Annotated in this window: 38 protein-coding genes and 2 pseudogenes; 16 read left to right on the forward strand and 24 right to left on the reverse strand. The window is 46.9% G+C overall.

What is annotated here, in order from left to right; all coding sequences use genetic code 11:
* Positions 1-149 precede the first annotated feature (149 nt).
* The 5 genes from BZJ17_RS14485 to BZJ17_RS14505 all read right to left on the reverse strand — a co-directional run bounded on the left by BZJ17_RS14485 (position 150) and on the right by BZJ17_RS14505 (position 4,031).
* The gene (locus tag BZJ17_RS14485) at positions 150-611 is read right to left on the reverse strand and encodes a hypothetical protein (protein ID WP_077641177.1); all 462 of its coding nucleotides are present in this window, start codon (positions 609-611) and stop codon (positions 150-152) included.
* An 88-nt stretch (positions 612-699) separates the two neighbouring features.
* Positions 700-1,215: a GNAT family N-acetyltransferase gene (locus tag BZJ17_RS14490; protein ID WP_077641178.1), complete on the reverse strand. Its 516-nt coding sequence runs from the start codon at positions 1,213-1,215 to the stop codon at positions 700-702.
* A gap of 99 nt (positions 1,216-1,314) precedes the next feature.
* Positions 1,315-1,551: a hypothetical protein gene (locus tag BZJ17_RS14495; protein WP_077457223.1), complete on the reverse strand. Its 237-nt coding sequence runs from the start codon at positions 1,549-1,551 to the stop codon at positions 1,315-1,317.
* A 315-nt stretch (positions 1,552-1,866) separates the two neighbouring features.
* Positions 1,867-3,030, reverse strand: a complete 1,164-nt coding sequence (locus BZJ17_RS14500; RefSeq protein WP_077641179.1) for a cytotoxin — start codon at positions 3,028-3,030, stop codon at positions 1,867-1,869.
* A gap of 722 nt (positions 3,031-3,752) precedes the next feature.
* Positions 3,753-4,031: a hypothetical protein gene (locus BZJ17_RS14505; protein WP_077641180.1), complete on the reverse strand. Its 279-nt coding sequence runs from the start codon at positions 4,029-4,031 to the stop codon at positions 3,753-3,755.
* A gap of 523 nt (positions 4,032-4,554) precedes the next feature.
* Here BZJ17_RS14505 and BZJ17_RS14510 point away from each other — a divergent pair.
* Complete coding sequence (locus BZJ17_RS14510; RefSeq protein ID WP_062907370.1) at positions 4,555-4,839, forward strand: type II toxin-antitoxin system RelB/DinJ family antitoxin; 285 nt, start codon at positions 4,555-4,557, stop codon at positions 4,837-4,839.
* Positions 4,836-5,114 carry a type II toxin-antitoxin system RelE/ParE family toxin gene (locus tag BZJ17_RS14515; protein WP_077641181.1) on the forward strand — a complete coding sequence of 93 codons (279 nt, stop codon included), beginning with the start codon at positions 4,836-4,838 and terminating at the stop codon, positions 5,112-5,114. Before BZJ17_RS14510 ends, BZJ17_RS14515 begins: the two co-directional genes overlap by 4 nt.
* A 168-nt stretch (positions 5,115-5,282) precedes the next feature.
* Here the strand turns inward: BZJ17_RS14515 and BZJ17_RS14520 are convergent, their stop codons facing one another.
* Both BZJ17_RS14520 and BZJ17_RS14525 read right to left on the reverse strand, forming a co-directional pair.
* Positions 5,283-5,792, reverse strand: a complete 510-nt coding sequence (locus BZJ17_RS14520; protein ID WP_241836814.1) for a GNAT family N-acetyltransferase — start codon at positions 5,790-5,792, stop codon at positions 5,283-5,285.
* 107 nt (positions 5,793-5,899) lie between these two features.
* Positions 5,900-6,436: a hypothetical protein gene (locus BZJ17_RS14525; protein WP_077641182.1), complete on the reverse strand. Its 537-nt coding sequence runs from the start codon at positions 6,434-6,436 to the stop codon at positions 5,900-5,902.
* Between the two features lie 106 nt (positions 6,437-6,542).
* On the opposite strand from BZJ17_RS14525, the gene BZJ17_RS14530 reads away from it, so the two are divergent.
* A complete protein-coding gene (locus BZJ17_RS14530; protein WP_077641183.1) occupies positions 6,543-6,797 on the forward strand; it encodes a hypothetical protein in 255 nt (84 codons plus the stop codon).
* Here BZJ17_RS14530 and BZJ17_RS14535 read toward each other — a convergent pair.
* From BZJ17_RS14535 to BZJ17_RS14550, 4 genes are all read right to left on the reverse strand, one after another.
* Positions 6,788-7,609, reverse strand: coding sequence for an NAD(P)-dependent oxidoreductase (locus BZJ17_RS14535; protein WP_077641184.1), 822 nt, complete (start codon positions 7,607-7,609; stop codon positions 6,788-6,790). The two genes, BZJ17_RS14530 and BZJ17_RS14535, sit on opposite strands and share 10 nt — an antisense overlap.
* 438 nt (positions 7,610-8,047) lie before the next feature.
* Positions 8,048-8,572 (reverse strand): GNAT family protein, encoded by a 525-nt coding sequence (locus tag BZJ17_RS14540; RefSeq protein ID WP_077641185.1) that lies wholly within the window; start codon positions 8,570-8,572, stop codon positions 8,048-8,050.
* Positions 8,573-8,611: 39 nt separating this feature from the next.
* A complete protein-coding gene (locus BZJ17_RS14545) occupies positions 8,612-9,382 on the reverse strand; it encodes a hypothetical protein (RefSeq protein WP_077641186.1) in 771 nt (256 codons plus the stop codon).
* Positions 9,383-9,516: 134 nt separating this feature from the next.
* Entirely contained in the window at positions 9,517-10,569 is a 1,053-nt protein-coding gene (locus BZJ17_RS14550; RefSeq protein WP_241836815.1) for a hypothetical protein, read from the reverse strand.
* Between the two features lie 605 nt (positions 10,570-11,174).
* On the opposite strand from BZJ17_RS14550, the gene BZJ17_RS14555 reads away from it, so the two are divergent.
* Positions 11,175-12,938, forward strand: coding sequence for a hypothetical protein (locus tag BZJ17_RS14555; protein WP_077641187.1), 1,764 nt, complete (start codon positions 11,175-11,177; stop codon positions 12,936-12,938).
* Between the two features lie 99 nt (positions 12,939-13,037).
* Here BZJ17_RS14555 and aqpZ read toward each other — a convergent pair whose 3' ends face one another.
* On the reverse strand, positions 13,038-13,730 hold the full coding sequence (gene aqpZ / locus BZJ17_RS14560) for an aquaporin Z (protein WP_077641188.1): 693 nt from the start codon (positions 13,728-13,730) through the stop codon (positions 13,038-13,040).
* Positions 13,731-14,007: 277 nt separating this feature from the next.
* Between aqpZ and BZJ17_RS14565 the strand changes: the two genes are divergently transcribed.
* The 7 genes from BZJ17_RS14565 to BZJ17_RS14595 all read left to right on the forward strand — a co-directional run bounded on the left by BZJ17_RS14565 (position 14,008) and on the right by BZJ17_RS14595 (position 24,198).
* On the forward strand, positions 14,008-16,011 hold the full coding sequence (locus BZJ17_RS14565; protein WP_157893195.1) for a recombinase: 2,004 nt from the start codon (positions 14,008-14,010) through the stop codon (positions 16,009-16,011).
* Positions 16,012-16,181: 170 nt separating this feature from the next.
* Complete coding sequence (locus BZJ17_RS14570; protein WP_077641190.1) at positions 16,182-17,294, forward strand: M23 family metallopeptidase; 1,113 nt, start codon at positions 16,182-16,184, stop codon at positions 17,292-17,294.
* Between the two features lie 415 nt (positions 17,295-17,709).
* Positions 17,710-19,353, forward strand: coding sequence for a M4 family metallopeptidase (locus BZJ17_RS14575; protein WP_277868807.1), 1,644 nt, complete (start codon positions 17,710-17,712; stop codon positions 19,351-19,353).
* 285 nt (positions 19,354-19,638) lie between these two features.
* On the forward strand, positions 19,639-20,376 hold the full coding sequence (locus BZJ17_RS14580) for a transporter substrate-binding domain-containing protein (RefSeq protein ID WP_077641192.1): 738 nt from the start codon (positions 19,639-19,641) through the stop codon (positions 20,374-20,376).
* A gap of 75 nt (positions 20,377-20,451) precedes the next feature.
* Complete coding sequence (locus BZJ17_RS14585; RefSeq protein ID WP_077641193.1) at positions 20,452-22,005, forward strand: methyl-accepting chemotaxis protein; 1,554 nt, start codon at positions 20,452-20,454, stop codon at positions 22,003-22,005.
* A gap of 27 nt (positions 22,006-22,032) precedes the next feature.
* Positions 22,033-22,764: a transporter substrate-binding domain-containing protein gene (locus BZJ17_RS14590; protein WP_077641194.1), complete on the forward strand. Its 732-nt coding sequence runs from the start codon at positions 22,033-22,035 to the stop codon at positions 22,762-22,764.
* A 75-nt stretch (positions 22,765-22,839) separates the two neighbouring features.
* On the forward strand, positions 22,840-24,198 hold the full coding sequence (locus tag BZJ17_RS14595) for a diguanylate cyclase (protein WP_198534183.1): 1,359 nt from the start codon (positions 22,840-22,842) through the stop codon (positions 24,196-24,198).
* An 89-nt stretch (positions 24,199-24,287) separates the two neighbouring features.
* On the opposite strand, the gene BZJ17_RS14600 is transcribed toward BZJ17_RS14595, so the two are convergent.
* From BZJ17_RS14600 to BZJ17_RS14615, 4 genes are all read right to left on the reverse strand, one after another.
* Positions 24,288-25,055, reverse strand: coding sequence for a transporter substrate-binding domain-containing protein (locus tag BZJ17_RS14600; protein WP_069586660.1), 768 nt, complete (start codon positions 25,053-25,055; stop codon positions 24,288-24,290).
* Positions 25,056-25,131: 76 nt separating this feature from the next.
* Positions 25,132-26,175, reverse strand: coding sequence for an efflux RND transporter periplasmic adaptor subunit (locus BZJ17_RS14605; protein ID WP_077641196.1), 1,044 nt, complete (start codon positions 26,173-26,175; stop codon positions 25,132-25,134).
* On the reverse strand, positions 26,172-29,480 hold the full coding sequence (locus tag BZJ17_RS14610) for an efflux RND transporter permease subunit (RefSeq protein WP_077641197.1): 3,309 nt from the start codon (positions 29,478-29,480) through the stop codon (positions 26,172-26,174). The genes BZJ17_RS14605 and BZJ17_RS14610 overlap by 4 nt, the downstream gene beginning before the upstream one ends.
* A gap of 121 nt (positions 29,481-29,601) precedes the next feature.
* A complete protein-coding gene (locus BZJ17_RS14615; RefSeq protein ID WP_241836816.1) occupies positions 29,602-29,940 on the reverse strand; it encodes a metalloregulator ArsR/SmtB family transcription factor in 339 nt (112 codons plus the stop codon).
* 197 nt (positions 29,941-30,137) lie between these two features.
* On the opposite strand from BZJ17_RS14615, the gene BZJ17_RS14620 reads away from it, so the two are divergent.
* The 4 genes and pseudogenes from BZJ17_RS14620 (at position 30,138) to BZJ17_RS14635 (ending at position 33,195) form a co-directional block, all read left to right on the forward strand.
* Entirely contained in the window at positions 30,138-30,329 is a 192-nt protein-coding gene (locus BZJ17_RS14620) for a DUF2892 domain-containing protein (protein WP_069586663.1), read from the forward strand.
* A 10-nt stretch (positions 30,330-30,339) separates the two neighbouring features.
* A pseudogene (locus BZJ17_RS17620) lies at positions 30,340-31,233 on the forward strand (FAD-dependent oxidoreductase); the annotation flags it as partial.
* Positions 31,234-31,241: 8 nt separating this feature from the next.
* Positions 31,242-32,171, forward strand: a pseudogene (locus BZJ17_RS17625) (rhodanese-like domain-containing protein); the annotation flags it as partial.
* A gap of 262 nt (positions 32,172-32,433) precedes the next feature.
* Positions 32,434-33,195, forward strand: coding sequence for a transporter substrate-binding domain-containing protein (locus BZJ17_RS14635; RefSeq protein ID WP_077641199.1), 762 nt, complete (start codon positions 32,434-32,436; stop codon positions 33,193-33,195).
* A 42-nt stretch (positions 33,196-33,237) separates the two neighbouring features.
* Here the strand turns inward: BZJ17_RS14635 and BZJ17_RS14640 are convergent, their stop codons facing one another.
* The 8 genes from BZJ17_RS14640 to BZJ17_RS14670 all read right to left on the reverse strand — a co-directional run bounded on the left by BZJ17_RS14640 (position 33,238) and on the right by BZJ17_RS14670 (position 39,390).
* Entirely contained in the window at positions 33,238-33,660 is a 423-nt protein-coding gene (locus BZJ17_RS14640; protein WP_241836817.1) for a PaaI family thioesterase, read from the reverse strand.
* A 121-nt stretch (positions 33,661-33,781) separates the two neighbouring features.
* Positions 33,782-34,072 (reverse strand): hypothetical protein, encoded by a 291-nt coding sequence (locus BZJ17_RS14645; protein WP_077641200.1) that lies wholly within the window; start codon positions 34,070-34,072, stop codon positions 33,782-33,784.
* A 76-nt stretch (positions 34,073-34,148) separates the two neighbouring features.
* Positions 34,149-34,577, reverse strand: a complete 429-nt coding sequence (locus tag BZJ17_RS14650) for a lysozyme inhibitor LprI family protein (RefSeq protein WP_077641209.1) — start codon at positions 34,575-34,577, stop codon at positions 34,149-34,151.
* Positions 34,578-34,614: 37 nt separating this feature from the next.
* Positions 34,615-35,802, reverse strand: a complete 1,188-nt coding sequence (locus BZJ17_RS14655) for an NnrS family protein (RefSeq protein ID WP_077641201.1) — start codon at positions 35,800-35,802, stop codon at positions 34,615-34,617.
* A 143-nt stretch (positions 35,803-35,945) separates the two neighbouring features.
* Positions 35,946-36,116 carry a hypothetical protein gene (locus tag BZJ17_RS17305; RefSeq protein ID WP_198534184.1) on the reverse strand — a complete coding sequence of 57 codons (171 nt, stop codon included), beginning with the start codon at positions 36,114-36,116 and terminating at the stop codon, positions 35,946-35,948.
* Positions 36,117-36,222: 106 nt separating this feature from the next.
* Positions 36,223-36,885 carry a Qnr family pentapeptide repeat protein gene (locus tag BZJ17_RS14660; protein WP_077641202.1) on the reverse strand — a complete coding sequence of 221 codons (663 nt, stop codon included), beginning with the start codon at positions 36,883-36,885 and terminating at the stop codon, positions 36,223-36,225.
* Between the two features lie 185 nt (positions 36,886-37,070).
* A complete protein-coding gene (locus BZJ17_RS14665; protein WP_077641210.1) occupies positions 37,071-37,553 on the reverse strand; it encodes a GrpB family protein in 483 nt (160 codons plus the stop codon).
* Positions 37,554-37,704: 151 nt separating this feature from the next.
* Entirely contained in the window at positions 37,705-39,390 is a 1,686-nt protein-coding gene (locus tag BZJ17_RS14670) for an amidohydrolase (protein ID WP_077641203.1), read from the reverse strand.
* Between the two features lie 225 nt (positions 39,391-39,615).
* Here BZJ17_RS14670 and BZJ17_RS14675 point away from each other — a divergent pair, with 225 nt between their 5' ends.
* Positions 39,616-40,779, forward strand: coding sequence for a DEAD/DEAH box helicase (locus BZJ17_RS14675; protein WP_077641204.1), 1,164 nt, complete (start codon positions 39,616-39,618; stop codon positions 40,777-40,779).
* The last annotated feature ends 34 nt before the right edge of the window (positions 40,780-40,813 follow it).

Consider the following 40,813-nt stretch of genomic DNA (forward strand, 5'->3'; position numbering starts at 1 on the left):
CTGATAGCCAACTCTTCCCAGCCCCTGAGTTACCTATTATGACAACTCTTTTCATACACGGTTACCCATTTAATTCTTGGCCACCAAAAAAGAAAAACGACAAATACCTCTCGATGTAATCCATCTTAAAATATTTGTCGTCATTGCTATTACGCCCTTGGGTCCGGGACGGTTTTAAAGGTAGCGTCGAAAACCTTGTTGTCACCCTCAGAGAGTTTTAACTGATAACCAAGTGATTTTTCATAAAACTCTATAGCTTGGGCCCGTTCTCCTGTGATCAGTAGTGAATGACTTAAGATCGCATTCGTGAATGCTTGAATCCAATTCGCGCCTTGTCCGTCAAAGTAGGAAAATGCCGTTTTCGCAAATTGAATACACAGAGGAGAATCATTGATACAAAGTGCTCTTGCTATCGCTAAATTGGCAAGTTCAATATTCTCTTGGGTTCCTACTTCTGACCAATGATACAGAGAGGAAAATGCAACCGTTAAAAGCCTTTTCTTCTCTTCTTGGCTCAGGTCTGATTCCGATAACGACCAAAATTCATTGTTGCTTTCAATTGCGAAGTATCGGTTAAAGCGAGAGATTTCTTCACTATTTGGCTTGGCCATAAACATCCTTATTAATATAAATGATATAATTATAACCCACCCAATGCTTAGCAATAGGTGGTAACAATATACACTTCATAGTTATTAGTTACAATTCAGAAGTGTATACACAAACTTCCCTTTCCTGTCCTTGTATACGATACGACTCCGTACCTATGTATGTGATACCCAATTTTTTAATCACAGATTTTGAGCGCGAATTTCCAACTAGATGTGTCACTTTTAAGCGCTTCAATCCATAGTGTTTTTTAGCAGATTCTATTAAACAACGTGATGCTTCTGTGGCATAACCTTTTCCCCAGTAAGGTATACCCAACCAATAACCAAGCAGGCCAGTACCCTCCTCCAATTTTGGAAAGCTCACCGCCCCAATCAGTTCCAGCGTGGTTTTTAACGTGATGGCATAAACCACACCTTGACCACTTAAAAACAACGACTCGTGGATTCGTATCCAACTTTCGGCATCAGAAATATTATATGGATGGGGGATATTTGCGGTCATTTCCGATACTTTCTTTTCCCCAACCAGTTCGGCGACACGTTCCGCATCATTGAGAGAAAACGGCCTCAATATTAACCTGTCACTTTCGAAGATTTTTTGCACTATACCTCCTTAAAAAATTAAACGAGAATTATAAAAGGTCAAAGCGCATGATTTCTTAATGAAATTTAATTGTCCAAATAGATTTAAACCTAAATGTTACTATTGAAATTCGTCACCCTGATTTTTTAAGGTTTTATGCCCGCACCTTGTACAAACTTCATATCGATCGATTAAGTCCAACGATGCACCAACAGGACTGGCAACACCACCAAAGAAACCGTCGAGAAAAGCCTTAAACTGTTCTTTTTTACTTTTCCCATATTTAGAAGGCTTTTGCTTTATGATTTCTTTATGCTCAGTTTCTTGTCCACATTTCTCACAAAACATACTATTCATTCTGATTCCTCAACACTTCTGCACCTTTATTCACTTTTCGATGCGTCTCATCGCTTCATCCAGCCACGTTCATTTTTAAGCTTAGTGAATATATTCCGTAGTCTTTTTAACTTGATTTATAGGCTGGCTTACTCAGATCGTCGATGCCTGCTCAATAAAACTGGTTCAAATCCATAGCCGACCCAATTCTTTGATGGCTTTAGTCCCGCCAAGTACTGCTTGGCGAGACTCCTATTAAAAACTATGAGGCTCAAGGCCTTTCCGTGCTCTGTTTAGTTAATCGCGTCTATCTAAACGTTGCTCTGTTGCGCTGATTTAGCGTTTGATAACAATAGTGCCCGTTTCAACGACACGAGACTCCTTCGACGCCATGACCTTCGCCGTGTGCTTTTCGGATGAGAAAAGTGATTTCGCTGATGTCATCGGTTGACTGATAGACGGAGCATGCTCTTGTTTTTGAYAATGAATTTCCCAATTTCGAGTGTCAGTGTTGTAGCGCATGAAGGCAAAGCCGGTAATATTTTTAATCATGGTGTTGTCTTGCTGGTAAAAGCCGTAGTCACGAAAACTCATGTACTTGATTAAGTTATTACCGTGTTCTTGCACATCATTGTATTGCTTATCTTCTTTACCACCTTCCACATGGTAGACTCTAATGCGGTCATCATCCCAGTCATCAACCACAAAAGAACACCCGCTAAAATTTGGCGTGAAAACATACAAATGGTCTCGATGAGGGTCGGGATGCTTGGGTATATCGAGGTACTTACCTTGCGCTACCCAGTAGGCCATCTGTGATGTATTTTTATCGGGCTGTTCACCTGCGAATGTATCGATGACTTGAATCGTACCGACTGTTCCATGTGCGTATTGATACTGCATACCACTAAAAACAAGTTCACCACTCTCTCTTACTTCCTTTTGAGTCACCGCGCTAAGTGATGAGACCTGTAGAGCGACAACTTCAGCGCTAACAGGCTGATTCGCGAAGCTGGCCCCAAGTAGATCCGAGGGTAAAACACGTTTTCCTACCGCATCGTTCATTCCCATTCTGGATGCTGGCATCGGTGACAAAATTGCACCAGGAAACTCCCGCTCTTCACCGACATAAATACGGTTATTTTGTTCTTTCGCTTTACGGTCAGCGGCTATCTTATTTCTGTGCGCAGCGTATCGAGGTTCATTGGCTTGAGTTTTTTGCCAGTTTTCTTCCTGCTCCTGAAATCGTTCTCTACGCTGTCTTTCAATTTTTTCTCTCGAAGTTTCTTTTGGCGCAGCAGGTTCGCTAATCGCTTTATTGACCGGCATTGATGCGCCTGTTGGCGCAAAATTTCTTGTAGTGGCGCGATCTAATGCAGCCTTTGACGCAGCGGATTGCCTTGCCATTTCACAACTTGCACACGGACACGTTAATGGGTCAGGATGCATTACGGGACATCGGTGAGGTTTAGAGGAGTCAAAAACATCGGATAAGTTCATATCACAATCCACTCGCGTTCTCTGAATATGCGCATCGTTCCATAATAAGGAAAACGGGTGCGTAACATGCAGTAGTTATGTTAATGAGTCACCCTCCTATTTTTAAACAACGTTAAACGTAGAGGGTTTGGCAGTACGCTCCAATATCATTGGAGAGTCATGCCGCCTAGTACCATTAGGTCATCATTGTTCTATATTTACCGCCACCAGTTTCATATCTATCCGTGACGCATCCATACCACCCTAACGAGTATAAGGTTAGCAGCAGGACGCTGGCCCCAGCATCGAAAAAACCTGGCTCTTGGTAACACGTTTTTCATAACACAGTCTTCTGCATGTGACGAGAAAAATCGCTATGTGATCTCCACTATTTTTAGTGTGAATATATCGTCCTATCGATTCACCGCCGCAAGACCGAAATAAACCGCCATAATGATGTACGCAAGAGAATGGTTATTTGAGATTTGAAAAGCCGAGACAGCGTGATTTAACTCGTTCCCTCGCTCCTGAGTGGGAACGAGAAGTAATGTCTAATGGCCCTGTCTCATGATTGGCAGGCGTTGAGACCGCAGTAAGAGACCTTCTGAATGTGTTTGCCGTAAGCAATGACTTAATGGCGGAAATGACAGAACGAAGTAGACGACTTTGCTGTTCGAGAGCATTGGCTGCTGCGCAGCCAAAAAAATGCCATTGCCTATTGACCGGAGAAGAGCTCATAGGTGTTAGGCGACATTTCTACGTTTAACTTCTTTCTTATACGAAGATTCATTGTATAGCCAAATAACCCAAAATGCGAAAAACATCCCGGTCGTGTAAATTGAGTAATTAAGAGCATTATCCGATAAGAAAATCGTAATGCTTGCCGCATCAGAAGATGGATAAAGGAAAATAACATTAAAAATCATGTACAAAATGGCTGTGACGAAAGTCGTTCTGAAAAGCCAATTTAAACACCCTTTCTTTCGCGATTTTTGCCAATTATCAAATGCTTTACCATTCATTAATCCACTCCTTTCTATTAATTGAAGCTAGATTCACGCCAAGATACTATCAATACTCTATCGTTTATCTCATGTCGCCTAACGAATGACATGGATTCCCCCTCTTGACGATCTGCCACACTTAGGTGCGGCCTTGAATACCGGAGGTAACCATGTCTACTCAATTCTTTTGTGGCGTTGATCTCGCCAAGCACCACTTTTCTCTTCACGCGGTGGATGACCACGTAAAAATCATTTTCCATAACTCGTTCTCACGCTCCTGAGTGGGAACGGGAAGTAATGTCTAATGGCCCTGTCACGGCAAGCAGCGGTGAGTCGCAGTAACAGACCTTCTATATGTGTTTGCCATAATCAATGACTTAATGGCGGAAATAACAGAACCTTTGTTGTTTGAGAACATTGGCTGCTCGCGCAGCCAAAAAAATGCAATTGCCTATTGACCGGAGAAGGGCTCATATGTGTTAGTTGCCCATCTCAAGTCCGAGTGCTAACATTCGTACACACAACAGCAAAGGAATACATCATGGACACTAGAATTCAATTTCGTGTTGATGAAGAAACAAAACGCTTAGCACAACAAATGGCTGAGAGCCAAGGGCGCACACTGAGTGATGCTTGCCGTGAACTTACTGAGCAACTCGCTGAACAACAAAGAAAAACATTATCTCACGATGCGTGGTTAACTGAACAAGTAAACCTAGCATTTGAGAAGTTTGACTCAGGAAAATCCGTTTTCGTTGAGCACCAAGCTGCTAAATCTCGAATGGAAGAGCGTAAAGCCAGAATCCGTAATCGAGGCAAGCAATGATTTTATGGGAAGAAGCGTCACTTAACGATCGTGAAAAGATCTTCGAATTTCTCTATGACTTCAACCCTGATGTAGCAGAAAAAACTGACAGCCTCATTGAAGCAAAAGTAGATAACTTGGTTGAACAACCTTTAATGGGCGTACAACGAGATAGCATCCGCGGACGATTGCTCATTATTCCTGAGATTTCGATGATTGTCTCATACTGGGTCGAGGGCGATATCATCCAAGTGATGCGTGTACTCCACCAGAAACAAAAATTCCCTACGGATTGATTGCTTCCTCTGGGGAGCTAACGCTAAGCTAAATTGCAGTTGAATCCGCGATGACTTAATGGCGGAAATGACAGAACGAAGTAGACGACTTTGTTGTTCGAGAACATTGGCTGCTCGCGCAGCCAAAAAAATGCAATTGCCTATTGAACGGAGAAGGGCTCATATGTGTTATTTTTGGACTGACTGATACACGTTATTTTCTATTGAAGCTCCTGCAAATTCAAAGGTTAGACGCCCTATTCGACTCAACCCCAGATGCTCATAAAATCCATTGGATTCATTTTCAACCCAAGTGTAAAGCCAGTATTTATTACCCAACTGATTTTCGACTTCATTCAAAAGCTTCCGACCTAACCCTTTCCCTTTGAAAGTGTTATCGACATATAGTTTCTCGACTTCAAAGCCATTACTGGACGTTTGATAATGCGATTCAAGATTAACCATTACATAGCCTTGGATCACTTCCTGCCCTTCACTTACAAACACACGATATTTAGTCGTATCCAATATTTCTAAGAAGTAGGTTGCAGTGAAAGTAGACAAGACATATTCAGCGTATTCAGTTTTGATACCTTTTCTAGCATATGTGTCTAGCCAGACTTTAATGGACAATGCTGCTAATTTTACGCAATCGTCTTTTGTCGCTTCTCTAACTATTTCCCCTCCAAAACATAACATTCGAATAACGGGCGTTTACTAGCCCAAACTGACTAAAATGCCTAAATCACAGCGTTTCTTTGAAATTGTGCTACGAATAGACGCGCGGATTCATTCGCTTTTCATGCTTAAATTTGCTCAATCACGCCTCTCTTGACCGCCAGCTTTTTCAATAGTCCTTGTAGGTATGCTAAAGCGGAAAACGGAATGAATACTGAGTACAAAAAGTCTCCCCTAAGGTAGGCAGATAGCAGGATGCTCAATAGGCAGAAGAATGAAAATAGGAAAGATAACTTCTTCACTGAATCACCTTCACTCGGAAAGGTATCCAATGCTGTCTGTTGCGAGTACATAGTCCTAACTAGCGCTACGATAAACATCCAAGCAAAGAGAGAAGACTCCTGCAAGTAGTAATAGACCCAATTTAGATACTCCCAGTAAACCAAATAGGCGAAAGCACCTGATATAAGATGCAAATTTGTCGCAAGTGCAATAGAGCTCATGCGCAACGAAAGGGAGTAAAAACAAAGCAGCAAAACCATGCTCGCCAAACCAACAGCATAGAACTGCTGCTCAATTGGTAGCTTATCTGCCTTGTACAAGAATCCAAAGACAATAATTGGCAGAAATTCAATGTACGAAAAAGCCTTTTTTATACTATCCATCCAGACCTCCATGCCTAGACTTGGTTTAAAGCATAACGAATGACATGGATTCCCCCTCTTGAAGATCTGCCACACTTAGGTGCGGCCTTTAATAACGGAGGTAACCATGTCTACTCAATTCTTTTGTGGCGTTGACCTCGCCAAGCACCACCTTTCTCTTCACGCGGATAATAGCCCTGTCACAGGATTGGCAGGCAGCGGTGAGACCGCAGTAACAGACCTTCTCTATGTGTTTGCCGTAAGCAATGACTTAATGGCGGAAATAACAGAACCTTTGTTGTTTGAGAACATTGGCTGCTCGCGCAGCCAAAAAATGCAATTGCCTATTGACCGGAGAAGGGCTCATATGTGTTATGTGTAATTTTCTATGTACTTCCTTAATGACTCAGTCGATTCAAACAAGGGACTAATTGGAAGAGTAAGATTTAGCTTTTCAATTTCGACTGCCGAAGAGCCATGGCATTTCTCAAAGTCACTCCAACTGCTCTTGTGAACCTGCTTTACGATTTGAAAGTCGAGTAGTAATTGAGAAAACGCTTCGGGGCTATATCCCTTAGTCTCAGCAATAAAGTGTTGTGTAGCCGGGAGTTTACCTTGAACCAGTGCCAAATAAAATCGAGCGATGTCATTAACATGGATATATTGGTTGTAACCTTGAGATGGTATCGCTACTTGGAGCATTTGATCAGATAAGGAATCTACAATTCGCTTTAGTTGACAGTTTTCACCACCATAAACCAAACTAGGACAGTAAACGACATGCCACTTCTTTTTGATAGCGTAGCCTATTGTAACTGTGTCCGGTTTTACCGCCTCTAGAGGCTTAAGCCTAAATTCTTTGAGGTCATTGTGAGAAGCGTTGCCAAATAACCAAACGCCCGATGTGTGGATTTTTGTCGCACCGTCAGCCGCTAGTCTATCCAGCTGCGTTAGCAGCTTGGACTCTATATCAGCTATTTCCTCCGGCGAAAATTCTGACCAATGTGGGCGAGCACAATTTATAACGATATCAAAGTAACCAGAGAAATCTGATGGCACATTGGTAAGCTTCCGAGCAGGAGGTAAGACACCGCTAGTCCTGCTGTAAGTCGAAACTTCAAAGCCACTTTCGACAAACATCTTAGTCACGTGGCTACCAATATACCCATTGGCCCCTGATATAAGTACTTTCATTCTTTCCCTGAACTCTCGATTACACATAACGAATGACATGGATTCCCCCTCTTGAAGATCTGCCACACTTAGGTGCGGCCGTTAATAACGGAGGTAACCATGTCTACTCAATTCTTTTGTGGCGTTGATCTCGCCAAGCACCACTTTTCTCTTCACGCGGTGGATGACCACGTAAAAATCATTTTCCATAACTCGTTCTCACGCTCCTGAGTGGGAACGGGAAGTAATGTCTAATGGCCCTGTCACATGATTGGCAGGCGGCGGTGAGACCGCAGTAAGAGACCTTCTATATGTGTTTGCCGTAAGCAATGACTTAATGGCGGAAATGACAGAGCGAAGTAGACGACTTTGTTGTTCGAGAGCATTGGCTGCTGCGCAGCCAAAAAATGCTATTGCCTATTGACCGGAGAAGAGCTCATATGTGTGTTAGGCGAATTTTCAAAGAGTTATGCGCATATCTGCACAATTGAAAAGACCATCGCCCAAAGTCGGAAATCGTGCATGATTTGTGAGCGTACCATAATTTGAGAAACCCGACTTTTCTAAAACTCGTATGCTTGCGAGATGCTCAATAAACGGATTGGTTCTTACCTCTTTTACACCCAAACTTTTCAAGTATTGCAGACCAGACCGGCACAACTCAGTTGCAACACCTTGATTACTAAACTGCTTTGATATACCAAAGTGAATTTCAGCATATTGCTCATTAAATATGAAGACAACCAAACCGAACACAAAGTCATCTGGACTAGCAGCAACACCATAAACACAAACTTTAGGCGCATTTTCTGAGTAGGACTTTCGCCATTGCTTAATTTTCGAAAGCGTGGTCTCAACTGTATCGTGAGGCAACGTCGATATGTACTTTGCTGAACTGCTCGAGCCTGAGTACATACTAAATAAGGAATAAGCATCAACCTCTCGAAGCTCTCTGACTCTAAAAATTGTACTTTCGTAGTTCATTACACCTCCATTCGCCTAACGCCAAAAGCAGGGGCGTGTTTACACGTCCCGCTGCCTTTTTTTGTTAAAATATCGTCTTACACGGTAACGGATAGTTGTAAGGTTAAACCAGTACTCCGCCCATTTTGTCGTGAGTGGCTTATTTAGTTCGCGATACTCGTGTCGTATTATCAGAAGAATGCCAAGATAAGGGTCTTCAATTGGTTCTTCTAGAGGCTCGCATGCGGACTCGTTTACGCGCCTTAACGAGACGTACTCATTGCGTACCTTTTCAGGAGTTAGCAACCTCATTTTCTCCCAACACTCCACAACTGGAGGGCTGAAGTAAGATAGGTTGTGTGTAACATGATCAACAAGACGATTAAATCGTTCAGCGTACTCTTGATTTTCCAGATTGAATACCGGAGACCTGTTTTCCATGGTCTCAGCGAAAGAATCTACATGCTTTTCATGTTGGTGTTTATGGTATTCATCACTTACCTTTTTTCGGTAATCTCGCTTCGCCTCTTCTGATTCAACGCCTTCTGGATAATCAATATTAAATCCATACATCTGCTCTAGCCAATGAGAGCTTTCGTACTCATTGACTGCCTTTTCTAGAAATTTATCTTCCGACCTGTATGGCTCTTCTATCTTCTTTTTGTAGTTGTAAACTAGAAGATCTGAAGCATCATGGTAAACCTTATCGTACACTCTGACGCGCTCAATTCTTCTTGCTTTTCGAGAGCTGAGGATTGTAAACAGAAGCCCGCCGAGAGAAACCAGAAGGCTCCCCAGAGAGATGAAAATTGCTATCTCTGACTTATCCATAAAATCTCAAGCACAAGAAAATTTTTAACGCCGCCAACATGGGTAGCTCTGGCTGGCGGAAAATTTGTTTCAAATTTTATGACAGCTTGCGCTATCCCCTATACTTGGCCTTGTTATATTCTTTGTTGTTGAGGTTACTCATGTTTCAGCTCACCAAACAAACCGATCATTAAATCATCTTCGAGCATTTCGAATGGAAGCTCAACATATTCATCTTTATGCCTTGGCAGAGCTTTTCCATCGTGTGGTGAATTTTTCGTATGGCCGAGTACTTTGTCACCATTTTCTTTAATATATGGGAGTACGACTATTCTACCATGATTCTTTGAGAGAATTTTTCCTTCTAGCCAAATAGTCCGACCCGTATCGCTAGATGATGATTCACTAAGTTCCTTTACACACCAACCTACGTTATTCTTGCTTTCGAACCAGAAAACAAAGCCACCTAAAACTACAACTTTCAAACCGCGAGAACTAGCTTCATCCAATATTCTCTTTACACTTGCCAACTGCAATAGCTGGTTTGCCCTTGGCAGGAGCATTGATCTAATGGCCGCTTTGGTTTTACCCCAATGCTCACAACCCGAAAAACCAAACCCCCTAGCTATACGCTCTCTATAAAAATAGGTTGCGGTCTTCTTGGTGTGCTTTGCATACACCCACTTTCCATTCTCTTTCAATAAAGTTGTACCCCACCTTGCAAGCCTAGCTAGCTGTACGTACGGGGTTTCCTTCAATATCTCAATGAGTGCCAATCTTAGGTTTTCGTTATTATCAGGAACTATAACGCTTTTCGGTTCGATAATGTTGGTTTCGGAATTTCTCTTTAATGCCTCGGAAAGCATTAAATGCTCCTCCATAAGCCTTCTTTTTCTAACTGTTACAGCTTTCTCTACTTTTAGAATTAGTGAAGACTTCGAATCACTAGCGCTTCGATCAGACATCAAGTTGCTTATCAAAGAAGCATTTGCCTTCTCTGCAGCTTGAACAGCTTCATCAAGCGTATTATAAAAATCAGCCTTAAAGCTTTCACCTTTTTTTAGATAACGTTTAAACCACCCTAAGCTACCATCCTTTTTAAGTTTGCACTCACACATCAGATATCCGCTCCCCGCCTCAAACCATGGCTCAGGAAATAAAGCAAGTGTAGGCAAACCATATCCAGGTAGTTGTGATTCTTTAATCATCGAGAATATTACCTAATATAAAGTGGCCAGATAGCCGAAAAAATATAACATTGTATTAGCACGCGCACTCGATTTCCCAAAATCGTTATACGCGGCCTTTCTTATCTAAACCACTGTTATGAATAACATTTATCGCTTTTGGGGTCTATCTCTTTGCCGAGAAAGTGTGCATGCCGCCTATCTCTGGTGACGCGCTCACACTATCTCCGCGCCTACTCGCCTAATTTATTGATTATGCTTACTTTCTTCTTTCGTATTCTGTGATAGTGTGAATGAGTGCCGACAAAGCGTGCACTCAATTAGCGTGCTTCCACCGATAAGCTGGCTATCCATCTAGTCTTTCCCACGCTACCGCCGATCAGTTCTCGGTACCTAACTCACCTTTTCCGTCAGCGTTGTCCGGTTAGCTTATCAAAGCCATGCTGATTTTTTCGTGCTTAATTGTCCAAAATGTTAGCGATAGCAGGTTTTGTGCAGGGCCGTGGCTGAAATGGCTTTGCCTACAAAAATAATAGGATCAGGGGGTTATCGCAGTAATTTTATGAAACCAATTTAATATATGGCGGGTATTGGTCTATTTACCCACACAACACGGAGACGTTGTTATGCGACATCACGCCATATACAAGCAGGGGTGGCGATCCCTGTTCGCACTTTTATCCACCACCGTCGCGCTATCGGCAACAGGCGCTGAAGGCACTCAAGATACCATTCATGATCCTTGGCTTAAAAAGGTTGTCGCGTTAACAAGAAACCACAAGCCCGGCGATCCGGACCCGACTAGCTATGGCATGGACCCAAAAACGGGTCAGTTTATTCATCCTCAGCAGACCTACCATGCGTACTCACCCAAGCCTTTTGACGGTTTACTCGATTATTGGGATGACAAAACGTATAGCAAAAATATGAAGGTCGAGGCCTATTACCCCATTACGGTTGAGCCCTTCCACACGTGGCAAAATATTGTCGATTTTGATGGCAGGCGGTATCTGTATCAGTATGTGCGACGCGATCTAAAGATCTTTGATATTACAAACCCAAAAGATCTGAAGTTGTTGTATACCCGCGGTAAGCAATGGGGGCCAAATGGGCCTCAAGGGGAAGAAGTGAACCCCTATCCCACTGGTGATATGTTTGGCGCGGCCAGCATACAGTGGAGCGAGGCTCGGCAGAATTATGTGATGGTGCAGGCCTTTGAGATCCGTCGCTTCGGGCTGTTGAAAGATAAATTCACCCAGCCGGAAAAAGTCGCACAAATCCGTCATGCCAAGCATTTAAAAGGCTTTAAGGTGTATGACATGCATGGCCCACTTCCTGACCAATGGACATTAATCGCAGAGCGAAGCACCGATATTAACCACCCAGACGCTAAGGTAGGTGAACAACAAGGGTCGGGCGTTCGCGATATTCCCACTTGGTTTGGGGGAAAGACCATGATTGTTGCGGCCGCCCCCGATGCCAGTTATGCATTAACCGAATATGGCAATGATTTATACTCTGCGGGTTATCAATCGTGGGATATGTCTGATCCGGCCAATCCAGTATTTATGGATCAATTGGCAGTGCCGGGACAAATTCTTAGCGATCCCGCACATCAAAAAGCATATCTCGGCAACCCACGGGCTGGGAATCGTACCTCTTGGATGGGCGCACGTATGTCGCTATTCATTCCTACACCGGTCGAAGAAGGTGGGAAATATGGCTATGCCGCGATGGGCGGGCTTGGTTTCTATGTGGTGGATATTTCCAATCCAGCGCAGATGAAAGTCGTCAGTCAACTCGAGTTTGAGCCCAGTGTCGCAGGGACGGAGGGCGACTATATCGATGTATCACAAGTCGAACAAACAGGCCTCGTCTACTTTAGCGGTTATCCGCTTAATGAGGAGTGTTTTGAACCCTATAAAGACGTGCATATTATTGATGTGTCGGATCCCGCTCAACCGAAAAAAGTCGGCGTTTTACCACGTCCAATTCCGCCAAAAGAGGCTGCTTTTACGGATTTTTGTCAACGTCGCGGCAGCTTCGGGCCAAAACGTACCGGTGCTTACACCCAGCCCGGTATCGGTCGCCAAGGTATTCTTCCCTATAATTTTTATAACGCTGGCCTGCAGGTGTTCGATGTTCGTGACCCACAACAACCTGCGATTGCGGCGTACTTCGTGCCCCCGTTCAAGGAAGATGAAGTTGCCAGTTATGCGATGGGGAATTTGTCACACAGTGTCTATGTGGAATATGACCGTAACTTATTTTGGCTATTCACTAATCACGGGATCTACGTTCTCTCTTCGCCAGTATTAGGCCAGCCATCCTTTGCACCGCCTAAGCAAGCCTGGCCACCTCGTCCTGCCAGTGTGCGTGATTCCCAATAAATGCTTGTCATATAAATGGCTTAGGTGTCGCCGGCTGGCTGGCGACATCTTTTCAGTCGTAAGGCCACGTTTGGCCCGCCGTCGAGCGTCGGACCAAACTCATGATTCTTTTTCGTTACCGATAAAGCGGTATACGAAGGCGCCTAATATCGCGCCAGCGATGGGGGCAATCCAGAATAACCACAATTGTGCAGTGGCCCAATCGCCCACGTAAAGCGCTACCCCTGTACTACGGGCCGGGTTCACCGAGGTGTTAGTCACGGGAATACTAATAAGGTGGATCAACGTCAAACACAGCCCAATGGCAATCGGTGCAAAACCTTGAGGGGCACGTTGGTCGGTGGCACCGAGGATCACCACCAAAAACATCATGGTCATCACCACTTCCGAGATCAGCGCCGAGGTTAAGCTGTACTGGCCCGGTGAATGCGCACCATAACCATTCGCGGCAAATCCATTCGAGACATCAAATGCGGCTTGTCCACTGGCAATCAGGTACAACACGCCACCAGCCGCTAAGCCACCTAAGACTTGGGCAATAATGTAAGGGAGCAGTTGATTGGCGGGGAAACGCCCTCCCGCCCATAGGCCAATGGACACCGCAGGATTAAGGTGACAACCGGAAATATGTCCAATGGCAAACGCCATCGTTAAGACGGTAAGACCAAAGGCAAGCGATACGCCGAGTAATCCGATCCCCACCTCTGGAAACGCTGCCGCCAATACTGCACTGCCACACCCGCCCAAGACTAACCAAAATGTTCCAAAAAACTCTGCACCATACTTATTCATCCGTGTCTCCTTTTTTTGACTCGCATGACTAATAATGTGATGAGTATAGGCACACATTGCGTGACATGTGTGAATATGCACGCACGATCATGCGGGATTTCCTTGTTTTCACTGTCTATAACTCACAACGATGTATTCCCCGAAAAGACATGAAGCGACAGGGGGATAATAGAAGCAATGCTTATGTGCCATACTGCCAATGAGCGCTTTTGCTTCCCCCTGCTTTCTCGCTCTTGTAGACTACGCGCGCGTTTATTATCGACTGATAAGAAAATCTATGCCTGCAATAACACCGGCTTTTAAAGTGATAGACGGTTTTTCTCTGTGTGAAACAGACACAGAGCGTCTTAATGTATTTTTTACTTATCTTCGTGAAGGTGAGCCCGAACTCGCAGAATTGCGCCTTGAGCAGCTTGTCCTTGCCCTTGCCAACTCCCCCTCTCAGGCATCGTTATTTGCGAACAGTATTTGCAATGAAGCCAAAACCATTAAGCTGTCTCCGGCTTTTGTCCAATTGGGCATATTTTCTAAAAATGGATTGGTGACGGAAATCTTTCGCCGTCTTTACAACAAGATCAATCCGCCACCCAAGCGCTGCAATGATATCAACGACTTATTAAGCTATTTCGTTGGTGGCGAAGATAAAGCTTGGGTCAATACGATCTCGTCTAAGTGCTGGTTTAAGCTCTATCGCTTGCTGGTAAAAAGTGCCTCGCCTGAAGCCATTCGCACGACCGGCGAATACATTAAAAGTGAGCTTTGTTATTCGCTGGAAATGTTAGCGATTTGGATTGCGGCGGAAGAGCTCGATCCTGAGTTACTGCGGATTGATCGCCGTTTAAACGAAGTGGACTCGCCGTTTATTGCCCTGCAGCGCGAAACCAGTCAATTGGTGGCGACCATCAAAGAAGGCGAGATTGATTCAGTGGATACCGCGCACTTCTGGGTAATGATTGAACAGTGCCAGCTTCAAGTAAAACGGATCCGAACCCGTGGGATCAGCCAGTTTGGCTTCTCAACACACGCGTCACACATGCTTGAGCGTTTAGATCAAACCCTCAACCGCATGGTGCTCTTATTTCAAATCCTTGATTTTCGTCACCCCCATCAAAAAGCGCGCTGTGTCCTGAATTTGTGGCAACAATTGCTCACCTCAGTTACGGAGCGCAACAGCGTGCGTGCCATCTACCGCAAAAGCACACGCACCTTCTCGCAAAGCGTGACGCAAAACAAAAGCAATCATGGTGAGCACTATATTGCCAAAACGAAAAAGGATTATCTCAATATCCTGAAGGGCGCGTGCGGCGCTGGCGTGATTATAGCCCTGCTTGCGTGGGTAAAGATCTACATTGATACGCTGCAATTGTCGCCGTTTAAAAGCGCCTTTCTGGTTAGTCTAAATTACGGTGTCGGCTTTATGCTGGTGCATGTGCTGCATTTTACGATTGCGACCAAGCAACCGGCCATGACAGCGGCGAACTTTGCTGCCCATGTTGAGAAGAATAAACAAGGGCGAACCCGAAGTAAAAAGCTCGCCCGCTTGTTGATCGATGTAAATCGCTCCCAGTGGTTCGCCGTGTGGGGCAATATTGTCGCAGCCATTAGCTGTAGTGTGCTGGTCAGTTGGGCGTTTATGCATTTTTTCAGCGATGCGTTGTTGTCACCCGAGCAAATTGACTATCAAAAACAGTCTATTATGCCTTTCAGTGGCATGGCATGGCTCTACGCCGCGATTGCTGGTGTGTGGCTGTTTCTATCTGGGATCATTACGGGCATTCTAGATAATCGCGCCGACTACATTGAACTGAAAGATCGCCTTGTCGCCCATCCACTCATGCACATTGTGCCTGAGTCACGCCGTGAGAAGGTCGCCTTTTATATTCACGATAATTACGGCGCTTTGGGCGGCAACCTGATCTTTGGCTTTTTGCTCGGCATGACCAGTTATGTGGGTTACTTAATCGATGTTCCCTTAGATATTCGTCATGTCGCCTTCTCTTCCGCCAATATTGGTTACGCGCATGTGAGCGATTTTCACGGTGTGTTGGCCTTTCTTTCTAGCCTGTTCTTTGTGCTGATGATTGGGTTTATCAACCTGTGGGTGAGCTTCGGATTGGCCTTATTTGTGGCACTTCGCTCACGCAGTTGTGAGCTCGACATCAAGTCCGTACGCACCGCTGTATTTAACCAAGTTAAGCAACATCCTGCTTGTTTGTTTTGGCCGCAAAACACCGCACCGATGGCTAAAAACTCACCACCCAACCACAAACGGACACCCTAGTTATTTTGCTGTGATGCAGGCTATTTATCGGCCTGCATCACAGCCTTCATGTGCTACGTGCAAACAATTACACGCAAGCTTTCTACACACTCGCAACAACGATGAAATGACCAGATAAATATACAGATCATGCCAATATTACCGTTCATTAAATGAAAGGAGAGCTAGTCATGTTTCGTTTATCTCGTCTCGTACTCGCCTGCTTGATGGTGAGCACTAGCGCTGCGCACGCACATACTTTGATCGCAAACCATACACCCATGCGCTCGGCTGCTGTTTTAGAGGACGTTGGGGTGCCAAACCAGCTTGTCACCGAAACCGATCTGCTCTTTCAACCGCGTCGCCACCCATTTAACATTGATGATTTTCTCGCCGAGCAATTGCCACACTGGCAACCGGTGAGCGAAGCTATTATGCATTGGAGTGGAGCGTCAGGGATTGATCCACGTATATTGATCACCACCCTCATCACTAATGCGCCGGAGTTAGAGCAGGATATCGCCCTCGATCGGATCAGCGAACTGAAGTTGCTACAGGCCATCGAGCAAACCGCATCCACGTTGTCCGCTTTGCTTTATCAGCCCAATACGCGGACCTCTGATGCCACGCTAGGACATGCCACACAGACTCTTGTCAGCACTCTCCATTCTCCGAGTGACTGGCAGACATGGCAGACACGTTACCAAGCATGGTTTGGTGACCAAAAACCCCTAGGGCAACATGCCATCTCATCACGCAGCTTGATTGCGCCACCTGCAGGGTTTATGCAATGGCCGTGGCGACAAGGCTACGCCTGGATCCCAAATGGCCCACATGCCCATTCAGGATCCGGCTTTCCGCTTTCTTCTATTGATGTCTCTTATGATTGGCCGCAATGGGGAGGCACAACTTACAGTGTGACTGCCGCCCACGATGGTTATGTCACCGTACTATCGCGCTGCCAAGTGCGGGTCACTAACGATAATGGTTGGGCAACCAATTACTATCACATGGACGGCATTCAAGTGCGCAACAATCAGTGGGTGGGCAAAAACACCAAACTCGGCACCTACGCCAGCCAGCGTTCCGTGGCATTGTGTCAAGGAGGCTCCTCGACCGGACCTCACTTGCACTTCTCGTTACTCAAAAATGGTCGTTTCACCTCAATGCAGGATGCAGTGCTGGGCAGTTATCGTGTACAAACTGGCCGCTATAGCTACGATAACGACTGTCGTTATACGTGGCTTACTCACACACAAACCGGAAATAAAGTGTGTCTATGGCGTCGTATTACCAACCCGTAACGGCATGAATCGCTGTGTTCGTTCCGCTTTTAATACTGACATAAAGGTCACTTAATTTGTGGCCTTTATCTTTATTTTACATAACAATAACATTCATAAAACTTGCGGATAACCTCTCAAAACAAAACAGTCATTTATTCTGTACGATTTTTTTGTCACTTAATTATTAATAGATAATAATATCGATTAAAATCAGAATCATAAAACGAGACCTCTCTCTCATAAACATCATAAAAAACCACCCTTTTGTAACAAAATCTATACATGTAAAAAATAAAAAGCCTTGTAAATATTGTTATCTATAAGCCACGTTTGATGGGCGAGCAGCACGCTCGTCTTCCTATTAAGCAGTTGGGGAGAAAGGAATCTTTCAACAAAAAAATAGGGCAATAAAAATGAAATTATCCAAGTTGACTTGGTTAGTGGTAAAGTCAAAGTACGCTATCAGCAAACCTACCAAGGCGTTCCTGTACTGGATACCAATGTGGTTGCCACTGAAAAAGCTGGAAAACGCAGCGATGTTTACGGCACTATGGCACAAGGCCTCACCGAAGACATTATGACACTCGCACCTACACTAGATAGCCAAGATGCCTTAGGTGCGGCGAAAGCACACTTCACACAGAGCCAGACTACTCTCACCGCCGCTCCCTTTGAAAATGAGAACACCAAACTGGTCGTTCAACTCGATGAAAACCAAAAAGCACAGCTCGTGTATATCGTGGATTTCTTTGTCGCCGCAGAGGAGCCTAAGCGTCCTTTCTACATGGTTGATGCGGAAACAGGTGAAATCATTAGCCAGTGGGATGGGATCAATCATGCAACTGCCGGTGGTACCGGTCCAGGTGGCAATGAAAAAACGGGCCAATATCTGTATGGCACCGATTATGATGACTTCCCCGTCGATAAAGTGGGCGATGTGTGTACCATGGAAACCGACAACGTCAAAACGGTTAACCTGAACCACGGCACATCAGGCACCAACGCGTTTACGTACCCATGTCCAGATGGCACCAACTACAACGATACAAAATACACTAACGGCGCATACTCCCCGCTGAATGACGCGCATTACTTTGGTCATGTCGTTTTCAATATGTACAAAGATTGGATGAACACGGCACCATTGACGTTCCAGTTGACGATGCGAGTCCATTACAGCAAGGATTATGAAAATGCCTTCTGGAATGGCAGCTCAATGACGTTCGGCGACGGTCAATCAACGTTTTATCCATTGGTCGATATCAACGTTAGCGCCCATGAAGTCAGCCACGGTTTCACGGAGCAAAACTCTGGACTGGTATATCGTGATATGTCGGGTGGTATTAACGAAGCGTTCTCTGATATCGCTGGTGAAGCGGCTGAGTTCTACATGCATGGTGATGTAGACTGGATTGTCGGTGCGGATATCTTCAAAGGCTCAGGTGGTTTGCGTTACTTTGAACAGCCTTCTCGCGATGGCAAATCTATTGACCATGCAGATCAATACTATTCAGGCATTAACGTGCACTATTCAAGCGGTGTCTTCAACCGTGCCTTCTACCTCCTTGCTAACAAGCCAAATTGGGATGTCCGCAAAGGTTTTGAAGTCTTCACCGTTGCCAACCAACTGTACTGGACAGCCAATAGTACCTTTGATGAAGGTGGTTGTGGTGTCGTTAAGGCCGCAAAAGATCTCAACTACAACGAATCCGATGTGGTTTCAGCCTTTAATACCGTCGGTGTTAACACCTCTGCTTGCTCTGATGACAACACAGACTCGGTGTTACTCCCTAACGAGCCAAAAACAGGTTTGAGTGGTAGCCGTGGCTCCTCTGAGCTATTCACTTTCAAGGTTGACAGCAATCGTTCGGTAAACGTCACCATGAGTGGTGGTACAGGTGATGCCGACTTATATGTAAAAGCCGGTAGCGCCCCCACCACAAGCGATTGGGACTGCCGTCCTTTTGAATATGGCAATGAAGAATCATGCACTGTCAACGCACAAGCTGGTGAAACCTACCATGTCATGGTGCGCGGCTACTCAAACTACTCGGGTGTGAGCTTGGTTCGCAACTAATCGCTCGCCGTCCTCAGCGCCGCTCTTCATAGCGGCGCTTTTTTGTCCACCATTTATCCGAAAAGCGCTAACTTTATAGACAACCCTTGATGTGCTTAGTTTTTTGCGCATCGAGCGCTATCTTTCTTGGTTCATAAAAAATCCATATAAATCCAATAAATACATGATCTTAATGTCATTTTTATTTCGTGAATAACCAAGCCAAGACGTTAAATATCGATCATTTTTCTCAGCGTTTTTTTTGTCGTCTATGCTGATAGAAGAACTTAAAAAATCGGAGGAACTATGCTCAAGCATTTGTTCACCATGACATTCTCGGTTTGTATTCTGGTCTCTGCGACCGTACGCGCAGACGTACTCACCATGCCATCCCTTGATTGGCCGCCCTACTCCGGCAAAAGCCTGCCCGAACAAGGTGCGTCGGTTGCGGTCGTTAGAGCCGCGGTTGAAGCGATGGGGCACGAACTCAATGTTGAGTTTTATCCTTGGTCTCGCACTGTGTACTTAGTGAAAAACGATGCCCAATATGCTGGATACTTCCCCGAATACTACTACGAGACCGACGAGTTACTCTTTTCCGACCCAATAGGGACCGGTCCGCTTGGTTTTGTCGAAAACACCAATCAACCGATTGAATGGTCCTCTTTGGATGATCTGGCCTCACACACGATCGGCGTGGTGCGTGGCTATGTGAACACGCCAGAGCTGGATGCGCGAATTGCCAATGGCACGCTTAAATCGTCCGCCGTGACTAGCGATACCCAAAATTTACAGAAAGTCGGCCGCGAACGTCTGCCTCTTGCGGTCGTCGATGCCAACGTGCTGGCTTACCTTAAAGAAAACGACCCTGCACTGAGTGCTGTTAAAGACAAATTGCAAATGAACAAGAAACTTCTTGTCGACAAAAAGCTTTATATTGCCTTTGCCGACAATGACGAGGGACGAAAATGGCGTGACATCGTCAACGAAGGCCTTAAAAAAATTGATGTTGAAATGATTATGCAGAGCCACCTAGGCAACTAGGTGGCGCTGCACCAAAGTTAAGTGGGAAAGCACTGCTGTACCACTGGGCGTGGAAAAAAATGGAAGATGAGCGCTATGTTTAAAAGTCTGAAAGCAATATTTGTAACACAAGTGGTTATTGCTGTTTCGGTCGTTTTGGGGATATCAAGTTACATTGATTACCAAAGCACCAAACAGGAACTCAATAGTGCACTTGTCGCCACAGTGGATAATGCCACCAATCGCATGAAGCTGAGCTTGCCCAAAGCAATTTGGGATTTTGACCTTGAAGCGGCCAAGCTCTCGATCTCCGCCGAGTTAAAAGCCCCTGACATCAAAGGCGTTCGGGTGTTAGATAACCAAGGCGAAGCCATCCTGTTTTTACGCCTCGGCCCTCTCTCAGAAGATGGAGAAAAGCGTCCTCCCGTCGACATTGGCGCCGATCAGCAGGCTTACTATGAAGCCATGCCTAAAGAAGAGAGTGAACTGTCTTTCACCGAGTACGGGGAGACTAACAAAGTCGGTACGGTACAGGTATTTTATAACACTGACCGCTTAGAAGCGGCCCTCGCCGATACCCTGTATCGCAATATTATCGAGCTGCTTGTACTTGACGCGGTGATGATTGTGTTTTTGATCTTAGCCCTGACCGCGACCGTGGTAAAACCACTTAACGACCTCACCGAACGCGTCCGCGAGCTAGCGAGTGGCGATGGCGATCTTTCTAAAGTGATCCCGGAACCCAAATATAAAGAATTCGCGAAGATCACCGAGCACATCAATCACTTTACGGCTTCGTTGCGCGAAATCGTCAACGAAGTGACGCAGGCTTCAATCAATTTGGCTGAAGTCGCAGCACAAAGCGGACAGATGGCACGGACAAACGCCGAACGCCTCGAGCAACAAAAACAAAGCCTTTCTACGGTTGCAGCAGCAGCGACTGAGATGAATCAATCGATTGCAACCGTTGCAGATACCGCTAACGACGCTGCAACCCATGCGCAGGGAGCGACCGATTTGGTCAATCAGGTGTATCACACCATCGAAAGCTCTGCGTCTGAGATCATCAACATGCGTTCTGAGATGGAAAACGTCAACGCCGAAATGCACAAGCTACTAGAGGAAGGCGAGAAGATCTCCGATGTGGTGAACGTGATTAATGATATTTCCGAGCAAACCAACCTACTCGCGCTCAACGCCGCCATTGAGGCTGCGCGCGCCGGCGAGCAAGGTCGCGGTTTCGCGGTGGTTGCCGATGAAGTGCGTAGTCTATCGGTCAAAACCAGTGAGTCTACGGAGCAAATTCAATCCAACATCAAATCGTTGAGCGAAGCAACTGAGTCCGTGGAGAAAGAGATCAAACGTATCGGCAGTATCTTGGAGAACACCGCCGGTCGAGTGTCTGAGTCACAAGAGTCGGTCAGCCAAGTGCGCGAAACCATCACTGATATTTCCGAGCGTAGTGGACAAATCTCGCAAGCGACTGATGAACAACGTCAAGCCATTGATGAAGTCAGTCAAGCGATCAACGAAGCGTCAGACGCCACGAATTATGTGACCGAAGGCGCACAAGAAAACGCAGCTCGAACAGACAAAGTGCTGGAGCTGAGTGAAAACATTAAAGGACAGATGGGTAAATTTAAAACATAACAATCTGGTACATCACAAGGAGCGACAATGAAAAAGATATTTACAGTTGGCTTACTGTTTATTCTGATGGCACCAGGGGTAATGGCGCGCACATTAACCGCCGCCCAAGACCCTTGGCCGCCGTTTGTGACAACCGATGCCTCCATGCCCGGTATCTCGGTTGAGCTATTAACCGAAGCGATGAAAACGCAAGGCTATGACGTTGAGTTCAAAATCATGCCTTGGGCCCGTGCACTCGATTCAGTAAGCAAGGGCACCATCGATTTGCTACCGGCCACTTGGTACACCGAAGCTCGCACTGATTTTTTGCACTACAGCGATTCTTATCTCACCAATGAGCTGACATTTATCAAGCGCGCCGGTGACAGCTTCCAATTTTCCGATCTTAGTGGGCTACAAGGAAAAACAATTGGTATCATCCGTGATTATGGGTATGGCGATGCGTTTCTTGCCTCAGACAGTTTTGATAAACCAGAGGCGAATAACTTAGTCACAAATTTGAAGAAATTACTCGCTAATCGTATCGATCTCACCTTGGAAGACAGGGTTGTCGCGCTGTCCGTGATGAAAGAAGAAGGTATGGACGCAAATGCGTTTGCGTTTACGAATAAGGCCCTATCATCGAAACCGCTTCACGTCACCTCCGGTAAAGCGAATCCAGACGGTGATCTATTTATTAATGCCTATAACAAAGGGCTAGAAGCAATAAAAGCCAACGGGACATTCGATAAAATTGTTGAAAAATATGGTATTAAGTAATCGAAAATAAAAATATCGGATACACTAAAAGAAGGGATGCACCAGCCCCTTCTTTTTTTATTTATAGGGTGTGCGATGCTTTTTCAGCGACAGTTCAATCGATGGTTTTTAGTCTTTACATTAGGCTTTGCACTGCTTGCTGGGCTAGCCGTTGTCAGCACGCATAATTATATCATTGAACAAGTAATTAAAGAGGAACAAGAAGACATCAACCGTAAGGCCGCACTCATTCGCTCCCGTATTGAAGCGGCGATATTTAGAGACACTTACCTCGCCGATAGCCTTGCGACTGTTGTTGCGATTGACCCCGAATTCGCCATGGCAAGTTGGGACGACGTTGCCGGTAAACTCCTCACCAAAGCCAGTTATGTGAGAAACGTTGGGCTCTCACCCAATGATGTTATTAGCCACGTCTATCCACTAAAGGGAAATGAAGCAGCCATAGGGCTCGATTTTCGCACGCGGCCGGAACAGTATCGAACGGTACTGCGGGCGAGAAATCTTGAAGACGTTTATATTGCAGGTCCGGTAGATCTTGTGCAAGGTGGACAAGCGATTATCGCACGCTTCCCCATTTTTTTATCTCCTATTGATAAAAGCTCTTACTGGGGCGGCGTCAGTGTCGTGATCAACTATACTCAGCTATTCGAAAACTCGGGTCTTTTTAATCTGGTAGGGGCATCCGTTTCCATAAGGAATACCGAAACGCTAGATTATTTCCATGGCTCGCAAGAGACCTTTTTTAATGCCGACTTTGTTGTACCTATAAACCTGCCTAACGGTGAGTGGACTTTGGCTGCGCAATATACCATTGAACAAACACCTCAAGTCAGACAACTAAGCGTATTCGTTTACACTATTTGTATTTTCTTAGCTATAGTAATTTACGGCATGATTGGCCTATTTTATCGCAGCTTTTTAAAAGCGAAAGAACAAGCGTTCCAAGACGAGTTAACAACACTGCCCAATCGTCGTTTTGCCATTGATTTACTGGAAAAGATAACTACAGAAAAAAAAGAATCTTTCGTACTACTCAATATCGATTTGAATGACTTTAAGTTGGTTAATGACGTTTATGGTCATGAAGCTGGCGACGCGCTACTTGCTCATGTCGCGTCACGTCTACGTCAAAGTGTTCGTGTCTCTGATGTGATTGCACGCATAGGAGGGGATGAATTTATTGCAATATTGAGAGATGCACGACCCAGTGATGTAAATAGTATTATAAACAGCATCAAAACCTCGGTAGAGTCCCGCGCATGCGCATGGCAAACCTATAAACTCTATCCCTCTCTGAGTATCGGGCATGCGCTTTACGATCCTGAGTCACCCCAAAGCCTCGATGAAGTCATGGCCACCGCTGATCATGACATGTATCGTGTTAAGACATTGGGAAAACGTGAGCGGCCCGTGAAAGAATCGACCCAAGGATAAAACCGTTAAATGAAAAAAGAGGCGCTTACACCTCTTTTTATCTTGGTAATAATACAGCTCAATATCTATTAGTGAACGCATTAAATACGTTAATTGAGGTACTCATCCAACATTGCTTGCAGCTGACCTGATTCACGCATTTCTTTGAATCCTGCGTCTAATGTCGCTTTTATTTCATTAGCTTCAGGGTGTTCACGCGAGATCATCATATAAAATTTGTCCCCGCTATTGCCTGGAACCGCGACCGCTTTCATGTTATCCGCCAAGTAGTCAATCCCTTGGGCGACTTTAAACCCAGCTAAGATTTCGTAGCGCGCCAAGAATACGTCACAGCGTCCTGCTTCCGTTTTTTGCACTAACTGCTCGAAGCTTTTTGCCGATTTTCTGACTTTACTATCATCAACACCAAAGCCTGTGTAGTTATAACCCAATAGCCCACACATACGAAGGTTATTCAAATCACTGACTGAGTTAACTTGTAAACCGTTAGGGTGTTGAGTCGTTGAATAGATATAACTAGGTTGCAAAGTGTAATAGTATTCTGTGAGTAAAAAGTCACGATCGCGCTCTTCGTTAAACGACGCACTCAAGGCAATGTCATAACTACCGGCTTTCGTTTGTAGCACGCAGCGCTTCCAAGGCGGCATTTCTACACTGACATCCACGCCTTGCCCTGAAAATATCGCATTTAATACATCGACATCATAACCCTGAACTTGTCCCCCTTTTTCAAAAGTATAAGGGGGCCAACCAGCGCCATCCCCACATACTTTTAGTGAAGAGGTGTCCAGTGCAAATGCTGGCCCAGATAATAATGAACCTGCAAGTGCCGTGGCAGATAATATCGCAATTTTCATAGTGAACTCCTATTAGGAAACCTCCCCCTAAGTATTGATGATATTCACCATAACGCGACCTGAATCACTGCATTTTTTACGGATTCAATATAACCACCTCGCCAGGCTTTAACCCCTTACGCACGCGTCTTTGCTGTGTGAGCGATACAAGCCGTGTTCTCACCTCACCCGCATCGAGCACCTTCACATAGTTAAGTTGTCCAATTTGATAATACGCATTGCTCGGTAAGTAAAGCACAGGTTCGGACTTTTGTGACACGGTCACTTTTGCAAACATGCCTGGCAGCAAGCTATCGTTAGGATCCGAATACGGCAGTGTCACCACGACACGATAACTGCGTGAGCTCGTATCGGCGGCGGGCGTCATCGTGCGCACCATACCTGTCAGCGTTTTATTATAGGTGGGCAATTCAACCGTTAACGATTGGCCAATCGCCACAAAAGGCAAAACAGACTCAGCCATATTCACCATCGCTTCAATACTGGCAGGGTTATACAGCGATAACATCGCCGCGCCCGGTGTTGCCGTATCACCTTGGTTGATGATCTTTTCCGTGATCACGCCTGAGAAAGGCGCTCGCACCAGACTAAAACCAAATTGGGTTTCTGCCTCGTCCACCGCAGCAAGGGCGCGGCGATAATCAGACTGCGCCGTTTTTAAGCGATTTTCCGCTTCATCAAACTGAGATTGAGGCACCAGCTTTTTCGCCAACAAGGTCTCCATTCGTCGGTAGTCACTGCGCGCGGTATTCAGTTGCGATTGCGCCGAGGCCAAGGCTTGTTGCACTTGGCGAACTTTGGCACTGAGGTCGGCATTATCTAAACGCAGTAATACATCGCCTTGCTCAACGCGGTCACCGACATCAACCAACACTTCCGCGACGGTGGCCGTCATCCGCGCTGCCAGCGTGGAGTTTTGTCGTGCCACTAGCTTACCCGAGAAGGTACGCGTTTGCGGCTGTTCGACCGCTTCCAGTGTTAGCGTTTTCATATCGCTTGCGACAGGTTTGGGGGGCGATTCTGACGCCACTTTCTCGGTAAAGGCGCCAGCCATCGCCAAAAATAACACCAATAACCCAGTGCCTAGCACCAGTGCGAGTAAGCCTTTTTTTGCCTTCATGCATCCTCTCCTTCTACTGATAAGCCATGGGTCGAGTGATGTTGATACGCAAGGTTGTACACCACAGGCACAACCAGCAAGGTAAACACGGTAGACGCGGCAATGCCGAAAATAATTGCCCACGCTAAGCCATTGAAAATAGGGTCGAGGGTGATAATCACATTCCCCAATAAGGTGGTGCCGGCGGTGAGCAAAATAGGCCGCATTCGCACCGCGCCCGCTTGTACTAGGGCTTCACTCAGCGCCATGCCTTGTGCAAGTGACTGTTGAATAAATTCAATCAACACCAGTGAGTTACGCACCACAATCCCTGCCAATGCAATCATGCCAATCATCGCGGTGGCGGTGAATAGCGCCGGATTTGGGTAGCCGTTGATCTCACCGCTTAAGCCATTGAGCAACCAAAAACCCGGCATGATGCCAATCACGGTCAGCGGAATCGCGAGCATAATAATGCCCGATACCGCCGGTAGCCCAGTTTGTATCAGCATCACTATAAAAACGCCCAGTAGTGCCGCACCATAGGCAATCCCCAGATCGCGGAAGACATCAATGGTGATCTTCCACTCTCCTTCACCACTCCATACCACCTCGATACCCTCATCAACTTGCCAGCCATCACCCGCGCCATTATCCAAATAACTACGCGCTGATAGCGGGCGAGCACTATCCGATTCAGGTTGATTAAAGTCGGCCATCACATCAGCGACTACTTCACCCGGCACGCGTCCAGTGGGTTCGGCATACACATACACTACGGGGCGCAAATTTTTATGATAGATAGGCTGATCAACCGGTTGCCGCTCAAAATGACCGATCTCACTCAAGGCGACCAGCGGCTTCGGCGCATCCACCAAGGCACCTTGAACCAATTGTTTAGCCACCCCTGCCCGACCGCGTACGTGCACTGCAAGCAGCGCATCAAGTTGATCACGGGCATCTGGCGCAAGTTGCAGCCTCACGGGCAAAGGATCCATTTCATCGGCATCCGCTAAATAGGCCAGCGTGACCCCTTGGTTCGCGGCCCTGAGCGCTTGGTTGATGTCGGCCACGGCAATACCAGACAAGGCGGCTTTTTCTTGGTCCACCACAAACTGCCAGCTCGATAGAGGCCCTTGGATACTGGTGCTCACTTCTGACACCAAGGCTTCACGCTTTAATCGCTCAGCCACCTGCGTCGCTTGCGCTTGCAGGGTTGAATACGGCGTGCTTGGTGAGCCATACACTTCCGCGACAATGGTTGCCAGCACCGGCGGCCCCGGCGGCATTTCCACTAATTGCACTTCGGCATCATATTTTGCTGCGATGGCTTCTAATTCATCACGCATGCGCGTGACCAAGCCATGCGATTGCAACGTGCGCCGGTGCTTATCCACCAGCACCACACGCAGTTCACCCTGGTAAGGCGCTTGGCGAGTAAAGTAATGTCGCACCATGCCATTAAAATCCATCGGTGAGGCGAGCCCAGCAAAGCCGGATACCGACACCACCTCGGCTTGCGTGTGTAGATAACGGTTCATTTCTCGCAGCACGTTGGAGGTATCAACATGATTGGCGGTTTCCGGCAAATCCAGTACCACCTGAAACTCGTTTTTATTGTCATACGGCAAGAGTTTGAGTGGCACGAGGCGCAAAGCAGGCAGCAAGGCGGCGATGACGAACAACACGCCCACTAGCCATAAAAATGCTTTGGCGCGACGATTGTTTTCCAGCAATGGCAGCAACACGCGTCGGTAGCCACGGTACAGCGGCGTGGTCTCTATGCGATAGTCATCACCTTTATTGGAAGCGCGGACAATTTTTTTGGCAAGCCAAGGGGTGACTAAAAACGCTACCAAGGTACTGATCACCACACTGACCGGCACATTGAATGCAAGGGGCGCCATATACGGCCCCATCATGCCGGTGATAAAAAACATCGGGGTAAACACAATCACAATCGCCACCGTCGACATGATCAATGCGCGTTTGATTTCCAACATCGCCAGCACAATCGTGCGTCCACGGGGCTTATTATCATGAGTCAGGTGCCGTTCAATGTTGTCGATACTGGCAATCGGATCATCAACAATCAGTCCCAGCGCCAAAATTAACGCAAACAGGGTGACGCGGTTAATCGAATAGCCAAAGGCTAAATCCAGCCCTAATGCCGCGCCATAACTGATTGGGATCGCAATCGCTACCACTAAGGCACTTCGCCAGTTTAAGAACAAGCCAACAAAGACCACCACGGTGAGCACCGCAATACCGAGGCTGGACACCAAGTTTTTTACTTTGGCATCGGCGGTTTGACCGTAATTGCGAATAATCTCAACGCTCACGCCCTCGGGAAATTGTGTGGCGACCAGATGATTGAGCGTGGCGGTGATATCCTCGGCCACGCTCACCGCGTTCGAACCTTTTTGCTTGGCCACCGAGAGAAACACCGCTGGATGCGGCTGGCTATCATCGGTCGATTGGATCCAGGTATCTGTGGTGGACTCTTGCGCGCCGTCGGATAATTCGGCCACATCCTGCAGGTACACTGGTTTGCCATTAACCACCGCCACCACTAAATGGCGTATCTCCTCAAGGCTTTGATACCACTGGCCGGTTTTTAATACATAGCGCTCACCCTGATGCTGAATATCCCCGACATCGCGCTTTTGATGGCTTAATGAGAAGGCATTGGTGAGATCGGACACGCTGATCTGATAGCTAGCCATAGCCGCAGGATCGAGCGTGACCAATACCTGCCGCGGCACCCCGCCCACTACCTTTACCGCATTGGTTTCGGGAAGGGCTTTGAGATCCAAGGTGGCCTGCTCGGCAATACGGCGCAGCGCATAATGGTCGAGCTGGTCCGGTTTGTCGCTACGCAGTGCCGCAATCACAATCGGCACATCATCAATTTCCACCGGCTTGATTGCCCATTCGCTCACAGCAGCTGGGATCGCATCTTGGTTGGCGTACAGCTTGTTATAAAGTTTCACCAAGGCAGACTCGCGATCTTCACCCACGTAAAAGCGCACCGTGACCAACGCGGAGCCTGCTTGGGTGGTGGAATACACATACTCCACCCCATCAATTTGACTGACTTTTTTCTCGAGCGGCTGCGTCACCTGCTTTGCCACTTGTGGCGCACTCAAACCAGGCGCTTGTACCACCACATCTGCCATTGGTACCACGATTTGCGGATCTTCTTCTTTGGGTGTAAGCCACAGCGCCGCCGCCCCGACCAGCAGTGCAAGCACGATGAGGATGGGCGGGAAGAAGCTGTTCATCACTCGGGTGATCAGCTGACCTTGTGGCTGGGCATCTCGCATATTCGATCCTTTGGCTGATGTCAGTAACGACAAGAAAACGATAGGTAAAATGGCTGAATGTTAATTAACTTAGCGCATCGACGGGCAATGAATGTGTGCTGCTCGCTCAGATTCAGACACATCAGGCACAATAGAGCCGCTGCAAGGTGGCGATAATCGCCGCGACGTAGGGATCATTGAGCTGATAAAACACCTGCTGGGATGACTTGCGCACCTTAACCAGTTGATGCCGCTTTAACACGCTAAGGTGCTGGGAAAACGCCGACTGACTGAGCGACGACCCTTGCAGCAATTGCCCCACGGAGCGCTCTCCGGCCAAAAGCTGGCACAGCACAATTAATCGCTCAGGATGGGCCATCACTTTCAACATGGTCGCCACCAAAGACGCTTGCTTACGCATGGCAACAATGTCCATGTCAGGTATGCTTTCTGCTTCAAACGGCACGCTTGACTCTGCCATCGCCTACTCCTCTCTCGCCAATACTCATAGCTTAGCGCGCCATTTTGTTTAGTCAATTCTAATTTAGCTTAAATATAATTAGACTTTTCTAAATATAACTTCTAGAGTGATCCCAGTGCCGACAAACACTGAAGGCGTTCGAGCCAAAGCGGTTCGGTCTGTCGGGTAATCGTATAGAGGATGCAAAGGAGTCTGCTATGACAATTGATAATGGCGTACGCGTAATCGCTGGCATGATGGTGCTACTTTCTGTCGTGCTTACCCTCACAGTTCACAGCCAATTTATTTGGTTAACCGTCTTCATTGGCGTAAACCTGATCCAAAGTGCGTTTACAGGGATTTGTCCGGCTGCCTTTTTCCTGAAAAAACTTGGACTCAGCAACGCTTGATGGAGTCATAATGACCAAAATCGTAATTATTGGCGGCGTCGCTGGTGGCGCCTCTGCCGCCGCTCGCGCCCGTCGCTTAAGTGAACAAGCCGAAATTATCATGTTCGAACGTGGCCCGTACGTCTCGTTCGCTAATTGTGGTTTGCCTTATCATATCGGCGGAGATATTACCGATCGCAGTAAACTCTTGCTGCAAACCCCAGACAGTTTTCGCGCCCGCTTTAATGTGGATGTGCGCATCAACAGCACAGTCATTGCGATCAACCGCGAGGCCAAAACAGTTACCGTCACCCGTGCCGATGGCAGCGATTATCAAGAAAGTTACGACAAATTACTGTTAAGCCCAGGTGCGGCCCCCATCATGCCGCCCATCCCTGGCCTAGATAATCCGCTGACCCACTCGCTCCGCAATATTCCAGACATGGATGCGATTTTGCATACCATTGATATGAATAACCCCAGCCATGCGACTGTCGTTGGCGGGGGCTTTATTGGCCTTGAGATGATGGAAGCGCTGCATCAACGCGGGATTAAAACCACCCTATTGGAGATGGCCGATCAGGTCATGACGCCGGTTGACCGAGAAATGGCGGGATTTGTTCATCAAACCATTCGCGATAAAGGAGTGGATTTACGCCTAGGCACAGCGCTGGAGTCCGCCGAGTTTATTCCCACCACGCATGTCGCCAGTGATGATGCCGGCGAGCCGAGTGAGCCGCAACACCTAGAAGGCGCTTTACGTCTGACACTTAACAATGGCGACAAACTGGATACCGAGCTTTTGATCATGGCGGTTGGCGTTAAGCCCGAAGTCACGCTGGCGCAACAAGCGGGGCTTGCCATTGGTGAAAAAGGCGGCATTGGGGTCAACAGTACTCTGCAGACCCAAGATCCCGATATTTACGNGAGCGTTTGATCAGGGAGGTTGGCGTTAAGCCCGAAGTCAAGCTGGCGCAACAAGCGGGGCTTGCCATTGGTGAAAAAGGCGGCATTGGGGTCAACAGTACTCTGCAGACCCAAGATCCCGATATTTACGCGGTCGGCGATGCAGTCGAAGAAATCGACTTTGTGACCCATAAGCCAACGTTAGTGCCACTAGCGGGTCCGGCGAACCGTCAAGGACGCATGGCCGCTGACAACATGCTAGGCAGCACTGAACATTATCTTGGCACCCAAGGCACCGCCATCTGCAAAGTATTCGATCTCGCCATCGCCTCGGTGGGCCAAAACGAGAAACAACTTAAGCACGCTGACATCAACTATCAAAAAGTCTATGTTCACGCCGCCAGTCATGCCGGTTATTATCCCGGTGCGGAAATCGTCTCATTTAAGCTGCTGTTTGCCCCTGATACCGGCGCGATTTTAGGCGCACAAGCGGTGGGTAAAGACGGCATTGATAAGCGCATTGATGTAATGGCCGTGGCACAACGTGCTGGCATGACCGTTGAGCAGCTACAACATCTAGAACTCACCTACGCACCGCCTTACGGAAGTGCCAAAGATGTGATTAACCAAGCGGCCTTTGTGGCCACCAATATCCTCAAAGGTGACGCGACGCCAATCCACTTTGATGAGGTAGACAATCTGGCCGACGATCAAGTGTTACTTGATGTGCGCAATGCGCCCGAGCGAGAAAACGGTCAGCTTATTGAAGGTGATGTGCATATTCCGGTCGACGAGCTGCGCGGACGCATCAATGAGCTGCCAAAAGACAAAGAAATTGTGGTGTACTGCCAAGTCGGTCTGCGCGGCAACGTCGCCTACCGCCAGCTAGTCAACAATGGCTTTAAAGCCCGCAACTTGATTGGTGGCTATCGCACCTACAAATTCGCCACAGCGTAGTGCGAACACTGTATTCAAATTCAACTGGGTGACCCCACATGGGTCACCTTTTTTATGCTGGCGGGAAGGTGTTCTACGAAAACAACCCCGACGACAAATACCGATCACCGCGATCGCAAATAATGGCTACCAAAAAGTCTGCTAGCGCAAAGCGACCATCGCCAAAAGCAGCGTCTTCCACTTTCTCTCCGCCCTTTAGTTGATAAATAAGTTAATATGGACAATTGTTTTTAACACAGATGTAACTTGTGGAGAGTGAAGAATGAAACGAACATCCATCTATGGGCTATTTCGAGCCTTTATTGTGACATGCTTACTCGCACTACCCACCACCGTAAGTGCCAATGTGGTCAAGCTTACCAGTGGCGAGTGGCAACCCTATATTTCAAAATCGCTTAAAGAAGGCGGGTTTGTGACCCAATTAGTTAAAGAAGCGTTTGAGTCTCAAGGTTATACCGTTGAGTTTGTGTATATGCCTTGGAAGCGCAGCTTTGAGGAAGCCAAATCTGGCCTCTACGATGGGTCGATTGTATGGAGTAAAACCGACGAACGTGAAGAGCACTTCTTTTATTCACACCCAATTGTTGTACTGAAGGACGCCATTTTTCAACGTAAAGACAAACCTATTCGCTGGTCGTCGCGCAACGACCTGACCCAATATACGATAGGCGGTGTACTTGGTTACTCATATGGACTCGAAGATCTGGAGTCTGACAACGGATGGAAAATTCGCAGAGTTTCTTCTCCGGAAAGTAACTACCAGAAGCTCGCTGCCGGCAGATTGGACGGTGTGTTAGAGGATCTAAATGTGGGTAAACAGACCATTAATGAAATGGAGCTGGGAGGGCAACTCGAGCCTGCAGAGCAGATTTTGTCAGAGCGCGAATACCACGTGATTATTTCTAAGGCTTCGCCTCGAGCGCAAGAGCTTTTTGAGGTACTCAACAAAGGGCTTAAACAATTGGTCGATGAGGGTAAGGCCGACCAATACCTCGAAGCAACGCTTAGAGGTGAATACCAGTAAACGCTGCGCCAAGCACCTGTCTTATAGACTCTCTTCTTTGTCTTAGTTTTTGGGGAGAGCAAACGTGCCAACAGCATGTGCAACAGGTGCTGATTCTCCTTCCGAGCGGATAACGACATCGCCCACCACTGAGGTTTTACCCACCTTTAATAGCGTACATTCTGCAGTTAACGCCGCTTCCGCCTTTGGCTTTTGCAGAAAACTCATGTTTAGGTTTGTCGTGACCGCCATCTCTTCAATCCCCAATGTCCCAAATATTGCGGCATACAAAGCAGCATCGGCCAGTGTCATCATAAATGGTCCCGATACCGTACCCCCCGGACGCAGATCCTGTTGCGTCACGACTCGTCGTAGTAATGCGTATTGATTTTCAACCTGCTCAATCATCAAGTTTGAGCCTTTAAACTGGGCATCAAAGAACGCTTGAATCTCTTCTTTCGTTACCATGTCCTTATGGTGCTTCATAGCTTTTTTACCTTTCGCGATGATGGCCATAAAATATAAAAGGCCACACATAATCTGTCTGGCCTTTTATTTCTTTTCTATGCAGTCTTAAGCGACCTATAGAGATAACTTAATCAAACAGTTACTGATAGTCGTTAATGCGCCACATATAGATTTGATCACCGTTGATAAGGCGTTTAAGCAAATCAATATTATCCGCTGATCCTTGATAGTTAAACGTAAACTTATTGTAAGGTAGTTCATCGCCATAAAAAGCATATGGAGATAGGATCAGGGTATTGGCTTCGACAATGAAATCATGCGTAACCTTTCCTTCCAAGTAGTTTTTATTACCGTTAAAAACATACCCGCTTGGAGGTAAACAACGCACTGCATTTACCGTGTACGTACCCGGCTCAAGGCCATCAAACAATACGAACTTTTTGTCTTCCTCTGGAACAAAAGAGAGAGTAATAGGCTTTTCCAGATCTGGGTGATACCGTATAAAACTAGTCGCGTACAGGCCACATCTCAGGCTCGGGTAGTATAGGTGGTGTGCTATCCATATAGGTCAGGAAGTTTTCCCACATCTCATAGGTTCTGGCTTGTGTCAACTTCGTTTGACAACTTATCGACATCACACCTCTAATTGACCCCTCTCGCCATTGAGTATAGATAGCGTCACAATGTGATGACATATATTTATACCAATTTTTCTGCGCCGTCTTAATTGCGGCGACAAGCTCTGGATCATAGCTATTGTGCTCCAAACTCGTTGATAAATATTTATCTAGTGTTTGCTTTGCCTCTGAAAGCTCTAAAGACGCACAATAATTAATATCCTGTGTTGAAACCGCCTTATCACAATCAACGTGCTCATCACTACCAACAGCACACAGTGGTATAGTCAAAAACAAAAATCCAACTATCTTCCACATTGTCTGACTCCAAATAAAAAAGGTTAACAGTGCACCATCACCCTGCCGCACCATCAGCACGCGCTTTGACTAACATCGGGCCAAAACACATTACAAACCAGCCATAGCTTATCGTCCACAGAAGTGCAGAGGCGGAAACAAGTGCTAATGAATAGCTTGGCCATAACCATATACCAAAGACGCGCACCAATGCGGACATGAACAGCATACAAAACAACCAAGCAAACATAGGGCCTTGATAAACATTACGGCCTGTATGTCCCAGTGTCACGCGTGTAATCATCGCTAAGATAACGCCACCTAAAGCACCAATAGCAAATAAATGCCAGATTAATTGCGACGCCCAAGGATCAGTGACTACAGCTTTTAATAGTAAACCAAGCGGCAGAAAGAGATAGAACACATGAAGAGAAAACAACATAGGTTCTGAATACGCCTTCCAACCTTGCCAACTGAGCAACCGAAAGCCCTGCGCGATACCCATTAAGAGCAATAAGCCACGTGCGATGGTATTGTCAGTTCCTAAGGCTAGCGTGACACTAATTAACAACAGAAATGATATATTGATGACGCGCTCTAACCATTCAGGCACACTTGGTATCTCTACACTCAGTTTCTTTTCCGTGAAAAACGGTATTACCCGCCCTCCCATCACGCTAATAAGCATCATGTACCAAAGCAAGGTACTATGCCAAACTTGGTTTATCGGCAAGGAAACGTATCCTAGTAACACTCCGTAAGATAGCGTATTCAGTGCCGCCGCCATCGCTAGAATAGGTATGAATAAATAGTTGCGCTGACGCTTAGTTACAACAACTCGATGTCCTACAGACCATGTTATACAAACAATAAATAGCGTATCCAGCGCCAAGCTAGACCAAATGGGGACGTCCACCCAAAAGCTCAGTCGAGCGGCAAGCCAAAGCATAAATACAACAAAAAGCTTTAACCCACGCGTTCCCGGAACTCCAGTCCAGTTTTGCACCGCCGTCATGAGAAAACCACCGACTATGGCCATCGCAAAGCCAAATAGCATTTCGTGAGCGTGCCACCATAGTGAGGGTACCGTCAGTGAAAATGTATTTGGGTGAACATAAAGACCCGCCCAAATGACAATAACGACACAGGAATAAAGTGCTCCAAAGAGAAAAAATGGTCTAAACCCAAGACGCACGACAGGCGGGATTTTATCTTCTTTTTGTTTGTCGGTGACATTCAACAACATTACCAGTGTGCTCCACAAAACAACGATGTTGCCACCCTAGCACAACAGAATGCTTTTCGATTGATATTGAGCAACTTTGAACTCAATTAATGTGCCACAAAAAATAAGGTTATTAAGACAAACATCCCTGTTCGCGCATTAACCTAGCACTTCCCTTTCTTCGCTTGCCCAGGTGGGCAGAACTTACCTTCTGATTGGCTCGATTCTTTGGTACTCACTTTTACTTCAACATCATCGACTTCGCCCTCAACACGGGTTAACTGACAGCCAGAAAGTACAAGCGCGGTGCATAACATAATCGCTAACGTCTTCATTGCCTATCCTTATTGATACCAAACTCTTTAATCATAACAGAGACGAGATTACTGACACTCGTCGACAACCTAGGTTCCTTAAAGCCTATAGAAACACTGTGTGCAACTAGCGCGCATCCGGAAAAACAATCAGGCCTAAGCTTTCAAGTAGCTGAGATTGTTGCCAATCGGCTATTTTCACGCCCGACAGATCCACTTTGCGTGGATCTAGGCCATCAATCTCAGCGTGACATAAATTCGCACCCTGTACACTAAACTGCCCCCATACATCGGACGAGAAAACACCGCCACTCAGATCAGCTTCTTTTAATGACGCACTGAGGAGGTTGGTTTCAATCCAACGGTTTTCAAACAGTTCGCACTTTTCTAAGCACGCTTGCGCAAGGTTGGCATAAGACAAGTTACAGCCGGTGATAAACGCTGAGCAAAAGTACACACGATGGCTGACTTGATTGGCAAAGTTTGCGCGGGAAAAGTTCGCGCCCTTCAGATCGCATTCTCTCATCTCAATACCGTAACAATTGGCAAAACTAAAATTGGCCATCGCCAATAGGCATTGCTGAAAACTGGCATCACGAAGGTTAGCAGCGATAAAGTGGCACCCTTCGATATCACCCTGTTCGATAAATTTGCAACGCTTGAACGTCACATCGCGAAGGTTAGCGCGGGTAAAGTCACAGCGGATAAAGGTACAGTCTTTAAATTCGAGCTCACTGAGATCTTGGTGAGAAAAGTTCTCTTGATGAAATGTCTGGTTATGTGTCTTCATATCATTCCCTCAATCAATGCGCCGCTAGGCTAACAACATAACCCTTTGAAATCACGAAAATAAAACCTTTCACAATCAGAACCTTACAACCCCCTAATTTTGCCGATTTAAAGGGCTAAACTAGCCTCAGAGAAAGCGTAAGAGGCACAGTTAGAACACGGCAACGATAAAAAAAGTTTTTCGCCTTACAGACCAGCTGACGAAGATAAAACCTGCTCCACAAACCTCGCTTTTCTTTCCCGATAGTCATCTTGTTCAAACCCTTCACAGGCGCGTTTAAGCGCATTGTAGGTGTGAACCAGTTGTGGGTTAGCGCGCAGCGTGTCTCGAAAGGTCAGAAAATCTTCGAACTCAGAGCCATTGGCCACCACTTGCAACGCAACACCGTCACCCTGTTTGGATTCCAACATACACAGCTCGGGAGTCCGTAACGTATCTCGCTTTACTTGAAAACCCAACTCAACTAGCCGCGCCACAGCCTCTTCATGCTGTAAGGCAGGTACACCAACAAAAATATCGAGATCGCCTTTCGATATTGCTGAAGGGATCGACGACGCGCCAATGTGCTCGACTCGCGCTTCAGGAAGTTGGTGTTGAAAAGCCACTCGCCATTGATTGAATAATCGCTCGCAAGCAGGTTGGTATTGGTCGGCAGCATAAAACTTCATCATGTCAGTGTTCGATATCCTTTTCGAAAACGCATCATGCCGCGGAGGGCCAGCGTACTCTTTGCCGTGAACGTCTAGCCCTCTCGGACTACGAAATTTTTAATATATTGATAAAGCGAGCTTTTGTCACCAAACCCGCTAACTGAACAAATCAACGGGTCGCATCAAAGACGATCTCCCCTTGTAACAGGGTCATCAAAACTGACGTCTCTGGCACCTGCGTAATGGGCATGAGGGTAATGTCATCACTGAGTATCACCAAGTCTGCGGACTTACCCACCGCAATAGAACCTGTGAGAGCCTCAAGTCCCAAGCTTTTCGCGGCATTAATGGTGTACGCATCAATGGCAGCGTGAATATCAGGCAGCCCTGTCGCATCCATAATGAGGCTGTTAGCGATGCCCACTAGCGGATTAATACTATGCACATTCCAATCGCTGCTTAACGTCACATTGGCGCCCGTTTTAAAAAGAGCATTCACGTTCATCAATGCTTTCGCTCGCTTGAGCCCCAAAAAATATTCGGCCCACTGATGATCATGCGCGGCGACATAATCAGAGCCTACTTGAAAATCAGCTGTCACACTCAGCTGGCTAAACCGAGGTAGATCGCTGGGATCAACCAACTCGACATGCGTTAATGTGTAAGGATGGCGACTGCCTTGGCGGCGCACGGATTCAATCGCATTGAGCGAAGCATGCACTGCTGCGTCTCCAATCGCATGAATGTGTGCGCCGTAGCCTATTTGCCGCAATGCACCTAACCAGTCGGCCATAGCTTGCGGCGGGATATAGTGAAGGCCGTTAGGGTAAGCGGACAGGTAGGTGTTTAAATAGGGAGCCAGCATTTTCGCCGTGCCATTAATGATAATGCCATCACTGTACATTTTCACTTGATCCACCCACAACAAACGCTGTGGATCGCTGGATTGAATGCCTTTTAAGAACGCAAGCTGAGCTGACATCGGCTCTTGCGGGTAAATCCAAGGACGGAGGGACACGCGCGCGGTGAGGTCGCCATTTTGCTCGGCTTGCTGCCACACCTCAAACCAACCACGTTTCCAGTAAAGACGGCCATCGCCAATCGTGGTGATCCCATGCGCGGCGGCGGCATCCAAACCTGCGAGTAAACCAAGGTAGCTTTGTTCAAACTTTTCCTCGAGTTGGTTCCACGCAAGTTCCATGACGATGTCACCAGCATTATCGAGCAAAATACCATTGAGCTCGCCTGTTTTTTCATCTTTTAAAATCACCCCTCCTTGTGGGTTCGGCGACTGCTTATCAATGCCCGCCAGCGCTAATGCCGACGAATTCACCCACATGGAGTGCGACGTTTGCTCCATCAGAACAACCGGCCGTTTAGGAAAAATACTATCGATCACCTCTAATGGCGTGTGCGCTTGGCCCGCAGCGAGGATTGCATCCAATGAAAATCCATACCCCATCAGCCAGCCGTCCGACTGTGCTTGTTGACGGCAATAAGTCAGGTAGGGGATCTGTTCCATTAGGCCCGCATCTAGACTGAGCTCGCAATTTCCCCCAGCAGATGATGCCGCTTCAAAGACATGATTGTGATTATCGATAAAGCCGGGCATCACAAATGCTTGTTCCACATCCAGCCAGACAGTATCAGGAGAGCGGTAGGTGCGGACCGCCTCCCCCTTTCCAATAAAGACTATCTTACCGTCATCGACGACGATGCTGTCGGCCTCATCGAGGTCATAAATCGTTGCATTGCTGATAATCAGATCTGCGGATTGCGCGGCAGCGCCGCCAGCGGCCAGAAAACAACATAACGGCAGAACAAAGCGTGCAAACCTGTTTATTAATTCATCCATGAGGGGGTGCTATCCACGAATATGGGCCAGTACACTCAGTATAGGTGTTTTCATTTACAATCCTTGTTCAGCTCATCATATCCTTTACCCATTGTTGCCAAAGCCAAGAAAAAACCCGCCGACAGATTTTGCGTCGTGCTACTGTAAGGTTCGTGCTAGACTCCACGCCATTCAGTGTGTCTGGGCGGTAACACAGTCACACGCTTCTTGTTTGTTGAGTCTGTTATGCCATTTAAAAAACTAGGGTTAAGCGCCCCGCTTTGCCAAGCTATTGCCCAACGCGGCTTTACCACGCCAACGTCTATTCAAGCGAAAGCGATTCCGATCATCCAACAAGGGCATGATCTGATTGCTGCGGCACAAACGGGCACCGGGAAAACCTCGAGTTTTATCTGGCCTATCATCGATAAATTATCTGCCGATGAAGCTGGGCGCAAAAAGCGCGCTCGCGCACTCGTCATCGCCCCCACTCGTGAACTCGCTCTGCAAGTGGCTGAGAGCGCACGTCAAGACAGCCAGTTTACGGAGCTAAAAACCTTGGCGATGGTTGGCGGCATGGACGAGCAAGCACAAAAGCAAGCCTTGATCGACGGCGTCGACATTTTGGTCGCCACCCCGGGACGTCTACGAGATCTACTCAGCCAACGTGCCGTCTATTTAGATGAAGTAGAAGTGCTGGTTCTCGACGAAGCGGATCGCATGCTGGATATGGGCTTTATTGATGCGATTCAGAATATTCTAGATCGATTGCCGGCAAGCACGCAGTGCTTACTGTTTTCGGCCACGCTGTCTAATAAAGTGCGCGATCTAGCCAAAGCCACCATTGGCGATGAAGGCAAAGAAATTAGCATTGCCGCACGAGATGCCTCGAAAGACAACATTACTCAGTGGTGTATTCCAGTCGATAAAGATAAGAAATCCGCACTACTTAGCCATTTAATTAAAGAGAATGGCTGGACGCAAGCGTTGATTTTTATCGAAACCAAACATGGCGCCGCCAAACTCGCTACCCAGTTGGAAAAACGGGGCATTGCCGCTGAAGCGTTTCACAGTGGACGCAGCCAAGCCGTGCGGACCCAATTGCTAGAAGACTTTAAAGACGGTGACATCCAATTTTTAATTGCCACCGGCGTCGCCGCGCGTGGCATTGATATTGAGTCGCTTGAGCGCGTGATCAATTACGATCTACCCTTCCCGGCCGACGAGTACGTCCACCGAATTGGCCGTACCGGTCGCGCAAGTGCTCAAGGCGAAGCGATTTCATTGGTCTCAAAAGATAACACCAAAAATTTGCGCATGATTGAAGCACGTCTCGGGCACCCACTTGAACGTCACATTATCGAAGGCTTTGAGCCCAAAAAGCCGGTGCCGCTGACTGCACCAAGATAGAGTCATAGAATAATTAACACTAGTATCCAAACGC

It is taken from the genome of Salinivibrio sp. IB574 (assembly GCF_001996205.1).
GTDB classification, from domain to species: domain Bacteria; phylum Pseudomonadota; class Gammaproteobacteria; order Enterobacterales; family Vibrionaceae; genus Salinivibrio; species Salinivibrio proteolyticus.

What these genes read in the sequence shown, in the direction of transcription:
- BZJ17_RS14510 (WP_062907370.1), top strand. Translation starts at nt 4,555, where the DNA reads ATGGACACTAGAATTCAATTTCGTGTTGATGAAGAAACAAAACGCTTA.
- BZJ17_RS14660 (WP_077641202.1), bottom strand. Translation starts at nt 36,885, where the DNA reads ATGAAGACACATAACCAGACATTTCATCAAGAGAACTTTTCTCACCAA.
- BZJ17_RS14605 (WP_077641196.1), bottom strand. Translation starts at nt 26,175, where the DNA reads ATGAAGGCAAAAAAAGGCTTACTCGCACTGGTGCTAGGCACTGGGTTA.
- BZJ17_RS14530 (WP_077641183.1), top strand. Translation starts at nt 6,543, where the DNA reads ATGTCTACTCAATTCTTTTGTGGCGTTGACCTCGCCAAGCACCACCTT.
- BZJ17_RS14635 (WP_077641199.1), top strand. Translation starts at nt 32,434, where the DNA reads ATGAAACGAACATCCATCTATGGGCTATTTCGAGCCTTTATTGTGACA.
- BZJ17_RS14665 (WP_077641210.1), bottom strand. Translation starts at nt 37,553, where the DNA reads ATGAAGTTTTATGCTGCCGACCAATACCAACCTGCTTGCGAGCGATTA.
- BZJ17_RS14565 (WP_157893195.1), top strand. Translation starts at nt 14,008, where the DNA reads ATGCCTGCAATAACACCGGCTTTTAAAGTGATAGACGGTTTTTCTCTG.
- BZJ17_RS14585 (WP_077641193.1), top strand. Translation starts at nt 20,452, where the DNA reads ATGTTTAAAAGTCTGAAAGCAATATTTGTAACACAAGTGGTTATTGCT.
- BZJ17_RS14485 (WP_077641177.1), bottom strand. Translation starts at nt 611, where the DNA reads ATGGCCAAGCCAAATAGTGAAGAAATCTCTCGCTTTAACCGATACTTC.
- BZJ17_RS14520 (WP_241836814.1), bottom strand. Translation starts at nt 5,792, where the DNA reads ATGTTATGTTTTGGAGGGGAAATAGTTAGAGAAGCGACAAAAGACGAT.
- BZJ17_RS14590 (WP_077641194.1), top strand. Translation starts at nt 22,033, where the DNA reads ATGAAAAAGATATTTACAGTTGGCTTACTGTTTATTCTGATGGCACCA.
- BZJ17_RS14555 (WP_077641187.1), top strand. Translation starts at nt 11,175, where the DNA reads ATGCGACATCACGCCATATACAAGCAGGGGTGGCGATCCCTGTTCGCA.
- BZJ17_RS14545 (WP_077641186.1), bottom strand. Translation starts at nt 9,382, where the DNA reads ATGGATAAGTCAGAGATAGCAATTTTCATCTCTCTGGGGAGCCTTCTG.
- BZJ17_RS14550 (WP_241836815.1), bottom strand. Translation starts at nt 10,569, where the DNA reads ATGATTAAAGAATCACAACTACCTGGATATGGTTTGCCTACACTTGCT.
- BZJ17_RS14675 (WP_077641204.1), top strand. Translation starts at nt 39,616, where the DNA reads ATGCCATTTAAAAAACTAGGGTTAAGCGCCCCGCTTTGCCAAGCTATT.
- BZJ17_RS14650 (WP_077641209.1), bottom strand. Translation starts at nt 34,577, where the DNA reads ATGTGGAAGATAGTTGGATTTTTGTTTTTGACTATACCACTGTGTGCT.
- BZJ17_RS14540 (WP_077641185.1), bottom strand. Translation starts at nt 8,572, where the DNA reads ATGAACTACGAAAGTACAATTTTTAGAGTCAGAGAGCTTCGAGAGGTT.
- aqpZ (WP_077641188.1), bottom strand. Translation starts at nt 13,730, where the DNA reads ATGAATAAGTATGGTGCAGAGTTTTTTGGAACATTTTGGTTAGTCTTG.
- BZJ17_RS14595 (WP_198534183.1), top strand. Translation starts at nt 22,840, where the DNA reads ATGCTTTTTCAGCGACAGTTCAATCGATGGTTTTTAGTCTTTACATTA.
- BZJ17_RS14600 (WP_069586660.1), bottom strand. Translation starts at nt 25,055, where the DNA reads ATGAAAATTGCGATATTATCTGCCACGGCACTTGCAGGTTCATTATTA.
- BZJ17_RS14495 (WP_077457223.1), bottom strand. Translation starts at nt 1,551, where the DNA reads ATGAATAGTATGTTTTGTGAGAAATGTGGACAAGAAACTGAGCATAAA.
- BZJ17_RS14670 (WP_077641203.1), bottom strand. Translation starts at nt 39,390, where the DNA reads ATGGATGAATTAATAAACAGGTTTGCACGCTTTGTTCTGCCGTTATGT.
- BZJ17_RS14525 (WP_077641182.1), bottom strand. Translation starts at nt 6,436, where the DNA reads ATGGATAGTATAAAAAAGGCTTTTTCGTACATTGAATTTCTGCCAATT.
- BZJ17_RS14640 (WP_241836817.1), bottom strand. Translation starts at nt 33,660, where the DNA reads ATGAAGCACCATAAGGACATGGTAACGAAAGAAGAGATTCAAGCGTTC.
- BZJ17_RS14505 (WP_077641180.1), bottom strand. Translation starts at nt 4,031, where the DNA reads ATGAATGGTAAAGCATTTGATAATTGGCAAAAATCGCGAAAGAAAGGG.
- BZJ17_RS14655 (WP_077641201.1), bottom strand. Translation starts at nt 35,802, where the DNA reads ATGTTGTTGAATGTCACCGACAAACAAAAAGAAGATAAAATCCCGCCT.
- BZJ17_RS14515 (WP_077641181.1), top strand. Translation starts at nt 4,836, where the DNA reads ATGATTTTATGGGAAGAAGCGTCACTTAACGATCGTGAAAAGATCTTC.
- BZJ17_RS14615 (WP_241836816.1), bottom strand. Translation starts at nt 29,940, where the DNA reads ATGGCAGAGTCAAGCGTGCCGTTTGAAGCAGAAAGCATACCTGACATG.
- BZJ17_RS14535 (WP_077641184.1), bottom strand. Translation starts at nt 7,609, where the DNA reads ATGAAAGTACTTATATCAGGGGCCAATGGGTATATTGGTAGCCACGTG.
- BZJ17_RS14570 (WP_077641190.1), top strand. Translation starts at nt 16,182, where the DNA reads ATGTTTCGTTTATCTCGTCTCGTACTCGCCTGCTTGATGGTGAGCACT.
- BZJ17_RS14610 (WP_077641197.1), bottom strand. Translation starts at nt 29,480, where the DNA reads ATGCGAGATGCCCAGCCACAAGGTCAGCTGATCACCCGAGTGATGAAC.
- BZJ17_RS14580 (WP_077641192.1), top strand. Translation starts at nt 19,639, where the DNA reads ATGCTCAAGCATTTGTTCACCATGACATTCTCGGTTTGTATTCTGGTC.
- BZJ17_RS14620 (WP_069586663.1), top strand. Translation starts at nt 30,138, where the DNA reads ATGACAATTGATAATGGCGTACGCGTAATCGCTGGCATGATGGTGCTA.
- BZJ17_RS17305 (WP_198534184.1), bottom strand. Translation starts at nt 36,116, where the DNA reads ATGAAGACGTTAGCGATTATGTTATGCACCGCGCTTGTACTTTCTGGC.